Source organism: Methylobacterium sp. OAE515 (assembly GCF_041806315.1).
Classification (GTDB): Bacteria; Pseudomonadota; Alphaproteobacteria; order Rhizobiales; family Beijerinckiaceae; genus Methylobacterium; species Methylobacterium tardum.
Genome location: NZ_JBGMUV010000001.1, coordinates 2,123,473 through 2,178,443, shown reverse-complemented (window position 1 = coordinate 2,178,443; position 54,971 = coordinate 2,123,473). Strand labels below are relative to the sequence as shown.

Annotated in this window: 53 protein-coding genes and 1 pseudogene (2 of these 54 only partly in view); 23 read left to right on the top strand and 31 right to left on the bottom strand. The window is 70.5% G+C overall.

Going from position 1 to position 54,971, the window contains the following annotated elements:
* From ABIE45_RS10670 to ABIE45_RS10660, 3 genes are all read right to left on the bottom strand, one after another.
* On the bottom strand, positions 1 to 535 hold the beginning of the coding sequence (locus tag ABIE45_RS10670; RefSeq protein ID WP_192706694.1) for an efflux RND transporter permease subunit. 2,630 nt of this gene lie to the left of the window's left edge; only the first 535 of its 3,165 coding nucleotides appear in the window; it begins with the start codon at positions 533 to 535; its stop codon lies beyond the left edge, outside the window.
* Positions 528 to 1,637, bottom strand: coding sequence for an efflux RND transporter periplasmic adaptor subunit (locus ABIE45_RS10665; RefSeq protein ID WP_192706693.1), 1,110 nt, complete (start codon positions 1,635 to 1,637; stop codon positions 528 to 530). Before ABIE45_RS10665 ends, ABIE45_RS10670 begins: the two co-directional genes overlap by 8 nt.
* A gap of 306 nt (positions 1,638 to 1,943) precedes the next feature.
* Positions 1,944 to 2,339: an exopolysaccharide production protein YjbE gene (locus ABIE45_RS10660; protein WP_192706692.1), complete on the bottom strand. Its 396-nt coding sequence runs from the start codon at positions 2,337 to 2,339 to the stop codon at positions 1,944 to 1,946.
* A gap of 402 nt (positions 2,340 to 2,741) precedes the next feature.
* Between ABIE45_RS10660 and ABIE45_RS10655 the strand changes: the two genes are divergently transcribed.
* From ABIE45_RS10655 to ABIE45_RS10640, 4 genes are all read left to right on the top strand, one after another.
* Complete coding sequence (locus tag ABIE45_RS10655; protein WP_192706691.1) at positions 2,742 to 3,503, top strand: 5-oxoprolinase subunit PxpA; 762 nt, start codon at positions 2,742 to 2,744, stop codon at positions 3,501 to 3,503.
* Positions 3,500 to 4,234 carry an allophanate hydrolase subunit 1 gene (locus tag ABIE45_RS10650; protein ID WP_192706690.1) on the top strand — a complete coding sequence of 245 codons (735 nt, stop codon included), beginning with the start codon at positions 3,500 to 3,502 and terminating at the stop codon, positions 4,232 to 4,234. The genes ABIE45_RS10655 and ABIE45_RS10650 overlap by 4 nt, the downstream gene beginning before the upstream one ends.
* The gene (locus tag ABIE45_RS10645; protein ID WP_192706689.1) at positions 4,234 to 5,250 is read left to right on the top strand and encodes a biotin-dependent carboxyltransferase family protein; all 1,017 of its coding nucleotides are present in this window, start codon (positions 4,234 to 4,236) and stop codon (positions 5,248 to 5,250) included. Before ABIE45_RS10650 ends, ABIE45_RS10645 begins: the two co-directional genes overlap by 1 nt.
* 107 nt (positions 5,251 to 5,357) lie before the next feature.
* Positions 5,358 to 6,146, top strand: a complete 789-nt coding sequence (locus tag ABIE45_RS10640) for an aldolase (protein WP_192706688.1) — start codon at positions 5,358 to 5,360, stop codon at positions 6,144 to 6,146.
* Positions 6,147 to 6,151: 5 nt separating this feature from the next.
* Here the strand turns inward: ABIE45_RS10640 and ABIE45_RS10635 are convergent, their stop codons facing one another.
* Positions 6,152 to 7,429, bottom strand: coding sequence for a lytic murein transglycosylase (locus ABIE45_RS10635; protein WP_192706687.1), 1,278 nt, complete (start codon positions 7,427 to 7,429; stop codon positions 6,152 to 6,154).
* A gap of 140 nt (positions 7,430 to 7,569) precedes the next feature.
* Between ABIE45_RS10635 and ABIE45_RS10630 the strand changes: the two genes are divergently transcribed.
* The 3 genes from ABIE45_RS10630 to ABIE45_RS10620 all read left to right on the top strand — a co-directional run bounded on the left by ABIE45_RS10630 (position 7,570) and on the right by ABIE45_RS10620 (position 10,005).
* A complete protein-coding gene (locus ABIE45_RS10630) occupies positions 7,570 to 8,064 on the top strand; it encodes an SRPBCC family protein (RefSeq protein WP_192706686.1) in 495 nt (164 codons plus the stop codon).
* A gap of 143 nt (positions 8,065 to 8,207) precedes the next feature.
* A complete protein-coding gene (gene pyk / locus ABIE45_RS10625) occupies positions 8,208 to 9,620 on the top strand; it encodes a pyruvate kinase (RefSeq protein WP_192706685.1) in 1,413 nt (470 codons plus the stop codon).
* A gap of 256 nt (positions 9,621 to 9,876) precedes the next feature.
* Positions 9,877 to 10,005 carry a TFIIS helical bundle-like domain containing protein gene (locus ABIE45_RS10620; protein WP_192706684.1) on the top strand — a complete coding sequence of 43 codons (129 nt, stop codon included), beginning with the start codon at positions 9,877 to 9,879 and terminating at the stop codon, positions 10,003 to 10,005.
* 51 nt (positions 10,006 to 10,056) lie between these two features.
* On the opposite strand, the gene ABIE45_RS10615 is transcribed toward ABIE45_RS10620, so the two are convergent.
* Positions 10,057 to 11,244, bottom strand: a complete 1,188-nt coding sequence (locus ABIE45_RS10615) for a patatin-like phospholipase family protein (RefSeq protein WP_192706683.1) — start codon at positions 11,242 to 11,244, stop codon at positions 10,057 to 10,059.
* A gap of 419 nt (positions 11,245 to 11,663) precedes the next feature.
* Here ABIE45_RS10615 and ABIE45_RS10610 point away from each other — a divergent pair, with 419 nt between their 5' ends.
* Positions 11,664 to 12,191: a GcrA family cell cycle regulator gene (locus tag ABIE45_RS10610; protein WP_192706682.1), complete on the top strand. Its 528-nt coding sequence runs from the start codon at positions 11,664 to 11,666 to the stop codon at positions 12,189 to 12,191.
* 12 nt (positions 12,192 to 12,203) lie between these two features.
* Here ABIE45_RS10610 and ABIE45_RS10605 read toward each other — a convergent pair whose 3' ends face one another.
* A complete protein-coding gene (locus ABIE45_RS10605; protein ID WP_192706681.1) occupies positions 12,204 to 13,151 on the bottom strand; it encodes a TAXI family TRAP transporter solute-binding subunit in 948 nt (315 codons plus the stop codon).
* Positions 13,152 to 13,426: 275 nt separating this feature from the next.
* On the opposite strand from ABIE45_RS10605, the gene cysK reads away from it, so the two are divergent.
* From cysK to ABIE45_RS10580, 5 genes are all read left to right on the top strand, one after another.
* Positions 13,427 to 14,401, top strand: coding sequence for a cysteine synthase A (gene cysK, locus ABIE45_RS10600; RefSeq protein WP_192706680.1), 975 nt, complete (start codon positions 13,427 to 13,429; stop codon positions 14,399 to 14,401).
* A 484-nt stretch (positions 14,402 to 14,885) separates the two neighbouring features.
* Positions 14,886 to 15,383 carry a hypothetical protein gene (locus ABIE45_RS10595; RefSeq protein ID WP_192706679.1) on the top strand — a complete coding sequence of 166 codons (498 nt, stop codon included), beginning with the start codon at positions 14,886 to 14,888 and terminating at the stop codon, positions 15,381 to 15,383.
* A 72-nt stretch (positions 15,384 to 15,455) separates the two neighbouring features.
* Positions 15,456 to 15,665 carry a hypothetical protein gene (locus ABIE45_RS10590; protein ID WP_192706678.1) on the top strand — a complete coding sequence of 70 codons (210 nt, stop codon included), beginning with the start codon at positions 15,456 to 15,458 and terminating at the stop codon, positions 15,663 to 15,665.
* Complete coding sequence (locus ABIE45_RS10585; protein ID WP_192706677.1) at positions 15,665 to 15,979, top strand: hypothetical protein; 315 nt, start codon at positions 15,665 to 15,667, stop codon at positions 15,977 to 15,979. Before ABIE45_RS10590 ends, ABIE45_RS10585 begins: the two co-directional genes overlap by 1 nt.
* Positions 15,976 to 16,134 (top strand): hypothetical protein, encoded by a 159-nt coding sequence (locus ABIE45_RS10580; RefSeq protein ID WP_192706676.1) that lies wholly within the window; start codon positions 15,976 to 15,978, stop codon positions 16,132 to 16,134. Before ABIE45_RS10585 ends, ABIE45_RS10580 begins: the two co-directional genes overlap by 4 nt.
* A gap of 47 nt (positions 16,135 to 16,181) precedes the next feature.
* Here the strand turns inward: ABIE45_RS10580 and ABIE45_RS10575 are convergent, their stop codons facing one another.
* Positions 16,182 to 16,427, bottom strand: a complete 246-nt coding sequence (locus ABIE45_RS10575; RefSeq protein WP_373622279.1) for an RAG2 PHD domain containing protein — start codon at positions 16,425 to 16,427, stop codon at positions 16,182 to 16,184.
* 160 nt (positions 16,428 to 16,587) lie between these two features.
* Positions 16,588 to 18,411 carry a translational GTPase TypA gene (gene typA / locus ABIE45_RS10570; protein ID WP_192706675.1) on the bottom strand — a complete coding sequence of 608 codons (1,824 nt, stop codon included), beginning with the start codon at positions 18,409 to 18,411 and terminating at the stop codon, positions 16,588 to 16,590.
* Positions 18,412 to 18,838: 427 nt separating this feature from the next.
* On the opposite strand from typA, the gene ABIE45_RS10565 reads away from it, so the two are divergent.
* Both ABIE45_RS10565 and ABIE45_RS10560 read left to right on the top strand, forming a co-directional pair.
* On the top strand, positions 18,839 to 21,487 hold the full coding sequence (locus tag ABIE45_RS10565) for an ABC transporter transmembrane domain-containing protein (protein ID WP_192706674.1): 2,649 nt from the start codon (positions 18,839 to 18,841) through the stop codon (positions 21,485 to 21,487).
* Between the two features lie 77 nt (positions 21,488 to 21,564).
* Positions 21,565 to 23,001, top strand: a complete 1,437-nt coding sequence (locus ABIE45_RS10560) for a cytochrome P450 (RefSeq protein WP_192706673.1) — start codon at positions 21,565 to 21,567, stop codon at positions 22,999 to 23,001.
* On the opposite strand, the gene ABIE45_RS10555 is transcribed toward ABIE45_RS10560, so the two are convergent.
* The 5 genes from ABIE45_RS10555 to minC (ABIE45_RS10535) form a co-directional block, all read right to left on the bottom strand.
* On the bottom strand, positions 22,991 to 23,875 hold the full coding sequence (locus ABIE45_RS10555) for an alpha/beta fold hydrolase (protein WP_192706672.1): 885 nt from the start codon (positions 23,873 to 23,875) through the stop codon (positions 22,991 to 22,993). The two genes, ABIE45_RS10560 and ABIE45_RS10555, sit on opposite strands and share 11 nt — an antisense overlap.
* 390 nt (positions 23,876 to 24,265) lie before the next feature.
* Entirely contained in the window at positions 24,266 to 24,604 is a 339-nt protein-coding gene (gene minE / locus ABIE45_RS10550; RefSeq protein WP_192706671.1) for a cell division topological specificity factor MinE, read from the bottom strand.
* Positions 24,601 to 25,416: a septum site-determining protein MinD gene (gene minD, locus ABIE45_RS10545; protein WP_192706670.1), complete on the bottom strand. Its 816-nt coding sequence runs from the start codon at positions 25,414 to 25,416 to the stop codon at positions 24,601 to 24,603. Before minD ends, minE begins: the two co-directional genes overlap by 4 nt.
* Before the next feature lie 13 nt (positions 25,417 to 25,429).
* Entirely contained in the window at positions 25,430 to 26,158 is a 729-nt protein-coding gene (gene minC, locus ABIE45_RS10540; protein ID WP_192706669.1) for a septum site-determining protein MinC, read from the bottom strand.
* A gap of 302 nt (positions 26,159 to 26,460) precedes the next feature.
* On the bottom strand, positions 26,461 to 27,114 hold the full coding sequence (gene minC, locus ABIE45_RS10535) for a septum site-determining protein MinC (RefSeq protein ID WP_373622863.1): 654 nt from the start codon (positions 27,112 to 27,114) through the stop codon (positions 26,461 to 26,463).
* Positions 27,115 to 27,324: 210 nt separating this feature from the next.
* On the opposite strand from minC (ABIE45_RS10535), the gene addA reads away from it, so the two are divergent.
* Together addA and trxA are read left to right on the top strand one after the other, a co-directional pair.
* The gene (addA, locus tag ABIE45_RS10530) at positions 27,325 to 30,816 is read left to right on the top strand and encodes a double-strand break repair helicase AddA (RefSeq protein WP_192706667.1); all 3,492 of its coding nucleotides are present in this window, start codon (positions 27,325 to 27,327) and stop codon (positions 30,814 to 30,816) included.
* Between the two features lie 195 nt (positions 30,817 to 31,011).
* The gene (trxA, locus tag ABIE45_RS10525; RefSeq protein WP_010682902.1) at positions 31,012 to 31,335 is read left to right on the top strand and encodes a thioredoxin; all 324 of its coding nucleotides are present in this window, start codon (positions 31,012 to 31,014) and stop codon (positions 31,333 to 31,335) included.
* Between the two features lie 114 nt (positions 31,336 to 31,449).
* On the opposite strand, the gene ABIE45_RS10520 is transcribed toward trxA, so the two are convergent.
* The 4 genes from ABIE45_RS10520 to trpA form a co-directional block, all read right to left on the bottom strand.
* On the bottom strand, positions 31,450 to 32,343 hold the full coding sequence (locus ABIE45_RS10520) for a porin family protein (RefSeq protein WP_192706666.1): 894 nt from the start codon (positions 32,341 to 32,343) through the stop codon (positions 31,450 to 31,452).
* A gap of 234 nt (positions 32,344 to 32,577) precedes the next feature.
* Complete coding sequence (locus tag ABIE45_RS10515) at positions 32,578 to 33,903, bottom strand: folylpolyglutamate synthase/dihydrofolate synthase family protein (protein WP_192706665.1); 1,326 nt, start codon at positions 33,901 to 33,903, stop codon at positions 32,578 to 32,580.
* Between the two features lie 10 nt (positions 33,904 to 33,913).
* Positions 33,914 to 34,810: an acetyl-CoA carboxylase, carboxyltransferase subunit beta gene (gene accD, locus ABIE45_RS10510; protein ID WP_192706664.1), complete on the bottom strand. Its 897-nt coding sequence runs from the start codon at positions 34,808 to 34,810 to the stop codon at positions 33,914 to 33,916.
* Between the two features lie 78 nt (positions 34,811 to 34,888).
* Entirely contained in the window at positions 34,889 to 35,728 is an 840-nt protein-coding gene (gene trpA, locus ABIE45_RS10505) for a tryptophan synthase subunit alpha (protein ID WP_192706663.1), read from the bottom strand.
* Positions 35,729 to 35,934: 206 nt separating this feature from the next.
* Here trpA and ABIE45_RS10500 point away from each other — a divergent pair, with 206 nt between their 5' ends.
* Together ABIE45_RS10500 and ABIE45_RS10495 are read left to right on the top strand one after the other, a co-directional pair.
* A complete protein-coding gene (locus ABIE45_RS10500) occupies positions 35,935 to 36,600 on the top strand; it encodes an HAD-IA family hydrolase (protein ID WP_192706662.1) in 666 nt (221 codons plus the stop codon).
* Positions 36,601 to 36,699: 99 nt separating this feature from the next.
* Positions 36,700 to 39,373, top strand: a pseudogene (locus tag ABIE45_RS10495) (glucosidase).
* A 35-nt stretch (positions 39,374 to 39,408) separates the two neighbouring features.
* On the opposite strand, the gene ABIE45_RS10490 reads toward ABIE45_RS10495, so the two are convergent.
* The 8 genes from ABIE45_RS10490 to ABIE45_RS10455 all read right to left on the bottom strand — a co-directional run bounded on the left by ABIE45_RS10490 (position 39,409) and on the right by ABIE45_RS10455 (position 45,507).
* Positions 39,409 to 39,816 (bottom strand): MucR family transcriptional regulator, encoded by a 408-nt coding sequence (locus tag ABIE45_RS10490; RefSeq protein WP_192706660.1) that lies wholly within the window; start codon positions 39,814 to 39,816, stop codon positions 39,409 to 39,411.
* A gap of 325 nt (positions 39,817 to 40,141) precedes the next feature.
* Positions 40,142 to 40,858 (bottom strand): LrgB family protein, encoded by a 717-nt coding sequence (locus ABIE45_RS10485; protein ID WP_192706659.1) that lies wholly within the window; start codon positions 40,856 to 40,858, stop codon positions 40,142 to 40,144.
* Between the two features lie 3 nt (positions 40,859 to 40,861).
* Positions 40,862 to 41,266, bottom strand: a complete 405-nt coding sequence (locus tag ABIE45_RS10480) for a CidA/LrgA family protein (RefSeq protein ID WP_192706658.1) — start codon at positions 41,264 to 41,266, stop codon at positions 40,862 to 40,864.
* Between the two features lie 16 nt (positions 41,267 to 41,282).
* Positions 41,283 to 41,744 (bottom strand): TerB family tellurite resistance protein, encoded by a 462-nt coding sequence (locus ABIE45_RS10475; protein ID WP_192706657.1) that lies wholly within the window; start codon positions 41,742 to 41,744, stop codon positions 41,283 to 41,285.
* 78 nt (positions 41,745 to 41,822) lie between these two features.
* Positions 41,823 to 42,608, bottom strand: coding sequence for a DJ-1/PfpI family protein (locus ABIE45_RS10470; RefSeq protein WP_192706656.1), 786 nt, complete (start codon positions 42,606 to 42,608; stop codon positions 41,823 to 41,825).
* A gap of 52 nt (positions 42,609 to 42,660) precedes the next feature.
* Entirely contained in the window at positions 42,661 to 43,356 is a 696-nt protein-coding gene (locus ABIE45_RS10465) for a TenA family protein (RefSeq protein ID WP_373622272.1), read from the bottom strand.
* 4 nt (positions 43,357 to 43,360) lie between these two features.
* On the bottom strand, positions 43,361 to 44,035 hold the full coding sequence (locus ABIE45_RS10460; protein WP_192706655.1) for a response regulator transcription factor: 675 nt from the start codon (positions 44,033 to 44,035) through the stop codon (positions 43,361 to 43,363).
* Positions 44,032 to 45,507, bottom strand: a complete 1,476-nt coding sequence (locus ABIE45_RS10455; protein ID WP_192706654.1) for an ATP-binding protein — start codon at positions 45,505 to 45,507, stop codon at positions 44,032 to 44,034. Before ABIE45_RS10455 ends, ABIE45_RS10460 begins: the two co-directional genes overlap by 4 nt.
* A 277-nt stretch (positions 45,508 to 45,784) precedes the next feature.
* On the opposite strand from ABIE45_RS10455, the gene ABIE45_RS10450 reads away from it, so the two are divergent.
* Positions 45,785 to 46,630 carry a hypothetical protein gene (locus tag ABIE45_RS10450; protein ID WP_192706653.1) on the top strand — a complete coding sequence of 282 codons (846 nt, stop codon included), beginning with the start codon at positions 45,785 to 45,787 and terminating at the stop codon, positions 46,628 to 46,630.
* Positions 46,631 to 46,803: 173 nt separating this feature from the next.
* Here ABIE45_RS10450 and ABIE45_RS10445 read toward each other — a convergent pair whose 3' ends face one another.
* Positions 46,804 to 48,558, bottom strand: a complete 1,755-nt coding sequence (locus ABIE45_RS10445) for a DEAD/DEAH box helicase (RefSeq protein WP_192706652.1) — start codon at positions 48,556 to 48,558, stop codon at positions 46,804 to 46,806.
* Positions 48,559 to 48,817: 259 nt separating this feature from the next.
* Between ABIE45_RS10445 and ABIE45_RS10440 the strand changes: the two genes are divergently transcribed.
* Entirely contained in the window at positions 48,818 to 49,915 is a 1,098-nt protein-coding gene (locus tag ABIE45_RS10440) for a calcium:proton antiporter (protein WP_192706651.1), read from the top strand.
* Between the two features lie 138 nt (positions 49,916 to 50,053).
* Here the strand turns inward: ABIE45_RS10440 and ABIE45_RS10435 are convergent, their stop codons facing one another.
* Both ABIE45_RS10435 and ABIE45_RS10430 read right to left on the bottom strand, forming a co-directional pair.
* Positions 50,054 to 50,791, bottom strand: a complete 738-nt coding sequence (locus ABIE45_RS10435; RefSeq protein ID WP_192706650.1) for an FAD-binding oxidoreductase — start codon at positions 50,789 to 50,791, stop codon at positions 50,054 to 50,056.
* Complete coding sequence (locus tag ABIE45_RS10430; protein ID WP_192706649.1) at positions 50,766 to 51,371, bottom strand: sulfite oxidase-like oxidoreductase; 606 nt, start codon at positions 51,369 to 51,371, stop codon at positions 50,766 to 50,768. Before ABIE45_RS10430 ends, ABIE45_RS10435 begins: the two co-directional genes overlap by 26 nt.
* A 168-nt stretch (positions 51,372 to 51,539) precedes the next feature.
* On the opposite strand from ABIE45_RS10430, the gene ABIE45_RS10425 reads away from it, so the two are divergent.
* A complete protein-coding gene (locus ABIE45_RS10425; RefSeq protein ID WP_091781038.1) occupies positions 51,540 to 51,842 on the top strand; it encodes a hypothetical protein in 303 nt (100 codons plus the stop codon).
* Here the strand turns inward: ABIE45_RS10425 and ABIE45_RS10420 are convergent.
* The 3 genes from ABIE45_RS10420 to ABIE45_RS10410 all read right to left on the bottom strand — a co-directional run bounded on the left by ABIE45_RS10420 (position 51,812) and on the right by ABIE45_RS10410 (position 54,403).
* Positions 51,812 to 52,780, bottom strand: a complete 969-nt coding sequence (locus ABIE45_RS10420; protein ID WP_192706648.1) for a DMT family transporter — start codon at positions 52,778 to 52,780, stop codon at positions 51,812 to 51,814. The two genes, ABIE45_RS10425 and ABIE45_RS10420, sit on opposite strands and share 31 nt — an antisense overlap.
* Positions 52,777 to 53,052, bottom strand: coding sequence for a translation initiation factor IF-1 (infA, locus tag ABIE45_RS10415; RefSeq protein WP_012320343.1), 276 nt, complete (start codon positions 53,050 to 53,052; stop codon positions 52,777 to 52,779). The genes ABIE45_RS10420 and infA overlap by 4 nt, the downstream gene beginning before the upstream one ends.
* Positions 53,053 to 53,263: 211 nt before the next feature.
* The gene (locus ABIE45_RS10410) at positions 53,264 to 54,403 is read right to left on the bottom strand and encodes a branched-chain amino acid ABC transporter substrate-binding protein (RefSeq protein WP_192706647.1); all 1,140 of its coding nucleotides are present in this window, start codon (positions 54,401 to 54,403) and stop codon (positions 53,264 to 53,266) included.
* A 255-nt stretch (positions 54,404 to 54,658) separates the two neighbouring features.
* Between ABIE45_RS10410 and ABIE45_RS10405 the strand changes: the two genes are divergently transcribed.
* Positions 54,659 to 54,971 carry the 5' portion of an amino acid aminotransferase gene (locus ABIE45_RS10405; RefSeq protein WP_192706646.1) on the top strand. It continues 893 nt past the right edge of the window, so only the first 313 of its 1,206 coding nucleotides appear in the window; its start codon is at positions 54,659 to 54,661; its stop codon lies off the right edge, out of view.

The following is a 54,971-nucleotide window of genomic DNA, read 5'->3' as shown; positions in this document are numbered from 1 at the left end:
GGCGGCGGCGCACGGTCCATTCCGCGACATGGCGCAGGTCCATGGCATCGCGCGTCTTCGAGGTCAGCCCGACGAGGAGCACCGTGAGCGTCGAGGAGGTCAGCGGGGTCATGGCAGGCGCCGCGACCCCGTCCGGCATGCGGCCCGCAAGGGCCGCCAGACGCTCGTTGACGCGCTGGCGCACCCGGTCGACATCGCTGCCGGATCTGAATGCGGCGGTGATCACCGAGAGGCCCTGGATCGACGTCGAGCGCAGGGTCTCCAGGCCGGGCAGGCCGCCGACCGCGACCTCGACCGGCTGGGTCACCAGTACCTCGACCTGCTCCGAATCGAGGCCCGGCGCCTCGGTCTGGATCGTCACGATCGGCGGCGCGAATTCCGGGAAGACGTCGTAGCGGGCGCCGGCGAGGGCGTAGAGGCCGAAGACGATCACCGCGCAGGCCAGCGCCAGCACCACCCGCGGCAGCCGGACCGCGAAGCCGACGAGGAACGCCTGGGGTCCGCCGCGACCGGCAGCGGCGGGCGGCTCAGTCATCGTCGTCGCCCACGACCCGGATGCGGCTCTTCATCTCTTCGGAGAGCAGGGCCTGGCCGCCCTTCAGGACGATCTCGCTCGCCTCGGGCAGATCCTCCACCACGAAGGCATCCGCCGACATGGGCGCGTCCGGACGGATCGGATGCCGCACATAGGCCCCCTCGCCGGTGCCCCGGTACACCCAGGTGCCCCCCTCCCCGTGCACGACGGCATCCTCGGGGACGAGGACGCCGCGCACCGGGCGCGCGGCCGGCAGGAAGGCCATCGTGCTCGTGCCTGGCAGGAGCCCGCTCTCGCCCGAGACGAGGTAGAAGAAGCTCTGGCCCTGGATGCGCGGATCCGTGCGGGTCGCTGGCGAGACGAGCCGCAGGGGCACCCGCTCGCTCTGCGGCGGCACCTCGGCAGACGCTTGCTTCGGCGGCTCCGGGAGGCTCTCGCCCGGCGGTAGCGTCACCTGGACCAGGAAATCCGCGCGCTCGATCAGCCGCGTGACCAGGGGCGAGCGCTCGATGATCGCCTTGCCGAGCACCGAGCCCCATTCCTGCCGGGCGGTGGCCGCGAGGGTGCGCACCTGCGATTCGGCCGCGGTCACAGCGGCCCGATCGGTCAGAAGCGTGCCCTCGGCGGTCTCGATCTGCGCCACAGCCACCACCCCGGCCCCGAGGCTGCGCGCGCGTCGCGCGGCGCTGGCGGACACCTCGACCCGCGCCTGGGCCGTCTGAAGCGCCGCGACGGCCCCCGCGTAGCTGTTGGCGAGCTCGGTGATGCGGGCGAGATCGAGGACGCTGCCATACGCGGTCAGCTCCTGCTCGTGGCTCACCGAGGGCCGCGTCTCAGTGACGAGGCCGATCCGCTCGCGCTCGGCGGTAGAGAGCCGCACGACGGTGCGCCCGTCCTCGATCGCGGTACGCGGCGCGGGGAGCCGCGCCTCGGCAACGGCGTCTCCACGCAGGCCGGGGACAAGCGGTTCAAGCTGCTGCCGCAGGTCCGAGAGGATCGGAGCCGCGCGTGCACGGAGCAGCGCACCGGGCTCCGTGAAGGCGACGCACGCGGCTGCGAGCAGCAAGCCTCCGGCGAGCAGGAGCGTCCGCCGCTGACCCACGTCCCGTCCCTCCCCTGCGCCATTGCCGAATTTACCCGGCTCTAATGCCGAATACACCCGGATGCGCTGGGCTCAAACTGCGCCGCGCTGGGGCGGGGCAAGGATCCAGAGGAATGTCGCGAGTCTCTGCCCGCCGGTCACGATGCCGGACTGGGCCTGATCGTACCGCCTTCGCGTGACGGCGCCGGCACTGTGGCCACGGCGCGCATCGGCGCGGATCTTTGTCGACAATGCTCGGAAAACAGAAGGCCCGCCTCGCGCTGACGAGGCGGGCCTTCACCGATTTCCGAGCGTCTTGGCTGAGCTTTAGCAGTCGTTGCCCGACACCGGGGCCGTCTGGCTGTTGGCGGCGGCGTTGTTCATCGCGCCAACGGTGCCAGGTGACGCCGGCTGCTGGCCGCCCGCAAGGTTGGCGGCAGCCGGATCGGTCGAGTTCGACTTGGCACCCGGGCTTGTCTTGGCGGTGTCAGCCGTCTGCGTGGCACCGGCGTTGTTCATGGCGCCGACAGTTCCGGGCGAGGCAGGCTGCTGACCACCGGCCAGGTTCTTGCTCGATTTGTCGACGTCCGAGCTGCTGGGGTTGGATGACTGCTGGTCCGGCGTCTTCGACTTCGTCGTCCCGGTGTTGCAGGGCGCGGCGAGGGCGGGGCCGGCCGCGAGGGCGAAAAGCGCGACCGCGCTGGCCAGGCGTGAGACCTTCATCAAAACGTTCCTCCAGAGTTTTTCCTCGGACGTAATTGCCAGATCGACCCGGGAGTTCCGTTAATAGTGTCGGTATTTTGATGATGGACGGTCGAAAGCTCATGTCTTCGAGGCGCCGATCGGAGGGTGCGCTTTGCGAAACTGAAACTGTGCAACGCGGAGCGGTGCGCAGGCTTGCGGCATCACGCCGACGGGCCGCGATACACGACCGGGGTCTTGCCGACCGCGAGCAGCGCGTGTCGGGCCGATCCGACGTCGGAGCTGGACGTCGGCCAGACAATGACCAGGCATCGGCCTTGCAGACGGTGGAGGCCGGCGCGCGACTTCTGCTAGAGCACATCGGCGGGTGGGGTCGGATCGCGCTCCGAATGACGGAGCGGCACGGTTGAGGGAGCAAGTCCGGTGACGCGCGTGGATCTGAACTCCGATCTCGGCGAGGGCTTCGGCGCCTATGCCTGCGGCGACGACGCGGCGATCCTCGGGATCGTCACCTCGGCCAACGTCGCCTGCGGGCTGCATGCGGGCGACCCCGAGATCATGGCCCGGACCTTCGCGCTGGCGAAGGAGCGCGGCGTCGCCGTGGGCGCCCATCCGGGTTTCCCGGATCTCTGGGGCTTCGGTCGGCGGCGGATGCCGTTCAGCCCGCCCGAGATCGAGCGGCTGGTCGCCTATCAGGTCGGCGCCGCGCAGGCGCTCGCGGCCTATGCCGGTCACCGCATCACCTACGTGAAGGCGCACGGAGCGCTCGCCAACATCGCCGCCGAGGAGCGGCCGGTGGCCGACGCCATCGCCCGGGCGGTCCGGGCGGTGGACCGCGACCTCGCGCTGCTGGCCATCGCGCTAACCGCCCAGGTGCCGGCGGGCGAAGCCTGCGGGCTGGAGGTCCATCAGGAGATCTTCGCCGACCGCGGCTACACGGAGGCCGGCCTGCTGATCCCGCGCGGCCAGCCCGGCGCTCTGATCACGGAGGCTGACGCGGCCGCCGACCGGGTCGTGCGCATGGTCGAGGCCGGCGCGATCATCACGGCGGCGGGCACGCATCTGCCGACACCGATCCGCTCGATCTGCGTCCACGGCGATTCCGACCATGCTGTCGCCACCGCCCGGGCGGTGCGCGCCCGGCTGGAGGGCGCAGGGGTGACGCTGGCGCCGTTCCGGCCGTGAGCGCGGTCTCGGACGAACCCCGGCTCCTCGATGCCGGCGAGGCGGCGCTGGTCGTCGAGTTCGGCACCACCGTCGATCCCGCGATCAGCGACCGCGTGCTCGCGCTCGACGACGCCCTCGGCGCGGATCCGCCGGAGGGGCTGCGGGAGCGCGTGCCGACCTACCGCTCGCTGATGCTGCACTACGATCCTTTGGTGCTCGACCGCGACACCCTCGCCGCGCGGGTGCGGACGCTCGCGGCGGGCGCTGCCGCGCGGGCGGCGACGCCGACCCTGTGGACGCTGCCCTGCTGCTACGACGCCCCGCACGGCGAGGACATCGCCCAGGTGGCCGAACGCACCGGCCTGTCGCCGGAGGCGGTCGTCTCGACCCATGCGGGGGCGACTTATCGGGTCTACATGTACGGGTTCGCGCCGGGCTTCGCGTATCTCGGCGGCCTGCCGAAGACCCTGGCGGTGCCGCGGCGGGCGAGCCCGCGGCCTCCGCATCCGGCGAACGCCGTGGTGATCGGCGGCGGTCTCGCCGCGGTGGCGACCGTGCCGATGCCGACCGGATGGTACGTGATCGGCGCTACGCCGGCCCGCCTCTATGCGCCGGAGCGCGATCCGAGCTTCTTCGTCGGCGCCGGCGACCTGATCCGCTTCGAGGCGGTGGATGCCGCGGCCTTCGAGGCCCTGACCGCCCGGGAGGCGGCGGGCGAGCCGGTGGCGCGGCGCGGGGAGGCTCGCTGATGGCCGCCCTCGTCGTCGAGGCCGCCGGGCCCGGGATCACGCTGCAGGATGGCGGCCGGCACGGCTACCTGCGCTACGGGATCACGGCCGCGGGGCCGATGGATCCGCTGATCTACGCCACCGCCAACCGGGCGGCGGGCAATCCAGTGGACGCCGCCGCGATCGAGATCTCGACCGGTGGCTTGGCCGTCACCGCCGCGGACGGCGCCCTTGGGCTCGCGCTGGTCGTCCCGGGCTTCCGGGTCACGCTGGACGGCGCGGCGCTCCCCGACGCCGTCGCGCTGACCCTCGAACCCGGACAGAGGCTCGTCGTCCGGGCGGGCGACGCGGGCGCCTGGGGCTATCTGGCGGTGAGCGGCCGCCTCGACGTGGCGCCGGTCCTCGGCTCGGTGGCCACCCACACGCGCTCGGGCCTCGGCGGTCTCGACGGCCGCGCGCTGGCCGCCGGCGACCGGCTGCCGATCCGCGAAGCCAGGCCCGGCGATGGTTCGCCCCAGCGGCTCGTGACGCCCTGGCTCGACCGGGATCCGCGGGAGATCCGGGTCGTGCTCGGGCTGCAGGACGACTACTTCGCCGCCGATCAGATCGAGGCCTTCCTGGCCGGCCCCTGGACGGTCTCGCCGCGGGGTGACCGCATGGCCTGCTTCCTGGACGGCACGCCCCTGACACACGCCAAGGGTCACGACATCGTCTCCGACGGGGTCGCCATGGGGGCGATCCAGGTGCCCGGCAACGGCTTGCCGATCATCCTGATGGCCGACCGCCAGTCGACGGGCGGCTATCCGAAGATCGCCACCGTCATCGGCCCCGATCTCGGGCGCCTCGCGCAGATCCGCGGCGGGGCGCGGCTGTCGTTCCGGCGCGTCTCGGTGGCCGAGGCGGTGGCGGCCCGGCGGGCCGAGCGCGACGTCCTTGCCGAACCGGTGCGCCGGGAGCCGGTGGTCCGGACGGATTTCGCGTCCGACTTCCTGCTGGGGCTGAACCTCGTCGGCGGCGTCACCGACGGACGGCCCTGAACGCGCGGGGGACGCGCACGGCGTGCGCCGCCGCGATCAGGAGCGTAGAAGACCGCGCCGGCCGGGTCGCCGGCTGCAGATCCGAGAGAGCAGGAAGGTCGTCACGCATGGCTCACGCCGTCACCGCCTCGGGCACGCCGCCCGCGCGCAGCAACGAGCCCCTGAACGCCGACAGCGTGCGCCGCGCCCGCATCGACCTGGCCGCGTGCCTGCGCTGGGCCGCGCGCAACGGGCTCGAGGAAGGCATCTGCAACCACTTCTCGGCGGTGCTGCCGGAGCGGCCGGACCTGTTCCTGGTCAATCCCTACGGGCTCGCCTTCGCGGAGGTGACGGCGTCGAGCCTGCTGCTGTGCGACTTCCACGGCAATGTCGTCGAAGGGGATGGCCAGCCGGAGGCGACCGCCTTCCACATCCATGCCGAGCTGCACCGGCTGAAGCCGCGCGCCCGGGCCGCCTTCCACACGCACATGCCCTACGCCACGGCGCTCGCCATGCTGGAGGGCGAGCCCCTGATGTGGGCCGGCCAGACGGCCCTGCGCTTCTACGGCCGCATCGCGGTGGACGAGGATTACAACGGGCTGGCGCTGGACTCGTCCGAGGGCCAGCGGATCGCGATGAGCGCCGGCGAGGCGGATGTGGTGTTCCTGAAGAACCACGGCGTGATGGTGCTCGGCGAGAGCATCGCGGAGGCCTGGGACGACCTCTACTACCTGGAGCGGGCCGCACAGGCCCAGATCCTCGCCATGAGCACCGGGCGCGCCGTCAAGGTCGTGCCCGAGGCGATCGTCCGGCACGTGGCGGCCCAGGAGGCGGCCGGGCGCGCCGAGAGCGCACGGCTGCACCTGGAGAGCGTCAAGCGCGTCCTCGCCCGGGACGAGCCGGCCTTCCTCGCCTGACCGGCTCAGGGCGCCGCGCGGATCCGGTCGAGCAGCGGCGCGTCGGCATAGCCGTCCGGCGGCAGGCCGACCGAGCCCTGGAACGCGCGGAGCGCGGCGCGGGTCTTCGGCCCGATCTTGCCGTCGACGCCCCCGGTCGCGAAGCCGCGTTCGATCAGGCGGGTCTGGAGGTCGCGGCGCTCGTCCGCGGTGAGGGCCCGGTCGCCCCGCGGCCAGTCGCGGGTGAGCGCCGGATCGCCGCGGAGGCGGTCCGACAGGAGCGCCACCGTCAGCGCGTAGGACAGGGCGGTGTTGTAGCGCAGGATCACCGCGAAGTTCGGCTGGATCAGGAAGGCCGGGCCGCGGATCCCCGCGGGCAGGATCAGGGTCGCCTGGGCGTCGTCCGGCATCGGACGGCCGTGGGCCGGAATCACGCCCAGCGCCCGCCATGCCGCGACGCTGCGGGCGGTGGTCTCGTCGGCGAGCGCGGCGTCGAAGCGTTCCGGCAGTACCGCCTCGGTGCCCCAGCCGTCTCCGGGTTTCCAGCCGTGGACCCGGAGGTAGTTGGCCGTGGACGCCACGGCGTCGGGCACCGACGTCCAGATGTCGCGCTTGCCGTCGCCGTCGAAATCGACCGCGTCACGCTGGTAGACGGAGGGCATGAACTGGGTGTGGCCCATGGCGCCGGCCCAGGATCCGGTCAGCCCGCCGGGCATCCGGTCCAGGGGCGCCTGGTTCCAGGCCAGGATCTGAAGCGCGGCCGCGAGCTCGTCGCGCCAGTACGGGGCGCGGGCGGCATCGCCGCAGCCGAGCGTCGCGAGGGAACGGACCACGGGCTTCACGATCGCCGGATTGTCGAGCACGGCCCCGTAGCTCGACTCGACGCCCCAGAAGGCCACGATGATATGCCGGTCGACGCCGTACTTCGCCTCGATGGCCGCCAGGGTGTCGGCGTGCTCGGCGAGCTTGCGCTGGCCGGCCTCGATGCGGGCCGGCGTCACGCTGGCTTCGATGTAATCCCAGATCGGCCTGACGAACTCGCCCTGGCTTCCGGTCGCGGCGAGCACGTCCGGATCGGGGGTGAGGTTGCCGAGCTGCGCCTCCGCGAGGCTCTGCGGTACGGCCCGCGCCGTCGCCCAGGCGATCAGCTCGGTCCGGCAGGTCTCGAAGGGCTGCGGAGAGGCGATCGGAGGCGACCCCGTCTCCGCGACGGCGAGAGCCGGCGCGAGCACGCAGGCGGTGACCGCGAGGCGGACCGAGCCGCGCCGCTTCGCGTGCCGGATCTGCGCGTTGCCGTGATCCATGGGGTCTCCGGTGGCCCAAGCCGTGTCTGTCAGCCAGCATAGCCGCCAAGGCCGAGCGACTTCTAGGCGCGGGCCTGCACCGCGACGGACGCACGCTGCGCCCTACATCGATCCGGCGTGGCCCGACGGAGAGGGAAACCGTGAAGCGCATTGCCTGCACGGTGCTCGGCGCGACGCTGCTCGTCGCCGAGCCCGCCCATGCCCTGGAAGTCTCCCGGAGCCGCGACATCCCGGTGCGGCCGGATGCGGTCTGGGCCCTCATCGGGGATTTCTGCGCCATCCAGCTTTGGCACCCGCAGGTGCAGCGCTGCGTCCTGTCGAACGACGACGACGATGACGGCATCCGCGCGCAGATCCGCGGCCTCGTGGTGAAGGGCGGCCTGGGCACGATCGTCGAGGTCGAGACCGCCCGGGACGAGGCCGGCATGAGCTACACCTACAGCTTCATCCAAGGCCCGCTGCCGGTGCGCGCCTACAACGCGACGCTGGCGGTTCGCCCGAACGGGACCGGCGCGACGGTGATCTGGAGCGCGACCTTCGATGCGGACGGCATGAGCGATGCCGAGGCCGTCGCTGACATCACCGGCGTCTTCGATGCCGGGCTTGCCGGGATCGCTCGCGAGACGGCACGGTGAGTTCCGTCCGGATCGCGGCCTGGCGTGAAAAATGCCGCCCCCGCCCCTCGCCGCAGCATCGTCGAGGACCGATGTGAGCGGCGTCGGCGCGACCGCTCGGCCGGCGCGACACCCCCGAGGCAGCCTCAGGAGCCCGAGACCGCATGCGCCGTCACCGTCACGCCAAGATCGTCGCCACCGTGGGCCCGGCCAGCTCGTCGCCGGACCGGTTGCACGCCCTGTTCCTCGCCGGGGTCGACACCTTCCGGCTCAACTTCAGCCACGGCGTCCAGGAGGATCACGCCAAGGTCCATGCCGCGATCCGCGCCCTCGAGAAGGAGGTCGGCCGACCGATCGGCATCCTGCAGGACCTCCAGGGTCCGAAGATCCGGATCGGCACGCTGCAGGGCGGCCGCTTGGACCTTGAGGCCGGCGAGACGGTGCGCTTCGTCCTGGAGGGCGGCGAGGGCGACAAGCAGGCGATCCCGCTGCACCACCCCGAGATCTTCGACGCTGTGGTGCCGGGCCAGGAATTGCTGATCGACGACGGACGGGTGCGGGTCCGGGTGACCGGACCGGATCGGACCGCCATCACCGCTGAGGTCCTCACCGGCGGGCCGATCTCGAACCGGAAGGGCGTCAACCTGCCGGGCACGCTGCTGGACCTGTCGCCGCTCACCGAGAAGGACCGGGCCGACCTCGCCTTCGGCCTCGATCTCGGCGTCGACTGGGTCGCGCTGTCCTTCGTCCAGAAACCCTCGGACGTCATCGAGGCACGGGGGATCATCGGCGACCGCGCCGGCATCATGTCGAAGATCGAGAAGCCGCAGGCGCTTGAGCGGATCGACGACATCATCCGCCTCTCGGATGCCGTGATGGTCGCCCGCGGCGATCTCGGTGTCGAGATCCCGCACGAGGACGTCCCGGCCCGGCAGAAGGAGCTGATCCGCGCCTGCCGGCTCGCTGTGAAGCCGGTGGTCGTCGCCACCCAGATGCTGGATTCCATGGTCAGCGCGCCGGCACCGACCCGGGCTGAGGCGTCCGACGTTGCCACCGCCATCTACGACGGCGCGGATGCCGTGATGCTGTCGGCGGAATCGGCCACCGGCCGCTATCCTGTGGAGGCCGTGTCGATGATGGACCGGATCATCCGGAGCGTGGAGGGGCACAAGCTCTACCACTCGATCGTGGCGGCGTCCGAGCCCGGCGAGGAGGAGACCCCGCCCCACGCCGTGGCGACCGCCACGGCCGACCTCGCGGAAGCCGTGCACGCGGCCGCCATCGTCGCCTACACGGCGAGCGGGACGACGGCCGCGCGGGTCGCGCGCAAGCGTCCGGCCGCCTCGATCCTGGCCTTGACCCCGAACCTCGCCACCTCGCGCCGGTTGAGCCTGCTCTGGGGCGCGCACAGCGTGCTCACGGAGGATGTCGATTCCTACGAGGAGATGACCACCAAGGCCTGCCACCACGCGCAGGACGAGGGTTTCGCCAAGCCGAACGACGTCATCGTGGTCACCGCCGGCATCCCGTTCCACACCGCCGGCAACACCAACAACATCCGCCTGATGCAGATCTGATCCGGGTCCGGGTGATCACCTCGGCCACACCGTCCTTGCGAGCGGAGCGAAGCACTCCAGCAGCGCCAAACCCGAAAGGGTCGCGCCACGCTGGGTCACTTCGCTGCGCTCGTGATGACGGCGAGGACCCGCCCGGAGGCTTCACTGGTCATCGCACGAGGCGCGCATCGGTACGGCCGCCGGTGGAACGCGGTCGCCGGGTCACCCGTTGAATCCAAAGCTGCGCCGTTTTGGCGCGAAACCGGAGGGCCGACCCATGAACCTGATCGGACGTCTTGTCACCAAGCTTCTCGGCAACGAGAACCGCCCCATCGATCGCGACGACCGGAACGCCAGCACGGCGACGCCGATCGGCCGGCTCGTCACGAAGATCCTGGGCAAGTAACCCAGTCCGCCGCCGCGCGCCCGGGAGGCGCGCGGCGCGCGATTGGCGGGGTCAATTCGCGAGCGCGCTGGTGGTCGCCTTCACGACCGGCGCCGCCGGCACCGTGTGCTGCCAGAAGGTGCCGCTCCGGCCCTTCTCCAACCCCTCCTCGTAGAGGGCGCGCATGTAGGCGGTGTCGAACCCCTTGGCGGCCGACGCCTTCGGGCCGTTCTCGTCGATGTAGGTCAGGTTGAAGCCGATGCCGTTGTTGCGTGCCAGGGCGTAGGTCGCAGTGAGCGTCGCCCGCGAGCGCGCCCGGCTCGCCGTGGTGAAGGAGCGCTCGACGATCGAGAGCGTGTTGTCCTTCGTGACCTCGAAGTCCGGCTCCAGGCGGCCGTTGATCACCACGTAGATCTCGGCCTTGCCACCGGTGCGGATACGGCCGTCGCGCAGCAGCAGCGTCTGCGGCAGCGTGAAGACCGGCGTGACCACCGAGCCGTCGACGTGCATCTCCTGGAAGCGGGCATCGCCGGCCGAGACGTCGATGAATTGCGGCGGGAAGACCGCCGGGATGCTGGCCGAGGCGGCCAGCACGTCGCGGAACAGCTCCCGGGCATTGGGCACGCCGCTCGCCGCGATCGCGCCCATGTTCCAGATCACCGCGCGCTGCGAGTCGAGATTGGTCGTCACCACGAGCAGGCGCCGGCCCTTCGCGTGCTCCTCGGCGACTGCCCGGATCAGGTCGGGCGTCACGTAGCGGTCGATCAGGCTGCGCAGGCGCCCGTCGCCGAACAGGCCCGAGCCGAACAGCACGTTGGCGAGGTTGGGCGAGGCCACGAGCTCGCCCGCGACCCCGCTCGTATAGAACTCGGTCAGGTACGGGTCGTAGGCCGAGCCCAGGAACGCGAAGGGCGCGATCAGCGCGCCGGTCGAGACGCCGGAGACCAGGGTGAATTCCGGCCGCTTGCCGGAGGCGGTCCAGCCGTTCAGCACGCCCGCCCCGTAGGCGCCGTCGCCGCCGCCGCCCGAGAGCGCGAGATAGGTGAAGCCGGCGGAGCGCCGCTGCGGATTGGCCGCGAGTTCCGCGATCGTCTGAACCGAGGCGTCGGCGAAGACGCGCGCGCCCGGGATGCCGGGCACGCTGGCGAAGGCGGCCTGCTCGGCCGTGTAGGGTGCGCGCGGGACGCTCCCGCAGGCCGCGACCTGAGCCGCCAGCCCGAGCGCGAGCAGCGCGCGCAGGCGTCTCTGACGGAAACCCATCGTCCTGACCTCAATCCGTGAAACCCGAGCCACTGTGCCATACGGAACGAGCTTGGCCGTATCCGGCGTTCCGCCTTCGCTGGCTCAGAGGCACGATATGGCCGCGCTGTTGCCCCGCGGTCACGATCGGACGGGATCGCGGCGCGAGCGTGGCCGCGCCGGATCAGCGAGCCCGCACGCGTCGCCCATTGCCGGTGGACAGGGCCAGCGCCAGGCAGGGCGATGCCCTTGCAACGCTCGCAAACGCCGCGCTAGGGTCCGGTCGTGGCCTGACAAGACAGGGTGTCGCACCTGATGCGGCAGCCATTTCGTCGGCGCGCGGTCTGTCCGACGGCTTGCATAGCCGGATGACGGGTCATGGACCCGGGATGCACACCGCACGCGTGGCGCAAGTCAGGTCGCAGGGGGCGGAGGGGATTATGGAAGCGGGCCTTGGCTGGACGGATGATCGCGTAGCTCTGCTGCGGCGACTCTGGGAGGACGGGCAGAGCGCGAGCAAGATCGCCGCGCAGCTCGGCGGCGTCACCCGGAACGCGGTGATCGGCAAGGTCCATCGCCTGGGTCTGGCTGGCCGCGCCCGCGGCGCCGATGAAGCCCCGACCGCCGCAACGCCATCGAAGATCGTGGAGATCGAGACCGCCATCGCGGTGGTGGAGACCCAGGCGCCGGAGCCGGTGGCGATCCTGTCGCATCGGCCGACGCCCGAGTTTCCCGCCGCCGCGGCCGCCAAGGAGCCGGTCGCGATTCCGGTGTCTCAGCGGGTCACCATCATGGACCTGCGGGAATCCATGTGCCGCTGGCCGCTCGGGGATCCGACCACGCCGGAATTCCGCTTCTGCGGCGCGCGCTCGATCACCGGACTGCCCTACTGCACCCATCACGCGGAGATCGCCTATCAACCCGCCACGGAGCGGAAGCGCGACCGCCGGGTGGCGTCATTCCGCTGAACGTCCGACGCTTCAACGCAGGCTGATCCCCGCCTCGGTAAGAAGGCGGGCGGTGGCGGGGTTGATCCAGGCCGCTGGAACGAGGCCGACGAGGTTCTTCGGGTGGGTTGCCCCGAGATCGGCGCGCGCGATGGCGCGGACGATCTGGTCGGCCAGCGCAGTGTCGAGGTTCGGCCGCGCCAGGACGAAGCTCCACGAGCCCACCGTCTCGATCGGCGCCGATTGCCCGGGGAAGCTGCCCGCCGGCACCGTGAGCCGCCGCATCGCCGCCCCCGGCTGGGCCAGCCGCGCGATGCCCGCCTCCGAAGGTCCGAAGAACCGGGCGCCGCCCGGATCCCGCGCCAGGGCCTGAAATCCCGGCCAGTCCAGGCCACCGCCCCAGAGCGCGTCGGCTTGTCCCGCCCGCACCAGGGCGGGCCCGTCGCCGGCCCGATCCAGCAGGATCGGACGGATGTCCCGCGCGGGATCGAGGCCCGAGGCGTCCAACGCGCTGCGCCCCATGACCGTCAGTCCGGAATTGTGGGTGCCGAGCACTACGGCGCGCCCACGCAGATCCGCCACCGTTCGGATCTGACTGCCGGCAGGAACCGCGAACAGGCCGGGCGTCGGGTACATCGGCGCCAGGATGGTCAGGCCGTCAGCCGCGGCGAGGGCCGGATAGGCGTACTCGCCCTGCACGAGGGCCAAGTCGACCTGCCCGTCGCGCAGGAGCCCGATATTCTGCGCCGATCCGCCCGAGTTCCGCGTCTCGATCGTCAGTGTGGCGTCGGCCCTATGGATCGCTGCCGCGAACGCCTCGCCGAAGGCGGGGAAGCCGCCGCCGGGCGTGGCGGTGGCGAGCACGACCCGCGCCTCGGCGGCGTGGCCGGGGCGGGCCAGCATCAGCCCAAGTCCCGACAGGAGCGCCGCCCGGCGAGTCGGACGTCGGTTTGGCGGGGCACCGGCGCGCCCGCGCGTCATCGGGCCCGGACCGGCGTGCGCCGCCGGTCTGGAGAACGAATTTCTATCGTGGCCGGAAAATTCAGCATAGCCGTTCCACCTCCGGCGTTCCTGACTTGCTAAAGCGGAAAGAACTTTCGGCAACGGGACTTAGCCCGATTGCCCCCGCGGCGGCAACGCGATATCGCACCCTCCTGTCCGGCGCCGGACACGGCAGCGCCCGATCGAAGGTCTTCGGTGCGGGTGGTCCGGACCCGACGTCCGTTCGTCCTATTTTCACGAGCAGGAGTTCCGCGATGGCCGATACCCTCAACGCGCCGCAGAAGGTCGGCCATGGCCGTGTCTACGGCTCGATCACCGAGACGATCGGCAACACACCGCTGGTCCGGCTGAACCGCCTGCCGAAGGAACAGGGTGTCGATGCCGAGATCCTGCTGAAGCTCGAGTTCTTCAACCCGATCGCCAGCGTCAAGGATCGCATCGGCGTCAACATGATCGACGCGCTCGAGGCGTCCGGCAAGCTTCAGCCCGGCGGCACCCTGGTCGAGCCGACCTCGGGCAACACCGGCATCGCCCTGGCCTTCACGGCGGCGGCCCGAGGCTACCGGCTGATCCTGGTCATGCCGGAGACAATGTCGCTGGAGCGGCGCAAGATGCTCGCCTTCCTGGGCGCCGAGCTGGCGCTCACCCCCGGCGCGCAGGGCATGAAGGGTGCGATCGCCAAGGCCGAGGAGCTCCTGAAGGAGATCCCGGGCTCCGTGATGCCGCAGCAATTCTCGAATCCGGCGAATCCTGAGATCCATCGCAAGACCACCGCCGAGGAGATCTGGACCGACACCGGCGGCCAGCTGGACGCCTTCGTGGCCGGCGTCGGCACAGGCGGCACCGTGACCGGCGTCGGCGAGGTGCTGAAGCCGCGCCTGCCGAACCTGAAGGTCTTCGCGGTGGAGCCGGAGGACTCGCCGGTGATCTCCGGCGGCCAGCCGGGCCCGCACAAGATCCAGGGCATCGGGGCCGGGTTCATCCCCGACAATCTTCACACCGACATCCTCGACGGCGTGCTGAAGGTCTCCAACCAAACTGCTTTCGAGACCGCGCGGGCCCTCGCCCGCCTCGAGGGCATCCCGGGCGGCATCTCGACCGGCGGCAACGTGGCCGCGGCGCTTGAACTGGCCAAACGGCCGGACTTCCAGGGCAAGCGGATCGTCACCATCGCCTGCTCGTTCGCCGAGCGCTACATCTCGTCGGCGCTGTTCGACGGAATCGGCTGAGCGGCCTGGCGCCCGAACATCGCCCTCGCGCCGAAATTTAAATCTGTCATCCCGGGGCCGCATCGCGGATCCCGGGATCCAGACCCACAGGTGCGTCAAGGATCGAGACCGAGCGGGTCTCTGGATGGGCTGCCGCCGGCATACCTTTTCGAGTCCCGGCTCGCCTCTGGTACCCCGGACTGATGACCATGAGGCGACGGCTCGGTGCACGGCTCGCCGCAGGCGTAGAAGGCCAATCCAGACGCTATTGGCCGTTAATGAGTTGGCCTCTTTATCGATAACCGATATTTTCGACCCTTAATTACCACCTCTTCGGTTAAAGCCGATCACCTCTACAGAAAATATGCTTCGATACTGCGCGTCAGCTCTCGCATAGGACGACCTTGGGCCGGCGCAGATCGCGATGGAACCTGCGCGAAGTCGATCTGGATCTTCGTTCATCCTTCCGCTACCGCCGATCGGGCGACCGGAAGGAGATTCTCACATGCGCGGCCTGCTCTGCCTTCTCTGCTGCCTCTGGGCACAGGCGGGATCAGCCCGGGGCTTCGCCGTCCACGACCTGACGCAGGTCACCGAAGCGGCCCGCGCGAGCCTCGGCAGCGGATCATCGGCACAGGCGGAGCCGGAGCATCTCACCCTGACGTGCACGGGCTGCGCAGGCGCACCGTTGGCCGAACTGCAGCTCGGGCGGCTGAGCGACGGCACCGAGCAGCGGGTCCGGTCCGGAAAGACCTCCTTCGGCGCCCTGGAAGCGCTCTGCATCAAGCGGAATCCGGATTGCCGGCTGTCCGGCCTTCCCGCCGGCCCCGCTATCGGCTGGATCACCGTCTACGCGCTCGGAAACGGCGGAGGCGCGACTGCGGTGATCCTGCGCGACGGCGACCTGCTTTCGATCGACGCCCGGGCGACGAGCCGCGGGAGCGCCGAGGATACGGTACAGCGGCTGGTGCAGACGATCATGCCGCGTATCGTCGGCCCCTGACGTCCGGGTCGGCACCGATCGCGCAACCGTCCGTCTCCGCCTCCGTTGTCCCGCGAAGACGCAGAGAGGCGGATGATGACGAATCACGCAGACCGATCGTCGCCGAAGGACAACGACGCACCTGCCGGCAGCACGAACGCATCGGAGTCCGGCAAGACCGGTTCCCAAGCGGGATCGTCGCGCGAGGACCGCGATGGAGCAAAGGGTCAGGCCAACCCGCAGCTGAGTGAAGCGATCGATCGCGCCACGGCTGCGGTCGGCCAAGACGACGGGAAGCGCTGATGGTCAGGCCGACGAGCGATTCTGGCACCGTCACCCGCAAGCCCGACGACGCGGTCGGCTCACGCGGGGATGCACCTGCCGGCGGCGGTCGGCAGACCGCCGATCAGGCCGCCATCACCGAGATGGGCACCGGCGGAACGCCGCGCACCGAGCCGAAAGAGGGCTGGGGAAACGCGGGCGAGCCTGGGCGGTCGCCGCCGGCGGTCGGGGGCTCATCGGGCGGGCACTCCGATCAGAAGGCGTCGCGCGGCCCGGCCGAGGACGAGAAGGTCGCGGGCGGTCGCTACCGGGCTGAGCGGGAGAATCGGGAATGAGCGAGCGCGAGGAGACCGGCGCGGAGCCGGAGAAGCCGAAAAACGTCGCGCCCGACGCGGTCAAGGATCCGAACGAGAAGACCGACGGCAAGCCCGGGATGGGGCCGCCGGCTGGCGGGACCCAGCGCGACGAAACTGATCCCGGCAGCAGCTGAGCTGAGGGTGACGCGGACGCAGCGATCCCCGCCGCGCCCGGCGCCGCTCACACGAGCCGGAACGGGATCGGCTCGGCGGAGAGCCGGACGTCGTCCGGCCGGCAACCCGTTTCGATACAGGCGTAGCGGATCGCGTCCTGGCGGGTCCGGAAGATGCCCCCTGCCCGTCCTCCGGTCTCGACAGCGACCCAGTGGCCGTCGCCATCCTGGCCGACGAGGTAGGACAGCGGCGCCGGAGAACCGAGCGACCGGACAGGCGGGAGCGAGTTCGACGCGACGGACATGGAGGTCATGGGGTTCACGCGGACCTCTCGGGTCCGCCATGCCGCGTTACGCCACACGGCATAAGGGTTCGATAGACTCGAGTGAGGCTCACCATAAGGACCGCATCAGCAACCGGGCCTGAGCGCCCGGTTGCCGGTTGTTCACGTCCGGTTGCCCCGGCCGTTCGGCTCAGGCCGCGTTCTCCTTGGCACGCTCGGCGCGCTTCCGGTCGTTCGGGTCGAGAACCGCCTTGCGCAGGCGGATCGACTTCGGGGTCACCTCGACGAGCTCGTCGTCTTGGATCCAGGCCAGCGAGCGCTCCAGGGTCATGCGGATCGGCGGCGTCAGGCGGACGGCCTCGTCCTTCGAGGTCGTGCGGATGTTGGTGAGTTTCTTGCCCTTGAGCACGTTCACCTCAAGGTCGTTCTCGCGGTTGTGCTCGCCGACGATCATGCCCTGGTACACCTTCCAGCCCGGCTCGATCATCATCGGGCCGCGGTCCTCCAGGTTCCACATGGCGTAGGCCACGGCCTCGCCCTGGTCGTTGGAGATCAGCACGCCATTGCGCCGGCCCGGCATCTCGCCCTTGTAGGGCTCGTAGGCCTTGAACAGCCGGTTCATGATGGCCGTGCCGCGGGTGTCGGTGAGCAGCTCGCCCTGGTAGCCGATCAGGCCGCGGGTCGGCGCGTGGAACACGAGGCGCAGGCGATTGCCGCCCGACGGCCGCATCTCCAGCATCTCGGCCTTCCGCTCGGACATCTTCTGGACGACGACGCCGGAATGCTCCTCATCGACGTCGATCACGACCTCCTCGATCGGCTCCAGCAGGCCGCCGGCCTCGTCCCGCTCGTACACGACCCGCGGGCGCGACACGGCGATCTCGAAGCCCTCGCGGCGCATCGTCTCGATCAGGATCGAGAGCTGCAGCTCGCCACGGCCCGAGACGTAGAAGCTGTCCTTATCGGCCGCCTCCTCGATCTTGAGCGTGACGTTGCCCTCGGCCTCCTTGAACAGGCGGTCGCGGATCATGCGGCTCGTGACCTTGTCACCCTCGGTGCCGGCGAGCGGGCTGTCGTTGACGATGAACGACATGGTCACGGTCGGGGGATCGATCGGCTGCGCCTGGATCGGCGTCTCGACCTGCGGGTCGCAGAACGTGTCGGCGACGGTGCCTTTCATCAGGCCGGCGATGGACACGATGTCACCCGCCTCGCCGATGTCGATCGGCGCGCGCTCCAGGCCGCGGAAGGCGAGAATCTTCGAGACGCGGCCGGTCTCCACGACCTTGCCGGTGCGATCGAGCACCTTGATCGACTGGTTCGGCTTCACCGAGCCCGCGGCGATGCGGCCGGTGATGATGCGGCCGAGGAACGGGTTGGCCTCCAGCAGGGTGCCGAGCATCCGGAACGGCCCCTCCTCGGTCCGGGCCGGCGGCACGTGCTTGAGCACGAGATCGAACAGCGGCTCGAGACCCACCGACGGGTCGGCCTCCGGGGTGTCGGCCATCCAGCCGTTGCGGCCCGAGCCGTAGAGGATCGGAAAGTCGAGCTGCTCGTCGGTGGCGTCGAGGGCGGCGAACAGGTCGAACACCTCGTTCACGACCTCGTTGATCCGCGCGTCCGGCCGGTCGACCTTGTTAATCGCCACGATCGGGCGCAGGCCGATCTTGAGCGCCTTGCCGACCACGAACTTGGTCTGCGGCATCGGGCCCTCGGCCGCGTCGACCAGCACGATCACGCCGTCGACCATCGACAGGATGCGCTCGACCTCGCCGCCGAAATCGGCGTGGCCGGGGGTATCGACGATGTTGACGCGGGTGTCCTTCCAGACGACCGAGGTCGCCTTGGCCAGGATCGTGATGCCACGCTCCTTCTCGAGGTCGTTCGAGTCCATCGCCCGCTCCTCGACCCGCTGATTCTCGCGGAAGGTGCCGGACTGGGCCAGCAGCTTGTCGACGAGGGTCGTCTTGCCGTGGTCGACGTGAGCGATGATGGCGATGTTGCGCAGATTCATGGCGGCCCGAAACGGGTTGTGCCGGCTCCCTGGCGGCCGCGCGGCGCGGCCGTCCGCGCCGGTTCAGGTACGGAGTCGTGGTGGTTGCGTCGCAATATAAGGACACGCGCCCGTCGGCAAGGCCACCGAGGACATGGCGGGGGCGCACAGCCCGAATCGCTGGGGGCAGTCGCGGTCATCGCTCGCGCGTCAGCCGGAACGGCGGACCGTCGCTGCTTTCGTGCAGGGCTGCCCTGCACGCGTGTCCGCTGCGGAGATTACCGCCCTATATCAGGACGTGCATGCGCCTCGGCGGCGGCTGCCTGCCGCTTCGGGTTGAGTTGGATGGAATCGAACCGCTCGGGTACCGTGACGGCGGCTGCACTGCGTCCGGCCGCCGCGATTCGGCCCTCGCCCCACCAGAACGGACTTACGTCGGAAGGACACGATGCGCGCGCTTGAGCCGCGGCTGTTCCCATACATCTGGCGCTACTCCAAGGCCGATCAGCTCAAGATTTGCGCCGTGGTGTTCGCGTCGCTGCCGTTCTACTTCGCGTCGCTGGACCTGCCGAAGCGGATCGTCAACGACGCGATCACCGGGAAGGCGTTCTCTCACGGCGAGGGAACCGCACCCTTCCTCGAGATGACGGTCCAGTGGCCCGACGCGCTCGGCGGCGGGACCACCCGGCTGTTCGAGGGTTTCCAGCTGGACCGGCTGGAATTGCTGCTCGGGCTTTCGACGCTGTTCCTGACGCTCGTCCTGATCAACGGCGCCTTCAAGTTCTGGATCAACCTCCAGAAAGGCATCCTCGGCGAGCGGATGCTGCGCCGGCTCCGGTTCCAGCTCTTTTCCCTGATGCTGCGCTTCTCGCCCGAGGCGCAGCGGGAAGTGAAATCCTCCGAGACCGCAACGATCATCCGCGACGAGGTCGAGCCGATCGGCTCCTTCATCGGCGACGCCATCGTGGTTCCGGTGTTCCTCGGGACGCAGGCCGCCACCGCGCTCGCCTTCATCATGATGCAGAACCTCTGGCTCGGCCTCGCGGCTGGCGGCATGGTGGGCGTGCAGATGATCGTGATCCCGCGGTTGCGGCGCGAGATCATCCGCCTCAGCCGGCGGCGCCAGATCGCCTCGCGCAACCTCGCGGGCCGCGTCGCCGAGGTGCTGGACGGGCTGCCGGCGGTCCTGCTCAACGATACCGGGCGCTGGGAACGGGCGGAGATCGGCGGCCGGCTCTACAGCCTCTACGACCTGCGCCTGCGGATCTATCGGCGCAAGTTCGCAGTCAAATACCTGAACAACCTGCTCGCCCAGGTGACGCCGTTCCTGTTCTACGCGATCGGCGGCTACTTCGCGTTGAAGGGTGAACTCGATATCGGCCAGCTGGTGGCGGTCCTCGCCGCCTATCGCGACCTGCCCCCGCCCTTGAAGGAGCTGATCGACTGGGATCAGCAGCGCCTCGACGTGGAGGTCAAGTACGAGACCGTGGCGGCGCATTTCGGGCCGCAGCGCCTGCGACCCGCCGAGCACGAATCGCAAGGGTCGCCGCCCCGGCTCGGCAGTCCGCTCCGGGTCGAAGGCCTGACCTTGCGCGATCCGCAGGGCGGCGCTCCGGTCGAGGTGCGCGATGCCGAGGTGAACCTTCCGCAGCGCCTCGCGCTGGTGCCGTCCGGCCCGGTCGCGCAGGAATTCACGCGCGTCCTGGCGGGCCTTCAGACGGCGCCGAGCGGCTCGATCCGGATCGGCGAGCACGACCTGTTCACCCTGGCCCGTCCCGTCCACGCGCACCGCATCGCGTATGCCGGCGTCGAACCAGTGCTGTTCCCCGGAACGTTGCGCGACAACATCCTCTACGGCCTCCGGGTCCGGCCGCTGCGGACGAACGGACTCGATCTCAGCAAGACCCGGATCAACGAGGCGGTGAAGACCGGCAATCCGTGCGACAGCGTCGAGGATCCCTGGGTGGATTATCGGCGTCTCGGCGTCCGCGATGCCGGGGAGCTGGACGAGCGGCTCGTCGGTCTGCTCGGGCGGCTCGACCTCGGCGACGACCTGTACCGGTTCGGTCTCGGGGCGCTCAGCTCTGTGGCGCACGACACGCCGGTGGGCCAGCGGATGATCGCGGCCCGGGAGCATCTGCGCGAGCACTTCGCCCGCAAGGGCCTAGCCGACTTGGTGATCCCCTTCGCCCGCGGGCGCTACAACGATCAGGCGACCGTCGGTGAGAACCTGCTGTTCGGCGTCCCGCGCGATCCGAGCTTGAAGGAGCCGCAGCGCCTGGCGGCGACCCCCCTGTTCCGCCAAGCCCTCGAGAAGGTGAAGCTGCTCGACGAACTCGACCGCATGGGCGTCGCGATCGCCAGCAACCTCAAGGACATCTTCGCTGACGTGCCGCCCGGCCACCCGCTGTTCCGGCGGTTCTCGCTGATCACGCCCGACGCGCTGCCGGATTACCTGCGCCGGCTCGCCCGCCTGCCGGCCGAAGGGCGCTTGAGCGAGGCCGACAGCGTCGCCTTCCTGGCGCTGGCGCTCGCCTACGTGGAGCCCCGGATGCGTTTCGGCCTGCTCGACGAGGCGCTCGCCAAGCGGATGGTCGGCGCCCGCGGGATCGTGCAGGGCTTCATGCACGGCGACGACGGCTGCGACGTCGAATCCTACGATCCGAACCGGATCAACCCGCGCAGCACGGTCCTCGACAACCTCCTGTTCGGCCGCATCGACACGGCGCGGATGCACGGCGAGGCGCTGATCCAGCAGGAGGCGCGGGCGGTGTTCCGGGAGTTCGACCTGGAGCGGCCGATCCAGCGGCGCGGTCTCGAGAAGGACGTCGGCAACCGCGGGCAATTGCTGGCTGAGCGTGTCCGCGTGCGGATCGGCCTCGCCCGGGCGATCCTGCGTGAACCCGAGATCCTGGTGGTCGATCGGGTCGACGAGCACCTTGAGCGCGGCGTCGAGACGCTGCTCGACGTCGCGGACGCCACGCTGCCCCGCGCCAGCTTGGTGGCCAGCCTCTCGCCGGACGCGGATCTCGCCCGCTTTCCCGCGCGCCTGCCGCTCCGCGATGCCGACACGCGCCTGCGCAGCGCCGCCGAATGACGGAGGCGTGACCGGCGCACCCGGCGCGCCGGCGGCGGTTTACAGATCATCGCGTGTCCGGCACAGGATGGCGCCCCATGCCCACATCAATGGACGCGACCGCAACCCCGGCCCGGTCGACCGCGAGCCTCGCCGGCCTGCCGCGCGTGGTGCCGCCGCACCGCGCCCCGCCGGAGCGCGAGTTGCCGATCCCGGCCTACCTGCGCTCGATCCGCGACAACAGCCTGCGGGGGTTCTCCAAGCGGGCCTACGAGGAGCCGGTGACCCGCCGCGGCCTGCTGGGGCGCTCGAGCTTCATCCTCAACGACCCGGAGGCGATCCGGCGGGTTCTGGTCGAGAACCAGGCCAACTACGCCCGGACCACCGGCACCACCCGCATCCTGCGCCCGATCCTCGGCGACGGGCTCCTGATCAGCGAGGGATCCGCCTGGCGCCATCAGCGGCGCACGCTCGCCCCGGCCTTCACGCCGCGGGCGATCGACGGCTTGGTCCCGCACATCTCGGCCGCCGTGGACGAGGGGCTAGACCGCATCGCCGAAGAGGCGGCCGCGGGGCCGGTCGATCTGTTCAACGCGTTCTACCGGCTGGCGCTCGAGGTTGCCGGGCGCGCCATGTTCTCGGTGGGCATGGACGAGCACGGCGCGGAGCTGCGCGGGTTCATCGCCGAGTACGCCGAGCGGATGGGGCGGCCGCATCTTCTCGACATCGTGACGCCGCCGGGCTGGCCGGTGCCCCTCGACTGGTCGCGGTCGCGCTTCCGCCGCCGGTGGATCCCGTTCCTCGACCGGATCATCGCGGCCCGCCAGGCCTCGGACCGGGGTCAGGCCCGCTCGGGCGACCTGCTGGATCTGCTGGCGACGGCGCGCAACCCGGATACGGGAGCCGCCTTCTCGCCGGGCGAGCTGCGCGATCAGGTCGCCACCATGATCCTGGCCGGCCACGAGACGACCGCCGGCACGCTGTTCTGGGCCGCCTACCTGCTGGCCCTCGCCCCCGAGGTGCAGGAGCGCGCCGCCGCGGAGGCGCGTGGTGCCGACCTCGCGGACCCGACCGGCTGCCAGAGCGACGGGCGGCTTCCCCTCACCCGCGCGGTGATCGACGAGACTCTGCGCCTGTATCCGGCAGCGTTCGTGGTCGTCCGCCGGGCGCTCGGCCCGGACATGGTCGCCGGCCATGCGGTGAAGAAGAACGACATCGTGATGGTCAGCCCTTGGGTGCTGCACCGGCACCGTGGCCTCTGGTCCGACCCCGAGGCGTTCGATCCGGGCCGTTTCCTTCCGGGGGCGCCGCAGCCGCCGCGCTTCGCGTACCTGCCGTTCGGCGCCGGCCCGCGCGTCTGCATCGGCGCGCAATTCGCGCTGAGCGAGGCGGTCCTGTCGCTGGCGCGGCTGCTGGCGCGGTTCCGGATCGTCCTGGACGAGAGGGAACCGGTCCTGCCGCAGGCCGTGGTCACCACCCAGCCGGACCGGGCGGCTCTGTTCCGGCTGATCGCGCGGGATCCGGTCAGCCCTTGATGCCGGTGATCGTCGCCGAGACGGCCCGCGGGTCGCGCAGCGGCCAGCGGCCGCTTTCCACCTGCGCGAGGAAGGCGTCGAGCAGCCGGTTGTAGGCGTCCGGCTCCTCGACGGAGAGCGCGTGGCCGGTGTTGGGCAGCATGGCCAGGGCGGCGGACGGGATGACCTGCTTGAGCATCAGGCTCGGAGCCAGGCAGGGCCAATCCTCGTCGCCAGCGAGGATCAGGGTGGGCACGGTGAGGCCTGCCAGAGCTTCGGTCAGATCGTAGAGTGAGGGCCGCTCCTTCTGGACCCCGGCCTGCGTGTTGGCGGAGCCCACGGCCGAATGCTCGGCGAGCATCCGCTTGAATTCGGCGTGGCCCCGCGGATCCTTGTTGGCGAATTGCACCCGGGTCGGTCCGTAGGCGTAGCGCTCGGCGAAGGCCGCCATGCCGTCGCGGCGCAGCATCGCGGCGGTGGCGTCGGCCTCGGCCCGGAACAGCGCCTGCCGGTCTGGCTCCGCGCCATAACCGACGCCGCCGAGGCAGAGCGACAGCGCGCGGCCGGGATGGCGCAGGCCGAAATGAAGGGTCGCGAAGGCGCCCATCGAGATCCCGGCCACGTGCGCCGTCTGAGCCTCGACATGATCGAGGATCGCCAGGATGTCATCGGCGGCGCGCGCCTGCGTGTAGGCCGAGACGGCCTCCGGAACGTCGGAGGGCGGATAGCCCCGGGCATTGAACGCGATCGCGTGATAGCGCTGGCCGAAATGGCGGAGCTGCGCCTCGTAGCTGCGATGATCGCCGGCGAATTCGTGGACGAAGATCAGCGGCGTCCCGCGCCCGCTCTCCTCGTAGTGAAGGCGAACTCCGTCATCCGTCGTGGCGCTCGGCATGGCGATCCCTGTGCTGATGCCCCCCGGCACACCATACCGATAACCCGAGCCGCCGGAGATGCGGCAGCCTTCAACAACGGCCGAGGTGAAACGTCTCTCCGCTCGGCCCAAGAGAATAAGCACCGTCTTTCCGGGTCGCCGCAGGCGAGCCCGGAATCCAGAACCGCCGTCGGTGCAAGATCTTGGCGCGCTGGCGGCTCTGGTTTCCGGGCTCCGCTACGCGGCCCCGGAATGACAGGGCGTGGAGTCGCGACGCCGGATCGAGAAGCGGCTCAGTCTCCATCCGCCGACCCAAAGCTCCCCAGACGGACTGGCAAGCGGAAAGCCGCGCCCGGCTGCCCGGACGCGGCTTGTGTCGATCCATGCCGGCGGGAGCGATCCCGGCCCGGCTCAAGCGGCCTTCTTGGACGCCAGCTTACCGCCGCCCTTGTTGGCGGCCACCTCGGCGAGCTTGGCCGCGAGCTTCGCGTCGAGCTTGCCCGCGGCACCGAGCGGCAGCTCGATGTCGAGGCCCAGCGTCGAGACGCCCTCGCCGCGCTCCAGCGTCACCTTCACCTTGTCGGGTTCGACCGCGACGTGGTTGGCGATCACCGCCAGGATCTCCTCCCGGAGCTGGAGCACGAGGTCGGGGCGACCCGACTCGGCCCGCTCGTGGGCGAGGATCAGCTGCAGGCGGTCGCGGGCGACCGTGCCGGAATTGCGCTTCTGGAAGATCCCGAGGATGCTCATGCCGCCCTCCGCATGAACAGCTTGTCGAGGAAGGACTTGCGCTCGACCGGCAGGCTCATCGGCACCTCCTCGCCCTTCAGGCGCCGGGCCGCGTCGGCGTAGGCGCGGGCCGGGGCGCAGAGCGGGTTGTTGAGGGTGACCGGGCAGCCGAGGTTCGAGGCGCGCAGCACCTCCTGGCTCTCCGGGATGATGGCGAGCAGCGGGATCGACAGGATGTCGAGCACGTCCTCGGTCTTGAGCATGTCGCCGCGGTCGGCCCGGCCTGGGTCGTAGCGGGTGAGGATCAGGTGCTTCTCGATGTCCTCGCCCTTCTCGGCCTTAGCGGTCTTGGAGTCGAGGAGGCCGATGATCCGGTCGGAGTCGCGCACCGAGGAGACCTCGGGGTTGGTCACGACCACCGCCACGTCGGCGTGGTGCATGGCGAGCTGGGCGCCGCGCTCGATGCCGGCGGGCGAGTCGCAGATGACCCAGTCGAACTTGTCGCGCAGCTCTTCCATCACCCGGGCGACGCCGGCGTCGGTGAGCGCGTCCTTGTCGCGGGTCTGAGAGGCCGGCAGCAGGTGCAGGGTCTCGACCCGCTTGTCCTTGATCAGCGCCTGCGGCAGCTTGGCGTCGCCGTTGACCACGTTGATCAGGTCATAGACGACCCGGCGCTCCGCACCCATGATCAGGTCGAGGTTGCGCAGGCCGACGTCGAAATCGACGACGCACACGCTCTGTCCGCCCTGTGCCAGGGCTGCTCCGAGGGCCGCGGTCGTCGTCGTCTTGCCGACGCCGCCCTTGCCCGATGTGACGACGAGAACCTTTGCCACGCGTCGATCTCCCTTAATCCAGGCTTGCCATTCGGATGTTGCCGTTATCGAGCCAGACCTGGGCGGCCTTGCCGCGCAGGGCCGTCCCCATGTCCTCCGCCGTCCGCACGAGGCGGTCGATCCCCAGCAACTCGGGTTCGAACTTGCGGCAGTAGATTCGTGCGCGCGGGTTGCGCGCGGCTCCGGCGATCGCGCGTCCGCGCAGGGCGCCGTAGACGTGGATGGAGCCGCCGGCCAGGATCTCGGCCCCCGAGGAGACCGAACCCATCACGGTCACGTCGCCGGTCGGGTTGATAACGCTCTGACCGGAGCGGACCGAGCCCTCGACGGTGATCGAGGTGACCACCTGCGGCTCCGGCTCGGCCGGGACGCTCGGGATCTCGATCGTCTCGGACGGGTGGCCCTTGACCAGCAGCGGCGGCAGGCCCGCCGCGACCGCGTCGGCGCCCTCGATCCCGAGGACCGCGATGCCACGGGCCTTGAGCTCGGCCATTAACGTTTCGAGCGCGTCCGGCTCGGGCTTGAGCTGGGCGCAGTCCAGGATGACGGCCCGGCCTTTCAGCAGGGTCGGCGAGCGCTTGAGCGCCGCGTCGAGGCCCGCGAGCCACTCGGGAAGCGGCGGCTCGGGGGAGAGGGCCAGGGCCTTGAAGGCCCGTCCGCGCAGGCTGAGCGGCCGGGGCGCGGAGGGAGAAGCCGCCTGGGCGGTCTCCGGATCGATCGGCTCGGGGAGGGTCTCGCTCATGTCCGCCCGTTAAGAGTCCTTACCGGACCATTGACGGCGGGTATGGTTACCGAAGGGTTAAGTTTCTGATCCGGTCGGCAAATTCTGCCGGGATCCTTGTATCGGTGCGGAAGAGGACACTTTCACGGTTCGGCCGCGACCGTCGCAAACGGGGTCGAGCGCTCTCGTCATCGCGAGCGCAGCGAAGCGACCCGGGGCGGCGTCACCCCTGAGATTGGAGCGCCGATTGGATCGCTTCGCTGCGCGCGCAAGGACGGCACGGGTTTCGAGAGGCCGAACGAACCGCTCTCGCGAAAAGCCCATCAACCCCGCTCGAACAGATTGAGCTTGATCGCATCCTCGAGGAGCCGGACCTCGACGGCCTGTCCGCGGAAAGCCGGGTCGAGGTCGTCGGCGGCCCGGTAGAGGCCGTCGATCGCCACGAGCTCCGGCTCGAAGCGGCGACACCAGATCCGCGCCGTGGGATCACCCGCGGCGCCGGCAATGGCCCGTCCGCGCAGCGCCCCGTAGACGTGGATCGAGCCGCCGGCGATCACCTCGGCACCCGAGGCGACGGCCCCCAGCACGGTCACATCGCCTTCCAGATGCAGCACGGTCTGGCCCGACCGCACCGGTGCGTCGAGGATCAGAGAGCGCGCGACCTCCTTCGCCGGCGTCTCGGCCGGCGCGGCCTCACCGGGCGTGTCGATCTCGCCCGCGGGACGACCGCCCGACAAGGCCGGCGGCGTTCCGGATCCGAGGAGCGACGGCGCCGCGCCCTCGATGCCGAGGATCGCGATGTTGCGGGCGGCGAGTTCGGCCAACAGCCCGTCGAGATCCTCACGGCCGAGCCGCAAGCCCCCGAGGTCGAGGATCACCGGCCGGCCGGCGAAGAAGTTCGGTGCGCGCCGGTTCAGGGCGTCCAGGTCGCCGAACCACTCGGACACCGGCGGCACCGGCGCCAGAACGGTGGCCATGAAGGAGCGGCCGCGGAAGCGGATCGGCGGGCGCGCCGGCTCGGATGTCGGCTGGGTCACGGGCGTGTTCGGTGTCGCTGCGAGGGTCGTCCGCATCCATGCGGCGGCGCGGCGCCGGGGGCAATCCCGCATCGCCTGGTGTGACGCATTGGCGGGTGCGCGAGGCCGTTTCTGTTGTAGAGAGAGGCGGCAGCCGAGCCGGACGGACCCTTGAGCAGCGCCACCACGCAAGCCCTCAGACCCTTCGTCGTCGATGACCTGACGCAGGCGAACCAGCGCCGGGCGGCCGACCCGCGCGCCTCGGCCTGGGTGTCGGCCAATGCCGGGGCGGGCAAGACCAAGGTGCTGACCGACCGGGTGGTGCGGCTGCTGCTCGACGGCGCGCCGCCCGGACGCATCCTGTGTCTGACCTTCACCAAGGCCGCCGCCGCCAACATGGCGATCCGCGTCTTCCGCCTTCTCGGGCGCTGGGTGACGCTGGATGACGCGGCCCTCGCCGCCGAACTCGCGGATCTGACCGGCGAGCGCGCCGGGCCGGATCGGCTGCGCATGGCGCGGCGCCTGTTCGCCCGGGCCGTGGAGACGCCGGGCGGCCTGAAGATCGAGACGCTGCACGCCCTCTGCGAGCGGCTGCTGCACATGTTCCCGTTCGAGGCCAACGTCCCGGCCCGCTTCGTGGTGCTCGACGACACCAAGGCGCGCGAGCTGTTCGAGATCGAGATGGCCAACGTCCTGGCCGACGCGGTCTCGAACGGCGACACGCCGCTGAGCGCGGCCCTCGCCCGCGTGACGCCAGAGGCGACGGGCGACACCCTCCGGGCGGCGATCCGCTCCGCGATGCGGGCCCGCGGCCTGATCGGTGACCGGGCCGGGCTGGACGACGCCTTTGCGCGCCTCCACGGCGCGCTCGGGCTCGCCGCGGAGGAGACCGCCGAGCGGATCGAGGCGGCGATCCTGGACGGAGGCCCCGGCTGTGCGCCGGACGAGCGCGGCGCGCTGGTCGCGGCGCTCCGCACTGGCAAGGCCAACGACGAGAAGCTCGCGGACGCGCTCGCCGCCGCGGAGGCCGAGCGGGTGCGCTCCGAGGCGCTTCCCGACCGGAGCGAGGCGCTCGCGCTCTATCGCGGCGTGTTCTTCACCCAGAAGGACGAGCCCAAGGCCGACAGCAGCCTCGGGACCAAGAGCGTCCCGACCGCCGTGAAGGAGGCCCTGATCGCCGAGCGGGAGCGGCTGGTGCCGCTGTTCGACCGCCTGCGCGCCGCCCGCGCCCATGCCCGCACGCAGGCGCTGTTCCAGCTCGCGGCCGAGATCCATCGGCGGGTCGAAGCCCAGAAGGCCCGGCTCGGCGCCCTCGACTTCGATGATCTGATCCACAAGGCGCTGGATCTGCTCGACCGCGTCGGCGCGGGCTGGGTGCTGTACAAGCTCGACCGGGGCATCGACCATGTGCTCGTCGACGAGGCGCAGGACACCAACCCGGAGCAATGGGCGATCCTGCGGGCGATCACGCAGGAATTCGCCGCCGGCGAGGGCGCCCGGACCGGGACCCGCACGCGCTTCGCGGTGGGCGATCCCAAGCAGTCGATCTACGGCTTCCAGGGCGCGGAGCCGCGGGAATTCGCCCTTACCCGGGCGGCCTGGATCGCCGAATCGCGTTCGGCCGGCCTGACCTTCGAGGACGTCCCGCTCACGCTGTCGTTCCGCTCCACGAGCCTGGTCCTGCAGGCGGTCGATGCGGTGTTCGCCCTCGACGCGCACAATGAGGGCCTGTCCTTCGACGACACGGTGCGCAAGACCGTCCATGCCAGCGCCCGGCCCGGGGCGCCGGGCGCGGTCGAGCTGTGGCCGATCGCCGAGCCCGAGCCGGCGGCCGAGCCCGAGGCCTGGACGGCGCCGCTGGACGCGCCCGAGATCAGCGCCCCTGCCATCGTGACGGCCCGTCGCGTGGCGCAGGCGGTGCGAACCTGGACCACGCGCGGCGACGCCACCGGCCGGATCTGGCGTCCCGGCGACGTCCTGATCCTGGTGCGCAAGCGCGGACCCGCCTTCGAGGAGGTGATCCGGGCCCTGAAGGGGCTCGCAGTCCCCGTCGCCGGGCAGGACCGGCTGGAGGTCTCGGCCCATATCGCGGTGGCCGACCTCGTCGCGGCCGGACGGGCCGGCTTGCTTCCCGCCGACGACCTGACCCTCGCCACGGCGCTGAAGACGCCGCTCGTCGGCCTCACCGACGACGATCTGGTGCGGATCGCCGCCCGCCGCGACCTGTCCGAGACCCTGGAGGACGCCCTGCACCGGCACGCCGAGGCCGGCGACGCGGCGGCGATCCGCGGGCGCACGGCGCTTGCCGACTGGATCCGGCTCGCCGGCCTTCACGGCCCGTTCGGCTTCTACGCCCGGCTTCTCGGCCCGCAGGGTGGCCGCGCGAAACTCGTGGCCCGCCTCGGCGGCGAGGCCGGCGACGCCATCGACGTGTTCCTCGCCGCCGCGGCCCAGGCCGAATCCGGAGAGGATGCGCCCTCACTCGGCGGCTTCCTGGCGCGCTATGTCGGTGCCGAGGCCGGGCATACGGTCAAGCGTGATCTCGAATCGGGTCGGGACGAGGTCCGCGTGATGACCGTGCACGGGGCCAAGGGTCTCGAGGCGCCGGTGGTCGTGATCCTCGACGGCTGCGAGCCTCTGGGACGCAACGATCCGCCGCTGCTGCCGCTGGCGATGGAAGGGGCCGTCCTGCCGCCGGTCTGGTCCGGGGGGAAGACGCAGGATTGCGCGGCCGCCGGAGAGGCGCGCGCGGCCCTGCTCGCCCGTGCCCGGCAGGAACACAACCGCCTGCTGTACGTGGCCATGACCCGCGCCGCCGACCGGTTGATCGTCGCCCCCTTCCGCGGCCACGAACGCGAGAGCGAGACGGCATGGTGCCGGATGATCCATGCCGGGCTGGAGAACGCCTTCGGCGTCGGCCGGTCGATCGAGCTGTCCTATGGTTCCGCGACCGTGTGGCACGACGGGATGGAGACGGCCCGCGAACCCGATAGGCCGCCGCAAGCCGCCGCTCCGGACCGGGATCCGTCCTGGCTGCGCAGCCCCGTGCCGCCGGAGCCGGAGGTACCGACGCTCAGCCCGTCGGGCGCGCTCCAGGCCGCGGACGGCACTCGCGTGCCGCCGCCACGCCTGGCGGATGCGCAGGCCCGGCGGCGCGGCATCCTGATCCACGCGCTCCTGCAGCATCTGCCCCGGGTCGAGCCGGCACGCCGGGAGGCCGCCGGGCTCGCCTTCGTACGGTCGCGGGCGCCTGGATTACCGCGCCCCGCCGTCTACGGCATCGTCCGGTCGGTGCTGCGACTCATCGATGACCCGGACCTCGCGCCGCTCTTCGCGCCCGAAGCACGCGCAGAGGTCAGCCTGTCGGGGCGGGTGCGAACGGAGCAGGGCGAGCGCTCGGTCCAGGGACGGGTCGACCGGATCTCGGTCACGGCCGACGCGGTGCGCATCGCCGACTTCAAGACTGGGCGCCCGCCGGACGAGGACGCGCCGCTGCCGCCGGCCGAAGCGGGCCAGATCGCCCTGTATGCCCGGCTCCTCGGCCAGATCTATCCCGGCCGAACGATTCGCCCCATGCTGATCTGGACCTCCGGCCCGGTGATCCGCCCCCTCGATGCCACCGACGTCGCTGCGGCCCTCGCGCATGCCGGGATCGTGACCTGAGGACGCGTCCCCCGCGCTCCGCCGGTGCCGACATGCGCCAGCGCACACCCGGCAACGGGAGACGGGAGCCCGCTCCCGCGGGAGCGACCGGACTTCTTGACCGCGCAGTCACCCGTCGCCAATTCTGGTCGGACCGCGCGGGCCCCTGCCCGTTCGACGCTGCCCGACCGGCGGCGACTTCCGAAAGGTGACGTTATGGCGACGGTGAAAGTAACCGACGCGAGCTTCGAGCAGGACGTTCTCAAGTCCGCCGAGCCCGTCGTGGTGGATTTCTGGGCGGAGTGGTGCGGCCCGTGCCGTCAGATCGGCCCGGCGCTCGAGGAGATCGCGACCGATCTTCAGGGCAAGGTGAAGATCGCCAAGGTCAACGTCGACGAGAATCCGCAGATCGCCGCCCAGTACGGCATCCGCTCGATCCCGACCCTGCTGCTGTTCAAGAACGGCGAGCGGGTTGACCAGAAGGTCGGCGCCGCCCCGAAGGGCGACCTGTCCCGCTGGATCGGCGCGCAGACCGCCTGAACGATCCGCGAGGACGGCAAAAAGGAAAGCCCGGCCGCAAGGCCGGGCTTTCTCGGTTTCAAGACCCTGTTCTTATGAAGTCCCGGGCTTCTGCCCGGGACTCAACGTCCGGTCTCAGTACGAGCCGAACTTGTAGTTCAGGCCGGCGCGGACGACAGCGAAGGCGTTCTCGTCGCGACGGGCAGTGGCCAGCGAGTACACCGGCACGAGGCCGACCGGGGAGATCGCGGCGCCGACCAGCGGGAACTGGGCGCGGTTGTTGCTGTCGAGGTTCACGTACAGGCCTTCCACCTTCAGCGTGACGGCCGAGGAGCGGAAGAAGTTCAGGAAGGAATCGGTCGGCAGGGCGTATTCGATACCGCCACCGACGGTCCAGCCGGTCTTGAAGTCGTTCCGGCGACCGGCGAAGTTCTGGAAGCCGACGCGCGCGCCGTCATCCGTGCCGGTGGCGTAGGCGAAACCGCCGGTGGCGTACACGAGGGTCCGGTCGAAGGCGTAACCGAGACGGCCGCGGACGGTGCCGAAGAAGTCGATGGTGTTGAGCGTGCCGTTGACCGGGATGAAGCCCGGGTTGATCGCGCCGGCGTTGGTGGCGAAGCGGGCGCGACGGCCGAAGTCGAGGTACTGCGCGTCGGCCTCGAAGCCGATCACGGCGCCGTTGCCCGGGCTCAGCTGCCAGTTGTAGCCGATCTGGCCACCACCCGAGAAACCTTCGCGGCTGTTGTTGTCGTAGACCAGCGACGAGCCGTTCGGCAGAAGCGCCTGGTAGGGGACGAGACCGCCCGGCACCAGAGCGACCGGGTTGCCAGGCGTCTGGACGAAGCCGCGGGTCGAGTTGCTGCTGGCGTCGAAGGCGTAGCCGGCGTTGATACCGAAGTAGGCGCCGGTCCAGGTGAACACCGGAACGGGGGTGAACACCGGCGGCGGAGCGCGACGCGGCAGGTCGGCGGCCGAAGCGGCGGCGGTGAGCGCCGTAAACGCCGCAAGAGAGGTAACAAGCTTCTTCATTACTGTGATCCCCAGCATTAGCCCGATCGAGAGTGAAAATAAGCGATCGTGGCTTTCGGGGATGTAGCTTAGCTGCCACAGCCGGGGGAAAGCGTGGCCGTGGAGCGGCTTTCGCCGCGTTGATTGCGGCGAATCGACGACGTTTGGAACTCGGAAACCAAAGTTCGCGAGATGTCCAGAGCCAAGCCCTGGAGCTGCCGCGGCAGCTCCGAACCGCTCCGGACTTGCGAGCACTCAGACCGGCGGCGTGTCGTTGGCCGCAAGGACTAAGCCGGCCAAGTACAGCGAGCCGCAGATCAGGATCCGCGGCGGCTGCTCGAAGGCGATGTCCTTCACGAGAGCGAGAGCAGCCTCGATGCTCGGCGCCGCGTAGGTCGAAAGGCCGACGCTCGCGCCGATCTGCGCCACCTCGTCCGCGGGACGTGCCGCCATCGTACCGGTGATCGGCACAGCGACGAGCGCGCGCGCGAGACCGACGAAGTTGCGTAGGAAGCCGTCGGCGTCCTTCGTGCCGAGAAGGCCCACGATCAGCACCAGCGGCACGTCGCTCCGCTCGCCCAGATCTGCCATCGCGGCGGCCAGGATCCGGCCGCCATCGATGTTGTGGCCGCCGTCGAGCCACAGCTCGGCGCCGGGATCGAGCTGCGCGGCGAGGCGACCGCGGCCGAGCCGTTGCAGCCGGCCCGGCCACTCGACCTCGGTCAGGCCCTTCTCCAGCGCGGTGATTCCGATGTCGCCGAAACCGGCCGCGCGCAAAGCCGTGATCGCGGTGCCGGCATTGACCAGCTGGTGGCGGCCGGCGAGCCGGGGACGCGGCAGGTCGAACAGGTCCGTCTCATCCTGATAGACCATGCGGCCGCGCTCCTCGTGGACCGAGAAATCCTGGTTGCCCACCAGGATCGGTCCGGCGCCCACGGCCTCGGCCCGCCGGCAGAGCACGGCGTCGGCCTCGGCATAGTCCTGGGCGGCGATCACAGCCGGACAGCCGCGCTTGAAGATCCCGGCCTTTTCGGTCGCCACCGACTCGACGGTGTCGCCGAGGTATTCGGCGTGGTCGCGGCCGATGGGGGTGACGACCGCGCAGGCCGGCCGCTCGATCACATTGGTGGCATCGAGCCGTCCGCCGAGACCGACTTCCAGCAGCAGCACGTCGGCGGGGCTCTCCGAGAACAGCAGCAGCGCCGCGGCCGTGGTGATCTCGAACATGGTGATCGGCTCGCCGTCATTGGCGGTCTCGCAGCGCGAGAAGGCGTCGGCCAGCCGGTCCTCGTCCACGAAATGGCCGCCGCCGATCCCGCCGATCCGGATCCGTTCGTGGAAGCGCACGAGATGCGGCGAGGTGTAGACATGCGCGGCCAGACCGCCCGCCTCTAGGATCGACCGCATGAACGCGATGGTCGAGCCCTTGCCGTTGGTCCCGGCGACATGGATCACCGGCGGCAGGCGCCGTTCCGGATGGTTGAGCCGCCCGAGCAGCCGCTCGATCCGCCCCAGCGACAGGTCGATGGTTCGGGGGTGCAGCGCGAGGAAACGCGCCATCAGGGCGTCGGACGAGGCCATCGCGCGGGACTTACGCCGCCTCGGAGGCCGTGACCGGCGCACCGGCTTGGGCGACGTTGGTCAATAAGCCGCAAAGGCGCGTGATCGTCTCCTTGAGTTGGTGGCGATGCACCACTTGGTCGACCATGCCGTGCTCCCGCAGATATTCCGCCCGCTGGAAACCGTCGGGCAGTTTCTCCCGGATGGTCTGCTCGATCACCCGCGGGCCGGCGAAGCAGATCAGGGCACCCGGCTCGGCGAGGTGCACGTCGCCGAGCATCGCGTAGGAGGCGGTGACGCCGCCGGTGGTCGGGTTGGTGAGGACCACGATGTAGGGCAGGCGCGCGGCATTGAGCCGGCGCACCGCCACCGTTGTCCGAGGCATCTGCATCAGCGACAGGATGCCCTCCTGCATGCGGGCACCGCCCGAGGCCGCGAACAGCACGTAGGGGGTACGCTTCTCCAGCGCCGTCTCGGCGCCGCGTACGAAGGCCTCACCGGCCGCCATGCCGAGGGACCCCGCCATGAAGCCGAATTCCTGCGCGGCCAGAACCATCGGCAGGCCGCCGACCCGGCCGAAGCCGATCTTGAACGCGTCCTGCAGCCCGGTCTTGGCGCGCGCCTCCTTGAGCCGGTCGGCGTAGCGCTTCTCGTCGCGGAACTTCAGCGGATCGGGGGCGACCTCGGGAAGCGCGACGTCAATCCAGGTGCCCTCGTCGAACATCATCTTCAGGCGCGCCTGGGCAGCCATCTTGAGGTGATGCTCGGAGCCCGGAATGACCCAGTGATTGGCCTCGACCTCCTTGTGGAAGACCATCTGCCCGGTATCCGGACACTTCACCCAGAGGTTCTCCGGCGTCTCGCGCTTGAACAGAGTCTTGATCCGGGGGCGCACAACCTCCGAGATCCAGTTCATCGGTTCGACCATTGCGTTGCGTCCGTCCGCTTCAAGCTCGCGCAGATATCAGGATGGGCGCGCCCCACCGCCAGGGTTCAGGAGGCCCGCTCAGGCCGCCCGCTCAACACCGGCGGACCGCACCCCCTCGGCCAGCTCGCGCACGAGGTCCACGACGGCCGGCACGCTCCCGGCCTGTGGCCGGCCCTCACTGTCGAGGGAGCGGACCAGGGCGTCGACCAGCGCCGAGCCGACGACGACGCCGTCGGCCCCCTTGGCGATCGCGGCCGCATGGGCGCCGGTCTTCACGCCGAAGCCGACCACCACGGGCAGGTCGGTGTGGCGGCGGATCCGGGCGACCGCCTCGGAGACCTTGCCGAAATCGGGCGTCGCCGTACCGGTCACGCCGGTGATCGACACGTAGTAGACGAAGCCCGCGGTGTTCGCGAGCACCGCGGGCAGGCGACGCTCGTCCGTGGTCGGCGTGGCCAGCCGGATGAAGGCCAGGCCCTTGGCCAGCGCCGGCAGGCACAGCTCGGCATCCTCTTCCGGCGGCAGGTCGACCACGATCAGGCCATCCACGCCGGCCGCGACCGCATCCTCCAGGAACCGGTCGACCCCGTAGGTGTGGATCGGATTGTAGTAGCCCATCAGCACGATCGGTGTGCTGTCGTTCTCCGCGCGGAAGCGGCGGACGAGGTCCAGCGTGCCGGAAACGGTCTGCTTGGCCTTCAGCGCCCGCAGGCCCGCCGCCTGGATCGCAGGACCGTCCGCCATCGGGTCGGTGAACGGCAGGCCGAATTCCAGGATGTCGGCGCCGGCGCCGGGGAGCGCCCTCAGAACCTCCAGGGAGGTCTCGGGATCGGGGTCGCCCGACATCACGTAGGTGACGAGGACGGACCGGTTCTCCGCGCGGGCGCGGGCGAAGGTGGCGTCGATGCGGCTCGGCATGGTCTGGCGGTGTTCGCGGTTGCGGGGCGAGAACGGCCCGGGGTTGCACCCGCGCTACACCAAAGGCGCCGGCCCGTGAAGCGGGCGGCTCTTGCGGCTGCGCTTCGATGCCGACAGCCGTCACGCCCGCGGGCGTTCCGACGCGTGCGACGCGGCCATGCGCGGCGGGCGATTGTCGCGCCCGCTGCAGCTGCGTAGCTGGTCGCATGTCCGAGACCTCGCTTCCGACGCGCCCCTTCTCCGCGATGCTGTTCGACATGGACGGCACGATCATCAGCTCGATCGCCTCGGCGGAGCGGGTCTGGTCGCGCTGGGCCGAGGCGCACGGTCTCGACGTGGCGTCGTTCCTGCCGACCATCCACGGAGTGCAGTCGGTGGAGACGATCCGGCGCCTCAACCTGCCCGGTGTCGACCCGGAGGCCGAAGCTGCCGCGATCACGCGGGCCGAGATGGAGGATGTCGGCGACATCGCGGAGATTGCCGGGGCGCGAGCCTTCCTAGAGGCGCTGCCGCCGGAGCGCTGGGCGATCGTCACCTCGGCGCCCCGGGCGCTGGCGACCCGGCGCCTCGCGGCGGCCGGGATGCCGCTGCCCGCCCTCATGGTGGCCGCCGAGGATGTTCGTCACGGCAAGCCCGCGCCGGACTGCTTCCTGATGGCGGCGGAGCGGCTGGGCGTCGCGGCATCGGAATGCCTGGTCTTCGAGGATGCACCGGCCGGCATCCAGGCGGCCGAGGCCGCCGGCGCGACCGTGCTGGTCGTCACCGCCACCCATCACAGGCCGGTGAGCGCGGGACACGCCGCGATCCCAAATTACCGCGGGCTCTCGGTCGAAGCTACCGCGGACGGGATCCGCGTGATCGCGCGCGGCTGAGCGGATCGGCCTCGCCGCCACAGGTCGGGCATTGACTTCACGCGGGCACAGCGCGGCACTATCGGGCCTGCGAGGATCGGGTCCAGGAGCAGCAGGCCGATGACCAAGCCCAACGGCGTGCCGCGCAACCTCTTCGAGACAGCCGAGGGCCGTCGTCTCGTCGAGGCTCGCACCGACCCGGCCTGGCGCCAGTGGGGTCCGTATCTCAGCGACCGGCAATGGGGCACGGTCCGCGAGGATTACAGCGCGGGCGGGGACGCCTGGGACTACCTGCCCCACGACCATGCCCGCTCCCGGGCCTACCGCTGGGGCGAGGACGGGATCGGCGGCTTCGGCGACCGCCATCTCAACTGGTGCCTGTCGCTCGCGCTCTGGAACGGGCGCGACCCAATCCTGAAGGAACGCCTGTTCGGTCTCACCAACCAGGAGGGCAATCACGGCGAGGACGTGAAGGAGCTCTACTACTACCTCGACGGCCTCCCGACCCATGCCTTCATGCGGATGCTCTACAAGTACCCGCAGGCCGCCTTCCCTTACGGACAGCTGGTCGCGGAGAATGCGAGGCGGGGCCTCGACGACCCGGAATACGAGCTGCTCGACACCGGTCTGTTCGACGAAGGCCGCTACTTCGACGTCGAGATCGCCTACGCCAAGGCCGCACCCGACGACATCCTGATGCGCGTCACCGCGACGAACCGCGGTCCTGATGCCGCCGACCTAACGCTCCTGCCGCAGCTCTGGGCCCGCAATATCTGGTCTTGGAAACCGGACGTTGCCAAGCCGGAGCTGATGGCCGGGTCCGACGGCTCGGTCTGGGCCCGTCATGCCGCGATGCCCGCCGATGCGGTTCTTCGCGCAGGGCGCGGCCGAGCTGCTGTTCACCGAGAACGAGACCAACACCCATCGGCTGTTCGGCAGCGGCCCGGCCGCGGGCTTCTACAAGGACGGGATCGACCGCCACGTGGTCGGCGGCGACCGTGGCGCGGCCAACGGGCTGTCGGGCACCAAGTGCGCCGCCCGCTACGACCTGCATCTCGAGCCCGGCGAGACGCGGATCCTGCGCTTGCGGCTGCGCGCCGAGACCGTAGCGGGGGAGCCCTTCGCGGATTTCGATGCGGTCTTCGCCGCGCGCGAGGACGACGCGGACGCGTTCTACGCGGCGCTCCAGGCGCCGATCGCGGATCCCGAGATGCGTCTCGTCCAGCGGCAGGCGCTGGCCGGCATGCTCTGGTCGAAGCAGCTCTATCACTACGACGTGCGCGAGTGGCTCGCGGGCGATCCGGCCCAACCCGCCCCCGCGCCCGAGCGCCGGCACGGGCGCAACAGCGATTGGGCGCACCTCCGCGCCAACGACATCATCTCGATGCCGGACGCCTGGGAGTATCCCTGGTTCGCCTCCTGGGACCTCGCCCTTCAGGCGATCGTGTTCGCGCTGATCGATCCCGATTTCGCCAAGAACCAGCTGCTGCTCCTCGTCGACGAGGCTTACGCGCATCCGAACGCGGCGCTTCCGGCCTACGAGTGGGGGTTCGGCGACGCCAACCCGCCGGTTCATGCCCTGGCGGCCTGGCAGGTGTTCGAGCTGGACCGCGCGCTCACCGGCGTGCCCGACCACGCCTTCCTCAAGCGGATCTTCAACAAGCTCACCCTGAACTTCACCTGGTGGGTGAACCGGAAGGATGCGGACGACCGCAACCTGTTCCAGGGCGGTTTCCTCGGGCTCGACAATATCGGGATCTTCGACCGCTCGAAGCCGGTGGGCGACGGAGCGACCCTCACCCAGTCCGACGCGACGGCCTGGATGGCGACCTACGCCCTCAACCTGATGCGCATCGCCATCGAGCTGGCTCTGCAGGATCCCACCTTCGAGGACATGGCGGAGAAGTTCTTCGAGCATTTCCTCCTGATCGCGGGCGCCACCGGCGCGGGCGTGTGGGACGAAGCGGACGGCTTCTTCTACGACGTGATCGAGACCTGGGACGGCCAGCGGCTGCCGATCCGGGTGCGGACCATGGTCGGCCTGATTCCGATCTTCGCCGTGGCGACGATAAACGCGTGCGACCTCGAGAAGCTGCCGTCGCTGCGCGCACGGATGGCGTTCTTCCTCAAGAACCGACCGGATCTCGCGACCCTGGTCTCGCGGTGGAACGAGCCCGGCCAGGGTCAGACCGCGCTGCTCTCCCTGCTGCGCGGCCACCGGCTGAAGGCCCTGCTGCACCGAGCCCTCGATCCGGGCGAGTTCCTGTCGGATCACGGCCTGCGCGCCGTATCCCGGGCCTACGCGGACCAGCCGTTCTGCTTCGCGTGGGACGGCCGCGACCTCGGCCTCGCCTATGAGCCCGCTGAGTCCCGGTCACGCTTGTTCGGCGGCAATTCGAATTGGCGCGGCCCGGTCTGGATGCCGGTGAACTACCTGCTGATCGCAGGCCTCAACCGCTTCCACGACTATTACGGACCGGATTTCCGGGTGGAGGCGCCGACCGGTTCGGGGCGGACCTCCTCGCTGCGCGAGATCGCCCGGCATCTGTCTCAGCGCCTGATCGGCCTCTCGACCCGCGGATCCGACGGGAAGCGGCCGGTCTACGGAGACAGCCGCATCGAGCAGGACGACCCGAACTTCCGCGACCACGTCCTCTTCTACGAATACTACGACGGCGACACCGGACGCGGCGTCGGCGCCGCGCACCAGACCGGATGGTCCGGGCTCGTGGCCTTGCTGATCCAGGACATCGCGACGGCGGCCGTCGAGGCGTCAGCGTCGGATTGGCCGTAACGCGCCCCGCCGGTCCGCAGCCGGACGGTGCGGCGCTACTCCGCCGCCTGTCTGACCCGCAGCCGCTGGTCGATTCCGATCTGACGCGAGATGTTCGACCGGCGGGCGCTGTAGGCGGCCGAGACCAGCGGATAGTCGACGGGCAGGCCCCATTTCGCCCGGTAGGCCTCGGGGGTCAGACCGCGAATGGTCAGGTGGCGGCGCAAGGCCTTGTAGGGCTTCCCGTCTTCGAAGCTGATCAGCGAGTCGGGGCGGATCGAGGCGCGGATCTGCGCGTCGGTCGGTCGATCGATCGACGTCTTCGCGGGTTGGTCTAGCGCCGCGATCGAGCGGTGAACCTGCAAGAGCAGCTCGGGCAGAAGATCCGCGGGCACGCTGTTGCGCGTTACATACGCGCTCAAGATCTTCGCTGCGAGTTCAACACTCGGCGAGGCGGTGCGCATGGTCGTCTCCTCGGTTTTTCTTTATGGCCGATCCGGCGCTTGCCCATCTTTTTGGCATTAGCTCTACCGTGGGCTATTATGCGCCATGAGCAACATAGTACAACTATGGCGCGCATTTGTCGCACCATAAATACCACCTCGAGTTGAAAAATCCGGTCCGCTGACGCGGCTGCATCGGCGAGGATGCGATGAGGCCTCGGGAACTGCCGCCGGACATCACGCCGATTGGTGCGGACGACGCGACCGAAGCCGTGGAAGGCAGGCTGCGATTCAACTGGCGCAGAGCGCCAGACCCGCGTTGACTTCAAGTCAGCGGGTTAAGAGCTCAGAACAGCAGGTGCAGCGCCAGCGGCGCCAGGATCGCCGTCACGAACGCGTTGAGCCCCATGGCGATGCCCGCGAAGGTGCCGGCCACCTCGCTGACCTGGAAGGCGCGCGCCGTGCCGATGCCGTGCGCCGCGAGCCCGGCTGCGAAGCCCCGGGCCTGCATGTCGTGGATCCGCAGCAAGTTCATCATCGGCGTCACGAGGATCGCGCCGATGATGCCCGTGAGGATCACCAGGATGGCGGTCAGCGTCGGGTCGCCGCCGAGCGCCTCGGCGATGCCCATGGCGACACCCGAGGTCACCGATTTCGGCGCGAGCGACACGAGAACCGGCTGCGGGATGTCGAGCAACCGCGCCAAGCCGATCACGACGGCCAAGGTCGTGGCCGAGCCCGCGGCCAGGGCCGTGAGCATGGGCACCAGCGCGCGCGTCACGGTGGCCCGCCGCTCGTAGAGCGGCATGGCCAGCACCACGGTGGCGGGTCCGAGCAGGAAGTGCACGAACTGCGCGCCCTCGAAATAGGCGGGATAGGGTGTTCCGGTCACCGCCAGAACCCCGCCGACCAACGCCACGGTGATGAGCACCGGATTGGCGATCGGATGCCGGCCGGTGGCCGCGGCGATCCGGTCCGCCAGGACGTAGGCCGTCAGGGTCACCGTCAGCCACAGCAGCGGCGTCTTGGCGAGATAGACCCAGAGGGAGAAGTCGCCGCTCACGCGTCAGGGCTCCCGGTCGGACCCGCGCCGTTCCACCAGGGCCGCCACGGCGCGGAAGACCAGGACGGTGACTAGGAGCGACAGCGCGGTCGAGACGACCAGCACGATGGCGAGCTTGAGGCCCTGCGCCCGCAGCAGGTCCAGGCGGCCGACGACACCGACGCCCGCCGGGACGAACATGAGCGACAGGTTCATCAGCAGGCCGCGCGCCGCGGATTCGAGCGTTCCGTCGGTGAGCGGCTTCGGGAGATAGCGGGGCAAGCCGAATCGGGCATTGTCGCGCACAAGCAGGAACGCGAACATCAGCCCCATGCCGATGACCGGGCCCGGGATCGGCACCCCGGCGCCGCGGGCGAGGATCTCACCCAGGAGCTGGGCGAGCAGGATCAGCGCCAAGCTCGCGATCATCGCCGTCCCCGGGGCGTCAGGCGATTCCGACGCTGTGCTGACCGCTGCGCCGCGCGGCCGCGATGGCGCCGTCGTCGAAGCCGAGCAGGCGGCCGAGGCGCTCGACCAGCGCCTCCTCGAATTCGTCGACATGGCCGTCTGCGGCCGCGACCGACCAAGCCATGGTCAGCAGCTCCTGCCGCTCGGTCCTGTCGGCCTCGTGGGGGATCATCTCCACGAGGCTCGCGACGTCGCGCGTCTCGGAGTCGATGGCGGCGGCCCGCTCGATGAGCGCGCGCGCCGCGTCCGGGCCGTCCGCATAATGACCCTGCACGAGGCGGGACAGGCGCTCGCTCTCGGACGGGGCCAGGATCCCGTCGACTCGGGCCACGTGAACGAGAAGCGCCGTGGCAGCCAGATGCGTGTCGTCGACGGTTTCGTGGCTGCCGACGCCGAGGGCCTCGGTCGCGTAGGCGCGCAGGCGTGCGATCAAGGACATGTCGGCTCCGGCGGATCTTGCACGGCACAGTTCGGATGGGCGGCTGCCTCCGTCAAGGACGCGCCCGCACGTCGCCGCTCAGCGTGGCAGAGCTGCATCGCTGAGGCCGGGCGCAAGTGATCGCGCCGCTTCCGTCGCTCCCGCGACCAGCGGCGCCAGGATCGCGTCGGCTGCCTCGACGGCAGCCGGCCCAGCCTGCGCGGGCGTGCCGGCCTGGAACGGCGGTACCGGCGCATACTCGGCGACGAGCTGAGCGGTTCGGGCGTACTCCGCACCGCGCAGACGCGCGGCGAGGGCCAATCCGAGGTCGAGCCCGGCCGAGACGCCCGCGCCCGTGACGCGGTTCCGGTCGAACACCACGCGCTCGGCCATCGGCTCGGCGCCGAGGAGCGGCAGGGCCGCATCGCGCAGACACCAGTGCGAGGTGGCCCGGTAACCCCGCAGCAGCCCGGCGGCGCCGAGGATCAGCGAACCGGTGCAGACGCTGGTCAGCCACGTCGCCCGCGCGGCGCGCTCGCGCAGGAAGGCGAGCAGCGTCGGATTGCGCATCTGCGCCGGCGTGCCGTCGCCGCCGGGTACGAACAGGACATCGAGCGCCTGCGGACAGGTCTCGAAGCTGTGCGTCGCCACGAGAGCGAGTCCGGTGTCGGTCGCGACCGGACCGATCTGTTCGGCGACGAGGTAGAGGCTGTCCTGAGCCATCCCGGCGAGCAGCGTCTGCGGCCCCACGAGGTCGAGGGCGGTCATGCCGGGGAACAGCAGCATGGCGATCCGGACCGATCGATCCGGCGGGATCAGTCCGGGCGTGTCGGATCCTGCGGCGAGCGCCGGCCAGGCGGCTGCAGCCGCCGCTGCGGCGGCCATCAGGTCGCGCCGGCTCGGGCCCGACGGCGCTCTCACGGATGCCGCCGACCCTTCAGACCGGCCACCCGGCGTTGCGGTAGGCACTGTCCCAGAACATCCATTCGAGCCGGGTCGCCTGCGTGAAGGCCCGGTGCATCCGCTCGCGCGTGCCCGCCGAAGCCGTCAGCGCCGCCCGATCCGTCGCCGCGATCATTCCGGCCACCGCTTCGGCGAATTCCTCGCCCGCATAGGTGTCGATCCAGGCCCGATACGGATTCCCGGCCGCCGCGCGGGCGAAGATGTCGTCGCCCACGGCCTTGTAGATCCAGAAGCAGGGCAGCAGGGCGGCGCAGACGACCTCGAAGGGCTCCGCGTAGGCCGTCGCCAGAAGATAGGACACGTAGTGGTCGCAGGCCGGCGTCAGCGGCGTCGCCGCGAAGCTCTCGGGGCCGATTCCGTAATCCCGGAAGAAGCCGCCGTGGAGCGCGCGCTCCACCACAATCGCGTCCTGTGCGGCCCGGGAGAACTGCACGATCCCGTCCGGTTCCGGCGCCTTCGCGGCGGCGAGGCTGAGCGCCCGGCCGAAGCCGATCAGGTAATGGGCGTCCTGGACGATGTAGTGCTGGAAGGTGGCGCGCGGCAGCGTGCCGGCGGCAAGCTCCGCGTTGAACGGCATCGCCCCGATGGTGTCGCAGGCGGCGGCATTGCGCGTCCAGGCCTGGCCGGAAAAGGAGCCCGGGCCGCCGTCACCCGTCATCGCGAGGGCCATTCCTCTAACCCTGCCGCTGCGCGTGAGTGACGGCGACGTGGATCAGTTCCGCGAGAGTGCGCACGCCGAGCTTCTGGCGCATCTGCGAGCAGGCGTTGGTGACGGTCTTGTAGCTGACCGACAGGTCGGCCGCGATGGCGCCGTAGGAGCGACCTTGGGCGAGGCGGGCCAGGATCTGCTGCTCGCGGGGCGTGAGCTGGGATTCCGGGGTGCGGCGGGCGTCGGCGCGCAGCATCGCCACCTCCGTGGCGAGCCGGCGGTCCAGATAGACCTCGCCGATCCGCACCTTGCCGAAGGCCTCGAACAGCTCGGCCGAAGCATGGTCCTTCAGGACGTAGCCGAGGGCGCCGGCCTCCAGGGCGCGCGCGACGATGACCGGATCGTTGTGCATGCTGAAGACGAGGATGCGCGTCTCCGGCGCCACCGCGCGGATCCTTCGGATCAGGCCGAGGCCGGCCATGCCGCTGCCCTGGAAAGTCAGATCGCAGATCACCACGGGCGGTCGCAGCCGGTGGAAGATGCGGTAGCCGCCGACCACCGTGGTCGCTTCCGCTATGGTCTCGACGCCGGCATCTTCCAGCACGCGTCGACAGCCCTGGAGCACGATCGGGTGGTCGTCGATCACCAGGACCGGCAGACGGGTTGCTGCGACGTCGATCTGGGAGGCGATGGCGTTCATGCGCTCGGCGCGTTGTTCTCGTCGCCCTGCTCCGGCGGAACGGGGATCGTGATCCGGACGATTGCTCCGGGGCCGCCTTTGTCAAGGGCGAAGCTGCCACCGAGGGCCTCGACGCGCTCCCGCATCCCCGAAAGACCGAGTCCGGTCCCGTGTTCAGCCGGGATTCCGGTGCCGTTGTCGCGGATCGTGGCCTGCACCCGCCCGTCCACCTCGCAGGCCTCGGCCTCCACCCGCGTCGCGCCCCCGTGGCGCACGGCGTTGGTGGCACTCTCCTGCACGCAGCGGAACACGGTGAGGTCCACGAGGTCGCCGTAGCCTCGCGCCAGCCCGTCGAACCGGCCGACGAAGGCGATGGCGGGATGACGCTGGGCGAACCCGCGCAGGAGCAGGTCGAGGCAGGTGGCCAGGGGCGCCTGGCCGAGCCCGTGCGGCCGCAGGCGGTTCAGGAGTTCCCGGTTCACCGTCTGGACCTGGCCCACGATGGTGCTGATCTCGTCGGCCCGGGCCGCAAGCTTCTCGCGGCTGGGCTCGGCGGGACCGGAGGCGATCCGGGCGATCGAGGCGGCATTGGCTTCGAGGGCGAACAGGCAGGGGCCGAACTCATCATGCAATTCGAGGGCGGTGCGCCGCCGCTCGTCATCCTGCGCGGTCAACAGCTGGCGATTGAGCCGGCCGTTGGCGGCGCGGACCTCACCCAGTGCCGCCGCCACCTTGTTGAAGCGATCGGCGATCACCGCCAGCTCGCGGGCTCCGGGGGGCTCCAGCCGCGCCGTGTAATCGTGGTGCTCCAGCTGCGTCAGACCGACGCCGAGCCGCCGCAGCGGCGCCAGGATGCGGCCGAGGGCGACGTAGAGCGCGATCAGCATTGCGGCGTTGATCGCCAGGGTGGTCAGCGACAGCGCCCGGGCGTAGCCCCAGATCTCGTCGATCTCGTCGAGCGGCTGCGTGGTGATCTGCGCGGTGCCGAGCTGCTGGCCGTTCACCGCGATGGGCAGGGTGTGCCGCTCGATCGGCGGCATGATCAGGTCGGCGAACCAGCGCGGCGCCTCGCGCTCGGACCGGTGGGGCAAGGTCGGCTGCCCGATTTGGTCCCCGTCGGCGTCGCGCACGGCGACGCGGACGTGACGGAGCACCTTGAAGCGGAGGTCGAGGGTCTGAAGCAGCGTGTCGGGGTTGCTGGTGTCCGAGAGGCGGATCGTGTCCGCGACCAGGGACTCGACGGTCGCCAGCGACGCGCGGGTCTCGACTCGCACGGCCGTGCGAGCATTTAGCACGATCACGCCGCAGGAGATCAGGGCCGCCAGCGCGTCGATCAGCAGCACGACGGCGACGAGCCGCGCGCGCGTGGACCAGCCCGCCCACGGCCATCGCCCGGTACGGTGCTTGAAAGGCGCAGGCGCGTCGTCCAGCGTCAGATGTTTCGGTCCTGTATCCACCCCGTGACGCATAGCGGCCGCGCCGCCGAAGTCCATGCCGAGCCGTCCCGTGGAACGGAACTCGGGACGGGTTGCGCCGCACCGGAACCGGTGCGATCCCGGCGATGACGGATTCTTAAGCGGCACGTGTATATCTTGTGGATAGCCGAGCCACGACTGGGCTGCGTGCCAATTCGAGCCGACATCTTTGCGCCGTATTGCGCTTCCACTGTCGGATGCAGCGACGAACCTCTTCCGTTCAATCGGAAGACGCTGGCCGGTCGCGGGGGAGCCCGGTCGCGCGCATTGTGCATCGTGTCAGAGACCCCGGACCATGATCGATCTCGCCCTGGATCCTTCTGAGACCCGAGAGACTCGGGATCCGGAGCTGCGTCCGAAGCGCGGCGTCAACCTGCGCGTCATCTTGTTCGGTCTCGCCGGGGCCGGGGCCCTCTGCGGCTTCGGTGTCGCCGCCTCGACCTTGATGGCCGGCCTCGCCGCACCGGCGCCAGCGACGTTCAAAGTCTCCGGGAAAGCGGCCGACTGGCCCGACTTGAAAGACGGTCTCCCCGCGCTCGCAGGCTCCGGCAAGGTGGCATCGGCGCCGGTGCCGGCGGCCGAACCTGTATCGCCCGCCCTGCGAATGGCCGCGCTGCCCGAGGCGTTCACGCCGGCCGCCGCGCCGACCGGAAATCCAGCCGCGCCGCCGCCGGCAAAGGTTGCCGCCGCCGCGGAACCGCCGGCCCGCCGCATCCCGGTCCCGACCCCGATCGCGCCGATCGCCGCTGGGCGCCAGGCTGCGACGCTGCCGCCGAGCCGGACAGCGGCGCTCATCGCTCCGCGTGCCTCGGAGGCCATCAAAGCGCGCGACGTGGTCGAGCCCGCCGCGACGCCTGTTCAGAAACCGGTCGCCGCGTCCGCGCCCGTGGCCGCGCCGCCGGCGGCCGAGAAGGGCGAGAAGCCGGGGCGCAAGGCGGTGGCAGCCCAGAAGCCGCCTGCTCCGCCCAAAGTTGCCGCCAAGGCGAAGGCGCCGGCGTCCACCGCCGTGGCACAGGCCGAGGCTTCGGAACCGGAAGAAACCGAGGTTCTCGGCATCAAGCTGCCGTCCCTCGCGCCGGCGGGACGTAAGCTCAAGGAGAGCGTCGATGCGCTCGGTGACGCGGTGAAGAACGTCTTCTGAGCGGCCTGCGGCACTCAGCGAAGACAGGCTGAGCTGGGCTCGCACGCCCGCTCCGCCGTGAACGATCACCGAGGATCGCTCGGTCGGTCACCCGAACCGCCTGCGGCCTCACCGATCGCGAGAGGCGCGCCCCGCACGACGGCGACGCGACAGGGCGGGCTGCAGCGAGCTTTTCAGCCTCGGCCCGAATGGCGGCCCGGCTTGTGGTCCGGCTTCGGACCAGTCCGTTCGACCTTGCGCTGATGCTTTCCGGCCCGCGGGCTCGCGAAGCCCTTCGGGCCGCTGGGCCGTCCGCTGCGCTCGCCGGGAGGGGCATCCCCTACGAGCGCCTCGACCTGGATTTCCGGCGATCCGTTGCGGGCGAAGGATTCGGCAAAGCGCGCCGCCGCATTGCCGCGCACCTCGAACTTGGTCTCGCGTTCGAAGATCCGGATCGCGCCGATCTCCTGACGGCCGATGCCGCCCCGACGGGTCAGCATCGGCAGCAGGCGGCGCGGGTCGGCGTTGTCGCGGCGGCCGAGATTGAGCCGGAACCAGACGGCCGGCCCCATGGCGGCGATCCGCTCCGGATCCATCGGGTCGTAGGGCGGCCGCTCGCCCCGCGGGGCGCGGCCCTCACCCGGATCGCTGACTTCCTCGGGCGCCGGCAGGCGGGTGCGGTAGACGCGGGCCAGGAGCGCGGCGAGTTCGTCCGGGCTCTTGCTGGCCAGGAGCGTCTCGGCCAGCGCCACATCCTCCTCGGCCGGCGGCTCGGCGAAGAGCGGGTCGGACAGCATGCGCTCGCCGTCGAGGCGGCGGATCTCGTCGGCCGAGGGCGGCCCCGACCATTCGGGGCTCACCTTGGCGATGGCGAACATCTGCTCGGCCCGCCGCCGGCGCGAGTTCGGGATCAGGAGCACGGAGGTGCCCTTGCGGCCGGCACGGCCCGTCCGGCCGCTTCGGTGCTGGAGCACTTCGGCATCGTGCGGCAGATCCGCGTGGATCACGAGGCTCAAGGACGGCAGATCGATGCCGCGGGCGGCCACGTCGGTGGCTACGCAGACCCGGGCGCGGCCGTCGCGCAGGGCCTGGAGCGCGGCGTTGCGCTCGCCCTGGCCGAGCTCGCCCGAGAGCGCCACCACCGAGAAACCGCGCTCGGTCAGGCTCGCCTGCAGATGGCGGACGGCGTTGCGGGTGTTGCAGAAGACCATCGCCGTCTTGGCGTCCGCCTCGCGCAGGAGGTTGAGCACCACGTGCTCGGTCTCGCGCGGCATGATCCGAACCGCCCGGTAGGCGATATCGGCGTGTCCCCGGGTCTCGCTCTTGATCGCGAGCCGGAGCGCGTCGCGCTGATAGCGCTCGGCCAGCGCCTCGATGCCCTTCGGCAGGGTCGCGGAGAACAGGTAGGTCGCCCGCTCCGGCGGCGTCGCCGAGAGGATGAACTCGATATCCTCGCGGAAGCCCAGATCGAGCATCTCGTCGGCCTCGTCGAGGACGACGGCCCGCAGCGCGGTGGGATCGAGATTGCGCCGTTCCAAGTGGTCGCGCAGGCGGCCGGGCGTCCCGACGACGATATGCGTGCCCTCGGCGAGCATCCGGCTTTCCCGGCGCGGATCCATGCCGCCGACGCAGGCGGTGATCCGGCCGCCGGCCGGGCCGTAGAGCCAGAACAGCTCACGCTGCACTTGGAGCGCGAGCTCCCGGGTCGGAGCGATCACCAGGGCGAGCGGCGCCGCCGGCGGCGGGAGCATTTCGCCGTCGCCGATCAGCAGGCTCGCCATGGCCAGACCGTACGCCACGGTCTTGCCGGAGCCGGTCTGGGCGGAGACGAGGAGATCGCGGGAGCCGGCAGCCGCCTCCAGCACCGCGGCCTGGACCGGGGTGGGATCGGCGTAGCCACGATCGGCAAGGGCCCGCGCGAGGGGGGCGGGCAGGGTCGGAAAAGGCAAGCTCGGGGAACTCTCAACGGCCGCGCCGCACCCGGCAGCGCGCCATCGCGCGGCGGAGGAATCAGGCACCGGACTCTATTCGGGTGGTGGGAACGTAACGCCTCGCGGGCCAGCTGACCACTCCCGCCGCAGCATGGGGCGGTTGCGCGCGGTCAGCCGAGGGTGCACCGGCCCTGTCATCCGCGATCAGATGGCCTAGAGACGGTTACGTATCGCACACCACAGCTTGGCCGCGGTCGGCACGGAGACCATCACGGACATGACGACAGCCCTGCGAGTGGCGGTAGCCTGGGCGACGGTTCTCGCCTTCGCGTGGTTCGGCAAGGACTGGCTCGGCGACCTGTCGCAGCGGCTCTTCGCAGGCGGATTGTTCGCGTGGCTGCTGGCGGTGATCGTGTGGGCGGCGTTCGGCGTGGTGCATGAGGCCGAGGAACTGGCCCATCGGCTGGGAGAGCCTCTGGGCACCCTGGTGCTCACCCTCGCCATCGTCATCATCGAGGTGGCGCTGATCTCCGCCGTGATGCTCTCGGCCAAGGACGCGCCGACGCTCGGCCGCGACACGATGTTCGCCGTGCTGATGATCGTGCTGAACGGCGTGGTCGGGCTCGGCCTCCTGGTCGGCGGCCTGCGCCACCACCAGCAGCGCTACAACCTCCAGGGGGCCTCGGCCTTCATGGCGGTGATCATCCCGCTCACCACCATCGCGCTGATCATCCCGAACTTCACCAGCTCCACCAGCGACGGGACGCTGACGACCCTGCAGGCGGTGACGTTCTCGGTGTTCACGCTGGCCCTCTACGGCGTATTCCTGCTGATCCAGACCGGCCGGCACAGCGAGTTCTTCATCGACGCCGAGGCTCGGGATGCGGACGCGCATCCCGGTGAGGCCTCCTCCGTGTCGGGCGGCAGTATCGCCAAGCATGTCGGCCTGCTGCTCGCCAATGTTCTGCCAATCGTCATCCTGGCCAAGAGCCTGGCGGTCATCCTCGACCACGGCATTGCGGCACTCGGCGCGCCCTCGGCGCTGGGCGGCGTGCTGATCGCCGCCATCGTGTTCACCCCGGAGGGCATCTCGGCGCTCAAGGCGGTAGCCCGCAACGAGCTGCAGCGGGCGATCAACCTGTGCCTTGGTGCGGCCACCTCGACGGTCGGCCTCACCGTACCGGCGATCCTGACCATCGGCCTGCTCACCGGACAGACCGTGGTGCTCGGCCTCAAGCCCACCGAGATGACCCTGCTCGCCGTGACGCTGATCCTCAGCGCCCAGACCTTCTCGGGCTCGCGCACGACCGTGCTCGAAGGCGCGGTGCACCTCGTGCTGTTCTTCGTCTACCTCGTGCTGATCTTCAGCCCGTGATCGGCGCGGGTTACCGGTTCAACGCCGTCATCCCGGGGCGCCGCAGGCGAGCCCGGAACGACGGCGCTGGTCATCGAGTCGAGGGCGCCGAAACGCAGGACATTACGCGTCGGGCCGCGACAGCCCCAATCCCATCGCTCAGGCGCCGAAGCGCTCCGTGCGGATCAGGCCCGGGGCGACGCCCGCGGCCACGATCAGGTCCGACGCCGCGGCGACGAACCGGTTGGAGCCGCAGATGAACACCTTCCCCGGCGGCCCGGTCCGCGCCAGCGCGGCGGCCACTAGGGCAGCGTCGATCCGCCTGCCACCGGGTTCGCGAGTGACCGCGAGATGCAGGGAGACGCCGGGATCCGTCGCGGCGAGCCGCTCCAGTTCGGCGACCGCGATCGCATCGGCGCGGGTGCGGGCCGAGTAGATCAGCGCCGCCGGGATCTCCCGCCAGCCCTGCGCCCGCCGCCGCAGCATTGCGAGCAGCGGCACCACACCGGAGCCGCCGGCCGCCAGGAGCAGCGGGCCGCCGTCGGGCCCGTCCCACGAGAACGAGCCGCCGATCGGCCCGCGCAGCTCCACCCGGTCGCCGACTTCGGCGCAATCCGAGAACCAGCCAGAAACCTCGCCGTCCGGCAGGCCCTCGATCATCAGCTCGAGGGTGCCGCTGCCGTCCGGCGCCGAGGCGATCGAGTAGCTGCGCTGGGCCTGGTAGCCGTCCTCGGCAGTGAGGCGGACATCGACGTGCTGCCCAGCCCGGTACTGCTCGGCCAAGCCGCAGCGCAGCCGGACGCTCTTCACGTGGGGCGTGACGGGCGCGATCGCGGTGATCTCGGCCTGATGCCAGCGGAAGACGACAGGCTCAGTCACCGATGTAGCGCTGCTCACGCCAGGGATCCCCGTACATGTGGTAGCCGCGCAGCTCCCAGAAGCCGGCGGTGTCGACGGTGGTGAAGCGCAGCCCCTTCACCCACTTGGCGCTTTTCCAGAAATAGAGATGCGGCACGAACAGCCGCGCCGGCCCGCCGTGATCCGGATGAATCGGCTCACCGGCGTAGCGTGTGGCCACGAGGGCGCGACCGCCCACGAGATCCGCCACCGGAATGTTCGTGGTGTAATCGTCGTAGGATTCCGCCAGCAGGAACCCCGTCGGCGCCGCGATCCCGGCATCCGCCAGAAGGTCGTCGAAGCTGACCCCCTCCCAATCCGTATCAAATTTCGACCACTTGGTGACGCAGTGGATGTCGCCGTGCCACGTGGTCCGCGGCAGCGTCTCGAACGCGTCCCAGCTCCAGGACTTGATCGGCCGGGATCCCTCGCGGAGCGTGAACTGCCACGTGGCGAGGTCTACCACCGGGTTGGGGCCGATCTGCAGGATCGGGAAATCATCGGTGAGATACTGGCCCGGCGGCAGGCGTGCCCCGGTCTCGGGCGGCTGCCTGCGCCCGACGAAGCCCCGTGTCACCATACCGGCCTCCGCGCCCCTCGCTGTCGCCCTGGGTTTGGTGCGACGGCACACCTCACGTCAAGCCGCCGAGTCCCGTCATGTGTGGCCGAACAAACGCCCCAAAGCTCGGGTGTGCTAGCGGGACTGTGCCGACGTTCGGCACGAATCGCCTGCTTTCAGGGGGAAGTCATGAAGTACCTTCTCGCGACGAGCCTTGTCGTCGGGAGTCTTGCCACGCTCGCGCCGGCCGCCCAGGCCCGCGACGGGATCGGTGCCGGCGGCGCGGCCGCGCTCGGCGTGCTCGGTGGTCTGGCGGTCGGCGGCGCCATCGCGTCCGCCAATAACGGCTACTACCCGGGCCGTCCGGTCTACCGCGCCCCGCCGCCGGTCTACGTCGAGGAGGATTACGGCCCGGTCTGCCACTTCGAGCGCCGCCGCACCGTCGATCCCTACGGCGACGTCTACATCCGCCGCGTCCGCGTCTGCGAGTAAGCGGCCTCCGGGACGGACTCGACGGCGAGCGCCGGCTTCAGGCGCTCGGCGCAAGCGATCCCGCCGAGGACCAGCGCGAGGGCGACGGCTTGCGTCGCCCCGAACGGCTCGCCGACCAGAAGGACGGCGAGGATCGCGCCGAAGATCGGCACGAGGTTCACGAACAGGCCGGCGCGGTTGGGGCCGATCAGCTCGACGCCGCGCATGAAGAAGAGTTGCGCCAGCAGCGACGGCCCCAGGCCGACGAACGCCACCATGGCCCAGCCCTCGCGGCTGGGCCAGACGGCGTGCCCGGTCGCCCACTCGACGGCGAGCGGCGGCAGGGATGTCACGAAGGCGGCCACCGCCATGGCGGCGAAGAAGGCCAGCGCCGAGACCTTCGGCCGGGTCGGCAGGAAGATCGTGTAGCCCGCGTAGAGCAGGCAGGCCCCGAAGACGAGCACGTCGCCGCGGTTGAAGGCCAGGTGCGCGATCACCGACCAGTCGCCGTGGGTCGCGGCGAGGCCGGCGCCGATCAGCGTCAGGACCACGCCGGCGATCTGGCCGGCCGTGACCGGTACGCGATAGGCCAGGCGGTTCAGGACAATCACCAGAACCGGGATCGCCCCCTGGAAGAGCGCGAGGTTGATCGCGCCGGTATGCACGCCGGCCGCGTAGAACAGGCAGTTGAAGGCCGTGTAGCCCAGCCCGCCCATCAGCAGGATGCGCAGCCAGTGCGGGCGCAGGAGCGGCCACTCGGCCGCGAGCCGTCGGGCGGCGAACGGCGTCAGCACCGCGCAGGCCACCGCCCAGCGCAGGGTCGTGATCACTTGAGGGGAGACGTGGCCCGGCGCCCAGCGGCTGGTGACCGCGTTGCCGGCCCAGAGCAGGGCCGTGGCTGTGAGCAGGAGGTAAGCGGGCGCGGCCGACGGAGCCCGGGCCGCGCGCTCGGTCGTCAACGGCGGCGGAACTGACCGCCGCGGACGGGGGGACGCGGGCCGGAGGAACGCTCGTCCTTGTGGCGGAACACGAGGCGTCCCTTCTCAAGGTCGTAGGGCGACATCTCGACGGTCACGCGGTCGCCGGCCAGCGTCTTGATGCGGTTCTTCTTCATCTTGCCGGCCGTGTAGGCCACGATCTCGTGGCCCTGGTCGAGCTGCACGCGGTAGCGCGCATCCGGCAGGATCTCGATCACGAGACCGTCGAACTGCATCAATTCTTCTTTCGCCATGCACCTTCTCCAGTCGGACCGTCCGGCAGCAGGCGTTCCGGCAATGCGTTCTCGGCTGTCATCGAGCTCGGGAAACGCCGCAGGGCGCGGATCCGATCCGGTGGATCGACCGCGCCAGCTCAGCAGCACCGCTCGCATGTAGTCGCCGCGGGAACGGCCCGCAAGTCACGGACGCCGAACCCGCTCCGTCATCGACATGAATTACGCCGCCTTACGGCTCGATGTCGTTGCCGGCATAGTCGATGCGCCCGTCCGGCGACCGCCGCCAGATCCGCAGGGCCACGGCGTTGCCGGTGCGATCCCCGCGAGCGTCGAAGCTCACGGGACCGAGCACGGTGCGCACGGGCTGCGGGCCGCGCAGGATCTCGGCCACCTTCCGGCCCTCGGAGATCCGGCCCGTCTTCGGGTCTGCGGCACGGGCCTGCTCGGTCGCCCGGGCCAGGAGTTCGACCGCCGCATAGGAGCCGGCCGCCACGGTCTCCGCCTCGGGGGACCGCGGCACGGGCTTGCCGCCGCGGGGGTCGGGCAGGCGCGGCGGGTCCGGGAGCAGCGTCATCACCGTGCCCTCAGCGGCAACTCCGGCGGCGGCCGGGAAGCTCGGGTCGAGGATCCCGTCGCTGGCCACCAGCGCCGCGCCGAGGCCCGCCTCCCGCATCGCCCGCAGCAGCGCGACGGCCTCAGGCGCGAGCCCGCCGAAATAGATGGCGTCGAGCCGGGCAGCCTTCAGGCGGCCGACGAGGTCGGAGAGATCGCGGGTGCCCCGCGCGAACCCGTCGAACAGCACTTCCGGCGCGCCGCTCTCCTTCAGCCGCGCCGAGACGGCGTCGGCGAGACCGCGCCCGAAGGTCGAGCGGTCGTTGAGGATGCCGACACGGCGCCCGGCATAGGCCCTGGCCAGGTACGCCGCCGCGGCCCGGCCCTGCTGTGCATCGCTCGGCGCCAGCCGGAACAGGTTCCAGAGGCCGCGGCTGGTCAGAGGCGTGTAGGTCGCGCCGGTCGTCACCGTGACGGCGCCGGCATCCTCGTAGACCGGTGCGGCGGCCGCGACCGCACCGGATTCGAACGGCCCGATCACGAGACGCACCCCGTCGGCGGAGAACTTCCGGGCAACCGCCGCCGCCTGCTTGGGATCGCCGGCATCGTCGGCGGGGACGAGAACCCAGCGTGGGCGCCCGCCGGCGGCCCGGTTCAGGTCGGCCACCGCCTGCTCGGCCCCCTGCCGGAGGCCCTGGCCGAAGACGGCGTCCGGGCCGGTCAACGGGGCCGAGAGCCCGATCCGCACCGCATTCTGTGCGGCGGCCGGCGCGACGGCGAGGAGGCCCGCGAGGGTCACGGCGAGAGAGCGCAGCATCCCGGCACCTTACGGCGGAGTCCGGCGCCGCCGGAAGGCCGATCTTTGCGGGACCCCGGCTGCGCAATGCGTGACAATGAGCGTCGTCAATCGAGGGATTATGTACATCCTTGAACCGATCGGGATGCAGATACGCGCGGAAGCGCTGGCGCGCGCGGGCGATGTGCGGAATAAGGCCCTCGGCCCGATCCTCGCCGGTCGACTGAACCGCCCTTCGTGGCCTGCCTCGAAGACCCTCTGGGACGATTGACGATCATGACCTCGCTGTTCGCCGGCATCCAGGACGCGCCGCTCGACCCGATCATGCGGCTGTTCGAGGCCTTCAACGCCGATCCGAGCCCGAAAAAGCTCAACCTCGTTGTCGGCGTGTACACGGATGCGGACGGCAAGGTGCCGCGCCTGCGCGCCGTGCAGACCGCCGAGAAGCGCTGGATCGAGAAGGGCCTGCCGAAGACCTACCGGCCGATCGAGGGCACCAAGCCGTTCCGGGACGCGGTCCAGGAGCTGCTGTTCGGGAAGGGCGCGCCGATCCTGTCGCAGAACCGGGTCGCGACGCTGCAGAGCATCG

What these genes read in the sequence shown, in the direction of transcription:
- ABIE45_RS10660 (WP_192706692.1), bottom strand. Translation starts at nt 2,339, where the DNA reads ATGAAGGTCTCACGCCTGGCCAGCGCGGTCGCGCTTTTCGCCCTCGCG.
- ABIE45_RS10645 (WP_192706689.1), top strand. Translation starts at nt 4,234, where the DNA reads ATGGCCGCCCTCGTCGTCGAGGCCGCCGGGCCCGGGATCACGCTGCAG.
- ABIE45_RS10640 (WP_192706688.1), top strand. Translation starts at nt 5,358, where the DNA reads ATGGCTCACGCCGTCACCGCCTCGGGCACGCCGCCCGCGCGCAGCAAC.
- ABIE45_RS10635 (WP_192706687.1), bottom strand. Translation starts at nt 7,429, where the DNA reads ATGGATCACGGCAACGCGCAGATCCGGCACGCGAAGCGGCGCGGCTCG.
- pyk (WP_192706685.1), top strand. Translation starts at nt 8,208, where the DNA reads ATGCGCCGTCACCGTCACGCCAAGATCGTCGCCACCGTGGGCCCGGCC.
- ABIE45_RS10620 (WP_192706684.1), top strand. Translation starts at nt 9,877, where the DNA reads ATGAACCTGATCGGACGTCTTGTCACCAAGCTTCTCGGCAACGAGAAC.
- ABIE45_RS10615 (WP_192706683.1), bottom strand. Translation starts at nt 11,244, where the DNA reads ATGGGTTTCCGTCAGAGACGCCTGCGCGCGCTGCTCGCGCTCGGGCTG.
- ABIE45_RS10610 (WP_192706682.1), top strand. Translation starts at nt 11,664, where the DNA reads ATGGAAGCGGGCCTTGGCTGGACGGATGATCGCGTAGCTCTGCTGCGG.
- ABIE45_RS10605 (WP_192706681.1), bottom strand. Translation starts at nt 13,151, where the DNA reads ATGACGCGCGGGCGCGCCGGTGCCCCGCCAAACCGACGTCCGACTCGC.
- cysK (WP_192706680.1), top strand. Translation starts at nt 13,427, where the DNA reads ATGGCCGATACCCTCAACGCGCCGCAGAAGGTCGGCCATGGCCGTGTC.
- ABIE45_RS10595 (WP_192706679.1), top strand. Translation starts at nt 14,886, where the DNA reads ATGCGCGGCCTGCTCTGCCTTCTCTGCTGCCTCTGGGCACAGGCGGGA.
- ABIE45_RS10590 (WP_192706678.1), top strand. Translation starts at nt 15,456, where the DNA reads ATGATGACGAATCACGCAGACCGATCGTCGCCGAAGGACAACGACGCA.
- ABIE45_RS10585 (WP_192706677.1), top strand. Translation starts at nt 15,665, where the DNA reads ATGGTCAGGCCGACGAGCGATTCTGGCACCGTCACCCGCAAGCCCGAC.
- ABIE45_RS10580 (WP_192706676.1), top strand. Translation starts at nt 15,976, where the DNA reads ATGAGCGAGCGCGAGGAGACCGGCGCGGAGCCGGAGAAGCCGAAAAAC.
- ABIE45_RS10575 (WP_373622279.1), bottom strand. Translation starts at nt 16,427, where the DNA reads ATGACCTCCATGTCCGTCGCGTCGAACTCGCTCCCGCCTGTCCGGTCG.
- typA (WP_192706675.1), bottom strand. Translation starts at nt 18,411, where the DNA reads ATGAATCTGCGCAACATCGCCATCATCGCTCACGTCGACCACGGCAAG.
- ABIE45_RS10565 (WP_192706674.1), top strand. Translation starts at nt 18,839, where the DNA reads ATGCGCGCGCTTGAGCCGCGGCTGTTCCCATACATCTGGCGCTACTCC.
- ABIE45_RS10560 (WP_192706673.1), top strand. Translation starts at nt 21,565, where the DNA reads ATGCCCACATCAATGGACGCGACCGCAACCCCGGCCCGGTCGACCGCG.
- ABIE45_RS10555 (WP_192706672.1), bottom strand. Translation starts at nt 23,875, where the DNA reads ATGCCGAGCGCCACGACGGATGACGGAGTTCGCCTTCACTACGAGGAG.
- minE (WP_192706671.1), bottom strand. Translation starts at nt 24,604, where the DNA reads ATGAGCATCCTCGGGATCTTCCAGAAGCGCAATTCCGGCACGGTCGCC.
- minC (WP_192706669.1), bottom strand. Translation starts at nt 26,158, where the DNA reads ATGAGCGAGACCCTCCCCGAGCCGATCGATCCGGAGACCGCCCAGGCG.
- minC (WP_373622863.1), bottom strand. Translation starts at nt 27,114, where the DNA reads ATGGCCACCGTTCTGGCGCCGGTGCCGCCGGTGTCCGAGTGGTTCGGC.
- trxA (WP_010682902.1), top strand. Translation starts at nt 31,012, where the DNA reads ATGGCGACGGTGAAAGTAACCGACGCGAGCTTCGAGCAGGACGTTCTC.
- ABIE45_RS10520 (WP_192706666.1), bottom strand. Translation starts at nt 32,343, where the DNA reads ATGAAGAAGCTTGTTACCTCTCTTGCGGCGTTTACGGCGCTCACCGCC.
- ABIE45_RS10515 (WP_192706665.1), bottom strand. Translation starts at nt 33,903, where the DNA reads ATGGCCTCGTCCGACGCCCTGATGGCGCGTTTCCTCGCGCTGCACCCC.
- accD (WP_192706664.1), bottom strand. Translation starts at nt 34,810, where the DNA reads ATGGTCGAACCGATGAACTGGATCTCGGAGGTTGTGCGCCCCCGGATC.
- trpA (WP_192706663.1), bottom strand. Translation starts at nt 35,728, where the DNA reads ATGCCGAGCCGCATCGACGCCACCTTCGCCCGCGCCCGCGCGGAGAAC.
- ABIE45_RS10500 (WP_192706662.1), top strand. Translation starts at nt 35,935, where the DNA reads ATGTCCGAGACCTCGCTTCCGACGCGCCCCTTCTCCGCGATGCTGTTC.
- ABIE45_RS10490 (WP_192706660.1), bottom strand. Translation starts at nt 39,816, where the DNA reads ATGCGCACCGCCTCGCCGAGTGTTGAACTCGCAGCGAAGATCTTGAGC.
- ABIE45_RS10480 (WP_192706658.1), bottom strand. Translation starts at nt 41,266, where the DNA reads ATGATCGCGAGCTTGGCGCTGATCCTGCTCGCCCAGCTCCTGGGTGAG.
- ABIE45_RS10475 (WP_192706657.1), bottom strand. Translation starts at nt 41,744, where the DNA reads ATGTCCTTGATCGCACGCCTGCGCGCCTACGCGACCGAGGCCCTCGGC.
- ABIE45_RS10470 (WP_192706656.1), bottom strand. Translation starts at nt 42,608, where the DNA reads ATGGCCGCCGCAGCGGCGGCTGCAGCCGCCTGGCCGGCGCTCGCCGCA.
- ABIE45_RS10465 (WP_373622272.1), bottom strand. Translation starts at nt 43,356, where the DNA reads ATGGCCCTCGCGATGACGGGTGACGGCGGCCCGGGCTCCTTTTCCGGC.
- ABIE45_RS10460 (WP_192706655.1), bottom strand. Translation starts at nt 44,035, where the DNA reads ATGAACGCCATCGCCTCCCAGATCGACGTCGCAGCAACCCGTCTGCCG.
- ABIE45_RS10455 (WP_192706654.1), bottom strand. Translation starts at nt 45,507, where the DNA reads ATGGACTTCGGCGGCGCGGCCGCTATGCGTCACGGGGTGGATACAGGA.
- ABIE45_RS10450 (WP_192706653.1), top strand. Translation starts at nt 45,785, where the DNA reads ATGATCGATCTCGCCCTGGATCCTTCTGAGACCCGAGAGACTCGGGAT.
- ABIE45_RS10440 (WP_192706651.1), top strand. Translation starts at nt 48,818, where the DNA reads ATGACGACAGCCCTGCGAGTGGCGGTAGCCTGGGCGACGGTTCTCGCC.
- ABIE45_RS10430 (WP_192706649.1), bottom strand. Translation starts at nt 51,371, where the DNA reads ATGGTGACACGGGGCTTCGTCGGGCGCAGGCAGCCGCCCGAGACCGGG.
- ABIE45_RS10425 (WP_091781038.1), top strand. Translation starts at nt 51,540, where the DNA reads ATGAAGTACCTTCTCGCGACGAGCCTTGTCGTCGGGAGTCTTGCCACG.
- infA (WP_012320343.1), bottom strand. Translation starts at nt 53,052, where the DNA reads ATGGCGAAAGAAGAATTGATGCAGTTCGACGGTCTCGTGATCGAGATC.
- ABIE45_RS10410 (WP_192706647.1), bottom strand. Translation starts at nt 54,403, where the DNA reads ATGCTGCGCTCTCTCGCCGTGACCCTCGCGGGCCTCCTCGCCGTCGCG.